Raw genomic sequence first — 57671 nt, 5'->3', positions numbered from 1 at the left:
GCCAACGTGATTGGCAAGGTGGATACCGATGGCTCGGGACAGTTCGGCCTCGAGGTATCCCAGGACGCAGTCCTTGGCGGAAAAGACGGAAAGAAGACCCAGGACGTCGCTGTGTCCGGCGAGTCCATCCCGGGCACACTACGAGATGTCACTCCCGTCGCTGACGGCGCGAACATCAGTCTGACGCTCGACCTGGATCTGCAGACATATGTGCAATCGCAGGTGCAGCAGGCTAAGGAGATGTCGAAAGCCAAGGGGGCGGAAGCTGTCGTTCTGGATGTAAAGACTGGCCACGTTTTGGCGATGGCAAATTCGGACACGATTGACCCCACCGGCGACATCGAGAAGCAGCTGAAAAAGGAACGCACGTTTGGCAACACGACCATCAGTAACCCCTTCGAGCCCGGATCGGTAGCCAAAATTATCACCGCCGCAGCGGCGATTGAAGAAGGCGTGACGCAACCGGACACAGTGCATACTGTGCCTGGGTCTATCAACATGGCGGGTGTCACCGTCCGCGACGCGTGGGATCACGGCAACGTGAACTACACCACAACCGGTATCTTCGGTAAATCCTCCAACGTGGGTACCCTGATGATCGCCCAACTTGTGGGCGAGGATACATACGCACAGTACCTTGATAAATTTGGCATCGGAAAACCGACGGGGATCGAGCTTCCAACGGAATCAGCCGGTCTGCTCCCCGCCCGCGAGCAGTGGAGCGGAGGTACCTTCGCCAATCTGCCTATCGGTCAGGGAATGAGTTGGACTCTGTTGCAAATGGCGAGTGTGTATCAAGCCATTGCTAACGGTGGTGAAAGGATCGAGCCGCGAATCATCGATTCGGTGACGGCACCAGACGGAACAGTCATAGACCAGCCCGAACCAGCGCGCACGCGGGTTGTGAGTAAGCATACCGCTGCAACGGTGCTGGACATGTTCCAGGCAGTGACGCAGAGTGACCCGACGGGTGTCAACCGGGGTACCGCACCTGATGCGGCTATCCCCGGATATCAGGTATCCGGAAAAACTGGCACTGCGCAGCAGGTTGACCCTGTGACCCACGCGTACTCCAACTCGGACTATTGGATTACTTTTGCCGGCATCGCACCGTCCAATGATCCGAGATTTGTGATCGCGTTGATGTTGGACGATCCAGAGCGAGGCGTTCACGGTGGTGGTGGACAGACGGCCGCGCCACTCTTCAAGGACATCGCCTCCTGGCTCATTGAGCGAGACAACGTCACCCCCGTTCCACCGGGCGAGCCGCACGTATTGCAAGTACCGTAACGGGCAATAGTGAACGCCCGTTGCACGTAGTTTTTAATCCGCGTGCCAAGGGGGCATACTGGTACGTCGGACTGAGATAAGTAGTAAGAAAAGGAACGTAAACCAAGTGGCTGTGACAATCGAACGCATTGCGACCGAGTGCGCTGGAGAACTACACCTTCGCCAGGGGTCTCCAGACCTCGAGGTGTCCCACATTGCTATCAACGGTGCCGATGCCCGTCCCGATGGTTTGTTTGCCGCCGTTGCAGGTACACGCAGCCATGGGGCTAAGTTTGCGGGTTCCTCTCAGGCAGCGGCGATTGTTACCGACAAGCCTGGCTACGAAATCCTGAAGACGGCCGGCGAAACCCGTCCGGTCATAGTTTTCGACGACCTGCGGGCACATCTCGGCGCTGTGAGTGCTCTCGTATGCGGAAACCCGTCGGCATGCATGACCGTCATCGGTATCACAGGAACCTCGGGTAAAACCACGACGAGCTACATGATGGAAGCGGGGCTTGCTGCCGCTGGCGCCACCGTCGGGCTCATTGGGACAACAGGCACACGCATCGCTGGCAAGAAGGTTCCCACGTCTCTGACCACACCGGAGGCTCCGACGCTGCAGGAACTATTCCTTACCATGAGGGATGCAGGTGTCACACACGTTGTCATGGAAGTCAGTTCCCACGCGATCGCTCTCGGGCGCGTCGGTGGTGTTGATTTCGATATTGCCCTGTTTACCAACCTGTCCCAAGACCATCTGGATTTCCATCCGACGATGGAAGACTATTTCCACACAAAGGCAAAGCTTTTTGTTCCCGGCTCTCCGCTGCGCGCGAAGAAGTCTATTATCTGCGTCGACGATAAATGGGGTGTGGATCTCACCCGACTTGCCGGTCCTGCAGCCACGACGGTGTCCACGAAGGGGGCTCCGGCGAACTTTATGGCTACAGATATCGAGACTGAGCCGGACGGAACCTCCCAGTTCACTGTCGCGTACAAGGGGAAGAAGCAGCGCGTGACGTTGCACATTCCCGGTGTCTTCAACGTTGCTAACGCGAGCCTTGCCATCGCTGCTGCTGCGTTCACGGATCTCGATGTCCGTACGTTTATCGCCGGGTTGGCGAACATCCAAGTTCCAGGCCGGATGGAAAAAATTGACAATGACAAAGGCGTGTTAGCTGTCGTCGACTACGCTCACAAACCAGCAGCACTTGAAGCAGCGATCAAGGCGGTTCGCGACGAAGTAGAAGGCCGTGTTATCGCTGTATTTGGCGCTGGCGGCGACCGCGACCATGGCAAGCGCCCGATCATGGGGTCCGCAGCAGTGGCCGGTGCCGATGTCGTCATTATCACGGATGACAACCCTCGGTCGGAAGATCCGGCTACCATCCGCAAGGCCATCGAAGACGGAGCGAAGGAATTCGTTGTCTCGCACCCGAGCCGTCGCAGCGTTGAAATCTGTAACGTGGGTGATCGTGGCCAGGCTATTGCTCTTGCAGTGAATAAATCGCAGGCTGGGGACGCAATCATTGTCGCTGGCAAGGGACACGAACAGGGGCAGCTAGTCGGAGGCGAGATGAGAGATTTTGATGACCGGATAGAACTCCGTCGCGCCCTCGCGGCGGATACCGGCGCGCAGGAAAGCTAGTTGGCTGGCACCGCGTTCTATACCTACTAATCTGACTTGGGTAAACCGGAACAATACCGGTACGACACGACCGAAAAAGGACGGATCATGATTCCACTTCGCCTTGGCGACATCGCTGCCATCACCGGCGGTGAACTAGTAGACGGCGCGGAGCCAGACACGATGGTCACAGGGCCCGTAGAATTTGACTCCCGCAATGTTTCTGCCGGTTCCTTATTCATCTGCCTGCCCGGTGCCCGCGTAGACGGCCACGACTTTGCCGGTATCGCTGTCGATCAGGGAGCGGTTGCCTGCCTCGAAGGGCATCGTACCGGCCAACCAGGCATCCTCGTGGATAATTCTGACGCTGACGAGTTAAGCGACTCTGCTACATCTTACGTCTTGGAGGCAGACAATACAGGTGAAGGCCAGGCCGTTATCACCGCCCTGTCGAAGCTAGCCCGCGCACACACGAAGAAGGCTGTTGAGGAAAATGGACTTACCGTCATTGGTGTGACCGGTTCGGCAGGTAAGACATCGACGAAGGATCTCATCGCGAGCGTCCTGCGACAAGCCGGAGAGACCGTGGCGCCACCCGGCTCTTTTAACAACGAACTGGGGCATCCCTATACCGCACTCAAAGTAGGCGAGCACACGACATATCTCGTGAGCGAGCTGTCTGCGCGTGCTATTGGGAACATCGCTCACCTTGCCCGGATCGCCCCGCCGCGGATTGGTGCTGTCCTCAATGTGGGTACCGCGCACATCGGAGAGTTTGGGTCCAAGGAGAATATCGCTCAAGCAAAGGGTGAACTCGTTGAAGCTCTTCCACCAGCGGCAGACGGCGGAGTCGCAGTGCTAAATGCTGACGATCCGCTCGTTATCGGCATGCGCAATCGGACTTCTGCACGGATCGTGACTTTCGGCATGGATAATCCGGCGACGGTCCGTGCCGAAGATGTGGAATTGGATGCAGTGGCTCGTGCAGCATTTACACTGTGCATCGAGGGGGAGAAGGCCCGGCGCATCCAGCTGCGAGTCTTCGGCCGTCACCAGGTGTACAACGCCCTCGCTGCTGCTGCGGTTGGTCACGCCGCTGGGCTCGACTGTGAGTCGATCGCCGATGCACTGAGCGAACATGTTTCCTCTTCGGAGTACCGCATGGATGTGCGTACCCGCGCGGACGGCGTCACAGTGATCAATGATTCGTACAATGCCAACCCGGACTCCATGCGGGCTGGTATTGACGCACTCGCGTTTACCGCGTCTGGCCGCGAGGACTGCCACTCTTGGGCCGTTCTCGGGTCGATGGGGGAGCTCGGTGACGATTCTTTGACTGAACATGCGGCGCTAGCCGAGGTTCTGTACAACCGCCATGTCGATAATCTCGTCGCGGTTGGAGATAACACCGCGATGGGCGCATTGGCATTAGAGGCTCGCCGATACGGTGTTAATACAGAGGTGGTTTCAACCACACAAGAGGCTGCGGATATAGTTTTAAGGCACCTGAAACCAGGAGACGTAGTTCTGGTGAAGGCCTCCAACGCGTGTGGCCTGTGGGCTGTCGCCCACACGATCCTCGCAGACCCGGCGGCCGCCGGTGCACAAGATTTATCCGATAGCTCCAGTAGCAATTCGCGTGAGGTGAAGTAGCGCGCATGACCCAGATCATTATTAGTGGCGTCATTGCCTTTTTGTTCTCCATTTTGTTCACCCCGTTCCTCATTAGGAAGTTTTCCTCAGAGGGCCTGGGGCAAGAGATCAGGGAGGACGGCCCCAAATGGCATTTGGCAAAGAGAGGTACTCCCACAATGGGAGGAATCGCCATCCTCTTGGGGATCATCGTCGCCTATGTCGTGACATCCATCTACGCCTCGATTATGGGCTATGGCGGGTTTACGGCATCTGGTTTGTTGGTTCTTGGGCTCACCCTCGCTATGGGGCTCCTGGGATTCGCAGATGACTTCATCAAGTTGTACAAGAACCGTAACCTCGGCCTGAACAAGACTGCGAAGTTGGTTGGGCAGTTCGTAGCTGCCATCCTGTTCGGTGTCCTCGTCGTTCAGTTCCCTGACGAGTCCGGTCTCACCCCCGGATCCACGAGTCTGAGTTTCCTGCGAGACATCCCCACAATCAATCTGTCGTTCGGCGATGGCGGCATCATTGGTGCTCTCGGCTTCGCCGTATTCCTGGCCTTCATGTATATCCTCATTTCAGCCTGGTCGAACGCGGTCAATCTGACAGATGGTCTCGATGGTCTTGCTGCGGGCTCTACTGCAATGGTCATGGGCGCATATACCTTGATCACCTTCTGGCAGTTCCGTAACTCCTGCTCGGTGGCAGTGGAGGCCTCGTGCTACCGGGTGCGTGATCCGTTGGATCTCGCTGTCTTGGCTGCTGCCGGACTTGGTGCGTGTCTCGGGTTCCTATGGTGGAACGCGGCACCGGCAAAGATCTTTATGGGTGATACGGGGTCGCTAGCGCTCGGTGGCCTTGTGGCTGGACTGTCGGTCACCTCGCGTACCGAACTGCTCATGATCATCATTGGTGCGTTGTTCGTCGTAGAGGCTGCCTCCGTCGTGATTCAGGTGGCGAGCTACAAAGCCACGAAGAAGCGCGTGTTCAGGATGGCTCCTTTCCACCACCATTTCGAGGCAGGTGGTTGGGCGGAAACCACCGTGGTTATCCGCTTCTGGCTGCTTTCTGCGATGGCAAGCATTGCGGGTCTCGCGGCCTTCTATGGTGACTGGCTGACCTCAGCGCCAATGTAAGTGTCCACATAACTCGCGGTGCCGAACCCGGCACCGCTTTTTTATTACCTAGTTCTCCGTAACACGCGGTAAAATTGTGAATATTGTGACTTCATAGAAATTATGTGGCCCCTGGGAGGTGCATCCCCGCTTGCCCTGACTGAGTGAATAAACTGGGGTCACATAAAGTACTACCGCCAGCGAACCAACAGAAAGTGCAGTGGATATGAGTAAACGGGTCGGCTCGCTTCCAGAGCAGCTTAGAGGACCGCTCGTCATCGCTGGTGCGGGAGTGTCCGGTTCGGGCATTGCGCGCCTGCTATGTGGATGCGGGGCAGACGTAACTCTCGCTGATTCCAATGTGAAGGCGGGTGAACGCGTCGCAGAGGAGATCGGGTGCTCGTTCGTTCCATTGGACTATGCGGTGGATAACGTGCGCACTTTCTGCACTGTTGTCACATCGCCGGGTTGGCGTCCAACCTCTGAGCTTTTTGTCCGCGCAGCCGAGAGTGGAATTCCTGTCATCGGGGACGTAGAGGTTGCGTGGCGGCTTGATCAGGCCGAAGCTTTTGGCAAGCCCCACACGTGGGTCGCGATCACGGGAACTAACGGGAAGACGACAACGACAGGGATGGCAGCTGCCATGCTTGCCGGTGATGATCCTGCACACCCGCAGGCCCTGCCGGTAGGAAACATCGGTGTCGCCGTGGGGGATGCCCTTGCTCACGAACCGCGGGTGGACATTCTCGTAGCGGAGCTGTCTAGTTTTCAGCTGCACTATTCGTCAACGCTACATCCAGAGGTGGGAATAGTTCTTAACTTGGCCGACGATCACCTCGACTGGCACGGTAGCTTCGAAGCCTACGCAGCTGCGAAGGCAAAAGCACTGCATGCTCGAATTCCTCTCGTTAACGCTGATGATCCTGTGGTCCGAGCGCTTGCGCCGGATGCTGTGAGTTTCACGCTTCACGAACCGGCCGAAGGGCAGGTCGGAGTTCGCGATGGCTTTATTGTCGATCATGCTTTCGCCGACGGTATCCCCATCGCTCCCGCCGAAGGCATTTCTCCGCCAGGGCTCGCCGGAATTTCCGATGCGCTGGCAGCGACAGCCATTGCCCGCGCCCTCGGGGCATCGCCGGAACACATTGCGACGGCTCTCTCGACATACTCCGTGTCCGCTCACCGGGGTGCGGTAACGCACACGGGTGCAGGCGTGACATTCGTAGACAACTCAAAAGCAACAAACCCGCACGCCGCCACAATGGCGCTCAAGGGCGTGGACCGCTACATCTGGATCGGCGGTGGGCAGCTGAAAGGCGCGCACATCGATGATTTCCTGAACGAAAACGCACCGCATATGAAGGCTGCAGCGTTACTCGGACTTGATCGAGAACTTCTGCGTGCCGGGCTAGCGCGGGTACGACCGGATCTTCCTGTCTTCGTTTCTGATTCGACAGACAAGTATGGCGCGATGCGCGAAGCGATCGAATTTGTCACTCGAGTCGCCGAGTCTGGTGACACCGTCATGCTCGCACCCGCAGCTGCGTCGCTTGACATGTATGCCGGGATGGCAGAGCGCGGGGACATTTTCACCGAATTAGCCAGGGAGTACTTCCCACGTACCGAAAGCAACGGAGTCCGCGATGAATCGTAATGGGTCGGCACCGACGCGGGCGACCTCGGACGGGCCTCTGGTGACCTGGTGGCGTGCGCAACACGCCAAGCCTCTCATGGACTACGGAGTCCTCATGGTGACTATTGGCCTGCTCACTGCTCTTGGTCTCGTTGTCGCATACTCCACGACGACTACGTGGTCGGTCGTTGCTGAAGACTCCACCGTGTGGAGCTCTGCAGTTCGCCAGACCATTTACGTCATCCTGGGACTCATCGTGATGTGGCTGGCCATGAAGCTGCCCCTCGATTGGGTGCGGCGGTTTTCTCCGCTGCTCATGGTGGTTTCGATCATTTTGCTCATCGCCGTGCTCATCGTGGGAACGGGTGCTGAAGAGGTCGGCTCCCAGTCGTGGTTGCGCCTGGGGCCGGTGTCCTTCCAGCCGAGTGAGCTTGCACGTGTCGCCATCGCCATTTGGGGCGCCCATTACCTTGCCGGGTGCACTGCGCCAGGGAAAAACCTCCACGTTCGGCAGTGGGTATTTCTCGGAGTGTCATTCATTACGTGCGTTCTCATCATGAGTCAGGGCGACTTTGGTATGACGGCGACAACCGTGCTGATTGTTGTCGCGTTGCTCTTTTTCACCGGGATGAGCTGGGTGTGGATCGCAGCAGGCGGCGGACTTGCGGTGTTCCTCTTGGCTGTGCTGCTCATTTTTGGGTCGGGGTACCGTGCGGAGCGCATTAGTACCTACATGGATGCTCTGACGGGGCATTTCGACGAGACTCGGACGAGTGCATTTCAGACGTACCAGGGTTTCCTTTCGCTTGGAGACGGTGGGCTCCTAGGGCTCGGCTTGGGACAGTCGCGCGCCAAGTGGTACTACCTCCCCGAGGCGAAAAACGACTTCGTCTTCGCCGTCATAGGTGAGGAATTGGGTCTCTGGGGTGGCATCATTGTCATCGGCTTGTTCGCCGTGCTCGCGGTCTACGGTTTTCGCACTGCAATGCGGAATACGAAGCCGTTCATGGCCCTCATGTCCGCCACCTTGGTGGCTGGTATCGTCTTCCAGGCGTTTTTTAACATCGGCTACGTGATCGGTATGTTCCCTGTGACAGGTGTCCAGTTACCCCTGTTGTCTTCGGGAGGTACGGCGACGGTGATCACGCTGGGGGCGTTAGGCCTCGTTGTTTCCTGTGCGCGCCACGAACCGGAGGCCATTTCCTCCATGCAGTACAACGGCTTCCCGACGATCGACCGTCTATTGCGTTTGCCGGAGCCATCTCCGAACGACGGCATGTTGGGAGCGCGGCGCGCCACCCTGCCGTCGGAAGAGCAGCTGGAAAAGCGGCGTGAACGAGGTTCCGTGGCACAGCGTCCGGCGGGGACGAGACCACGTCGGCCACGCCCACATGAGCGAGCATCGACATCGGCGCTGAGACACGACTTTCATCCAGTGGAAAGAAAACGGCCGTCTGACGGGCGTCAAGAGCGCCCGTATACGACGGAGCGATACCGCGCGCACGGACGAGATTCAAGGAGAACAAGGTGAGTAAAGCACACGATCCGCTGTCAATCGTGGTCGCGGGTGGCGGAACAGCAGGACACATTGAACCGGCTCTTGCCGTGGCGGAGGTACTCCGCGATGACCATGGGGCGCGCGTGACGGCGCTGGGGTCGAAAAAAGGGCTGGAAAAGGATATTGTCCCGGAACGTGGATTTGATCTGCGGATGATTCGGCCGGTACCCGTTCCCCGCAAAGTGAACACCACGCTAGCCAAGCTTCCCTTCAACGTTGTCCGCGCGGTGCGGGAAACGCAGAAGATTCTCGCTGACGTTGAGGCTGATTGCCTCATCGGCTTTGGGGGTTACGTCGCTGCACCGGCGTATATCGCCGCACGCCTGAATAGTATTCCCTTTTTTGTCCACGAGGCGAATGCCCGTGCTGGCATGGCAAACAAACTGGGCATCGCCCTGGGCGGGATTGGGCTAACGGCCGTGAGCGGTTCCGGTGTGAAGGGAGATGTAGTTGGTGTGCCGATTGCCCGCCGGCTGTACCCGGGGGACGAGAAGACCCAGGCTGAGCGGAAGTCCCGGGCATGCGAGAAGTGGGGTCTGGATCCCGCCAAACGCACGCTCTTTGTTACCGGCGGATCGCAGGGCGCGCTGAGCCTGAACCGTGCTCTTGCCGGGGCAGTGGAGGCCATCACCGCCGAAGGTATTCAGGTGCTTCACGCCTACGGGCCGAAAAATGATGAGCCGGCCGAGCACGAGTCGTATACCTCCGTTCCGTTCATCAAGGACATGGACCTCGCCTACGCGCTGGCAGACCTCGTCGTATGTCGTGCGGGAGCGATGACGGTGGCTGAGGTCACCGCTGCGGGCATCCCCGCTATCTACGTCCCGCTTCCACACGGCAATGGTGAACAGGCGCTCAACGCCGCCCCGGTGGTTGCCACAGGAGGAGCCACGATTATCGCTGATGCCGAACTGACAAGTGACACGCTCGCATCGCAGGTGCTCGCTATCCTTAACGACGCCGAGATTCTAGAATCTATGAAGGAGGCGACGCGCCAGAGCACTCTGGGCCATGCCTCCGATGACATCGCCGAGCGGGTAATCGCTAAGGCACGGAGCTTTAGGAAGGGCAAATAAGTGGATCTCCACCGCGTACACATGGTCGGCATCGGCGGTGCAGGAATGAGTGGGCTCGCCCGCATCCTGCTGTCGAGAGGAGCGGTCGTTACGGGATCGGATGCTAAATCCTCCCGCGTCGTTCTCGCACTGCGTTCCATGGGAGCCGTGATTGCCGACGGTCACTCCGCCGACAACCTCACCCTCTCCGGCGAACGTCCAAACGTTGTCGTCACGTCGTTTGCAGCTATCCCGAAGGACAACCCCGAGCTCGTCGCAGCGCGTGAGCTCGGGATCCCCGTCATTCGCCGGAGTGACTTGTTGGCGGAGTTGATGAAGGACCGGATCCAGGTGCTGCTGGCTGGTACGCATGGCAAGACATCGACGACGTCGATGGCTGTTGTCGCCATGCAACAAGCCGGGCTCGACCCGAGTTTTGCGATTGGTGGGCAGCTCAACAAGGCAGGCACGAATGCGCACGACGGCACGGGACGCGCCTTTGTCGCGGAGGCAGACGAATCGGATGCGTCGCTCCTCAGCTATGCCCCCGATGTAGCCGTCGTGACGAACATCGAGCCAGACCACCTCGATTTTTTCAAGACACCGGAAAAGTACTTCGAGGTCTTCGACTCGTTCGCCGCTGTCATAGCAGAAAACGGAGGCGAGCTCGTGGCGTGCGTGGAGGATGAGCATGCCTTGGCGCTGGCGCGCACAGCGCCGGGGACCGTGTACGGGTACGGCTTTGCTGCAACCCTTGTGGAAAATCCGACTATTACCCCGCTCGTTGCGGTTGACGAGGTCACGCTCACTGCTTACGGTTCAGTCGCGACGATGCACGTGCATGTGCCTGGAGGCGATGTCCTTCCCGTTGAGGTCACCGTCCGTACTCCAGGCACGCACATGGTTCTAAACGCAGCTGCAGCGTTGGGTGCCACGTTCCTTGCTTCCAAGCGGGAAAACGGTACCTTCGACGCGACTACTCTTAACCAGCTTGCTGCTGGTATCAGTGACTTCACCGGCGTGCGCCGTCGCTTCGAGCTGAAGGGGACTGTGGAACGTGGGCCTCTCGCCGGGGTGAAGGTGTATGACGATTATGCCCACCACCCGACGGAGGTTGCTGCTGTCCTTCGTGCGTGCAAAGCGAAGGCCGTGGGGGAGGCTCGTGCTGCAGGAAAGCCAGATGATGAGCGTCCACGCGTGATCGTCTGCTTCCAGCCGCACCTGTACTCACGGACACTGAAGTTCGCCGAAGAATTCGGCGCAGCCCTGTCGCTGGCTGATCATGCGATCGTTCTAGACATTTATGGTGCCCGCGAAGAGCCTGTGGAGGGTGTGACCGGCGCGCTTGTAGCAGAAAAGATTGACAGTACCGGTGAATATGTTCCGGGCTTCAACGATGCCCCGGCGGCAGTGGCGCGGGTGGCAAAGCCCGGCGATATCGTCCTGACGATGGGGGCGGGATCTGTGACGATGCTAGGGGCGGAAATTATCCGCAGCCTGGAAGAACTAGCTGACTAAGAAGAAACGAGGACAATTCGGCGTGCGGAAGCTACTCATCGGCTTGGGGGCCATCGTGGCTATGGTGGCCATCGTGTGCGGGCTGGTTTTCTTTGCGCCGTGGTTCGCGGTAAAAAGCATCGACGTGCGCGGTGCGGAGCACGCGTCCGTGGAGGAAATTCAGCAGGCCTCGGGTGTGATGGTAGGGGAGCAGCTGGTGTCTGTGGATGCCCCCTCGGCGGCCCGCCAGGTCGTGGCTCTGCCGTGGGTGAAAACCGCTACAGTGAGCAAGAAGTGGCCATCCACGGTCTCCGTCGCGGTCATTGAGCAGCAGGCGGTAGCCTATGTCAAGACTGCGGAGGGTACGACGCTCGTCAATGCGGACGGTGTACCCTTCGTCATCGACGAGGCACCTCTCGGCACGGTGGAGATTTCCGGGGCATCGGTAGATGATCCAGCGGTGTTCTCGGCGTGTCTCGCCGTCGTGGGGGCGCTTCCGGAGGGGGTGCGGAAGGAGGTTGCTCGCGTGCAGGCCCCAAGCCAGTACGAAATCACCCTGGAGCTTCTCGACGGTCGCAGTGTTTATTGGGGGTCGGCCGAGCAGGCGCACAACAAGGCGGTTGCTACCGAACTGGTGTTGGCTCGTCCGGGCGAGCGCTTCAATGTCTCGAACCCGCAGCTTGTAACCGTCGACTAGCTCCTCATCGGGAGCCAAAACCGGCTCCGACAAGCAGGAGAGCGGGGATAACAATCCACCATAAACCCTAAACCTCAAGTAGAGGGTGGAGACACGCCGCGTACGTGGTAGAACACATTTTGGTCGCTGTGGTTGAAAATTGGAAGGAACCTTTAACCGGGGTCTCCAAAGAAGACCTTGCACACGAAATTTTTGTCACAGAAAGGCGAGCTACCCATTATGACCTCACCAGATAACTACCTCGCCGTCATTAAGGTCGTCGGTGTCGGCGGCGGCGGTGTGAACGCGGTCAACCGCATGATTGAGGAGGGGTTGAAAGGTGTTGAATTCATTGCCATCAACACCGACTCGCAAGCCCTCATGTTCTCCGATGCCGATGTCAAGCTCGAGATCGGTCGCGCCGCTACCCGTGGCCTCGGTGCTGGTGCGAACCCCGAAGTGGGGCGTACCTCCGCTGAGGATCACAAGAATGACATCGAGGAGATTCTCAAAGGTGCGGATATGGTGTTCGTTACCGCTGGTGAGGGTGGTGGAACCGGTACTGGTGCGGCTCCTGTCGTGGCGAATATTGCAAAGAAGCAAGGCGCACTCACCGTTGGCGTGGTTACTCGCCCATTCACCTTCGAGGGACGCGCCCGCACCAAGCAAGCGATGGAAGGTATCGAGGCCCTGCGTGAAGTGTGTGACACGCTCATCGTTATTCCGAATGACCGGCTGCTGCAGCTCGGCGACGAGAACCTCTCCATGCTCGACGCATTCCGCGCCGCAGACGAGGTGCTCTTCAATGGTGTTGACGGCATCACCCGCATCATTACCACCCCGGGCATCATCAACGTCGACTTCGCCGACGTTCGCGCCGTTATGAGCGATGCCGGTTCCGCCCTCATGGGCATCGGCTCCGCACGCGGCGAAAACCGCGCGGTCACGGCCTCCATGCAAGCAATTGAGTCCCCGCTCCTGGAGTCCACTATCGAGGGAGCGCACGGCCTCGTCGTGTCCTTCGCTGGTGGCTCGGACATGGGCCTCCACGAGGTGAATGAGGCTGGCCGTCTCATTGCGGAGAAGGCGGATGAAGACGTTCAGACCATCTTCGGTGCCATCATCGATGACAACCTCGGCGACGAAATCCGCGTCACGGTCATCGCCACCGGTTTTGACAACAAGAACAATACCGACGATGCAAAGAAAAAGGCAGAGGAGATCCCCGGCGGCCACGCGGAGGCGGCTTCCAGCTCTGCCGCGAGCGAGGAAGAGCGCTCGGCTCATAGCTATTCCGGTGATGTCACCCCAGCCCCCAGCGACTCGGATTCACTGTTCGGAGGTCGCTACACCCACGATGACCAGACCTCCCGGCACCGTCTCGCTGATGAACGGGAGCGTGAGCGCCCCGCCGAGCATGGTGAAAGCCGTGGTCTGTTCACCGGGCGTGACGAGGCCCCCCGCAGCTACCGCGGCCGTGGCTACGATGACCTCGACGACGGCGACGACGACCTCGATGTGCCGGGGTTCCTCCGCTAGAGGAGCGGGTACAGCGGTGATCGCTCACGCGTAGCCGTCGAAAAGCAACAATGGCGCAGAGTCCAGAGACAGAAAACCGGTGACAGCATAGACATGGCGAACACGAACACAGCCGAGCGACCTGTGAGGATCTTCTTCACGACGCGAGGCGGAGGGTATTCGAAGGCGCCGTACGAGGGGCTCAACCTCGGCGACCACGTCGGCGACGACCCGACCTTAGTGGCGCGCAACCGCGCCCACGTGGCCGATGTCATCGGTCTGCCCCTCGAACGCTTCGTCTACATGGAGCAGGTTCATTCGCCGACCGTCACGGTGGTGGAGGCAACCACTCCTACGCCCGTTGAACTGACGGATGCCATCGTCACAACTGAGCGGGATCTGGCTCTGGTCGTACTCACCGCGGATTGTGTGCCGGTGTTGCTGTCAGACGCCGACCACGGCATCGTGGCTGCTGTCCATGCGGGTCGCCTTGGTGCCCGCAACGGTATCGTCAAAAAAACCGTGGAGCAAATGGTGAGCTTGGGAGCCACTCCCGCGACGATGCACGCATGGATTGGGCCCGCTGCCTCGGGCAGGCACTACGAGCTTCCTCAAGAAATGGTCGCAGACGTCGAGAAACACCTGCCAGGGAGCGCTTCGACGACAGTGAATCACACGCCGAGCGTGGATCTGCGAGTCGGCATTGTTCGCCAGTTGTACGGCCTAGGAGTCGTCGCGGTGAACACAGATCCGCGGTGCACCATTGAAGACACAGACTTTTTCAGCTATCGACGGGACGGGCGGACAGGCCGACAGGCCTCCATCATCTTCCTCCCCGCAGATAGCGAAGGAAACAACGGATAGCGCGCGCCACTCGGTGATTCCGCCGACACGGTGAGCACGCCAACACGGTGAGTACGCGCCATAGGATGAAAGGTTGAAGGAACGAGAACATGGCTCGGGAAGACGAGATAGCCGCTGGGCTCCAGCGGGTGCGCCAGCGAATCGCGGAAGCAAAGGCAGCCGCAGGTAGAACCGACGAGGTTCGCCTCCTTCCCGTGACTAAATTCCACCCTGCCTCCGATGTCGAGATCCTCCATTCACTGGGGATTGAAGCGGTGGGGGAGAACCGCGACCAAGAGGCCAAAAAGAAGGCGGCGGAATTTCCGTCCATGGCTTTCCATATGCTCGGACAGGTACAGACGAAGAAGGCTAATTCAGTAGCCCGCTGGGCATCTGCCGTTCAGTCTGTGGACAGTCTGACTCTTGTGCAAGCGCTCGATCGCGGAATGCAGCTCGCCCTGGACCGCGGCGATCGCACAACGGAGACTCTCGATGTCTATGTGCAGCTGTCGCTTGATGGCGACGAATCCCGTGGTGGCGTGATTGCCGCAGATGTCCCGTTCCTGGTCGAAGCCATCGAGGGTAGTACTCACCTGAGACTTGTCGGGTTGATGTGCGTGCCTCCTGTCGCCAGCGATGCGGACGAGGCTTTCGCCACCGCTTTGGACGTCAAGCAGGATCTCGATGCCCGTGCGGGACACCCCCTCGAGTTCTCCGCTGGGATGTCGGCTGACCTTGAAGTGGCAATCAAAAATGGCTCGACTCTTGTGCGTGTCGGAACCGACATTTTGGGGCCACGTCAAATACCGTAAAAACCAACAAACCACAACACTTACACAGCAACGTCAGGTGCGCGAAGGAAGGATCACACACATGACAAACGTTCAGAAATTCAAGGAATTCTTCGGGTTTGGTCCCGCAGAAGATTACGTAGCTGAGGACGAGTATTACGGCTCCCCCCGCAGCGGAGAGGATTACAAGCAGGAGAGCCGCTACGGGCGTTCCTACAGTGGCTACAGCCAGCCGCGCTATGAGTCCTCCGTTGTCACCGTCCGCCTGAATTCGTACCAGGAAGCTCGGCAGCTTGGTGAGCCTTTCCGCGATGGCGATGCCGTCGTTTTTGACATGACCGCCATGGACACCGCCGATGCACGTCGCATCGTGGATTTCGCCGCCGGCCTCGTCTTCAACGCACGCGGCACGATGGAAAAAGTCGGGCGGAAGACGTTCGCCATCATTCCTGAAGGAATGGATATTACGGTAGCGGACTTGGAGCGTGCCGCTCGCCGCTAGGCGGTCATCCACTTTCCAGCACTTTTGACGCTGCGTGCCCCCGGTCATGCCGGGGGCATCTGTTTTAGATAGAGTAGGACAACTGTGAGTACTGTTACCTCCATACTGCTTCTCGTAGTGCAGATCTACACGTGGATTCTGGTCGCCCGCATCATCATCGAAATGATTGGCTCATTCTCGCGCGACTTCCGTCCGCCACGCTGGTTTTCCCTTGTATGCGAACCGCTCTTTGTCGTGACGGATCCGCCTGTGAAGGCTCTTCGCCGACTCATTCCGCCATTGCGGATGGGGAATATTGGCCTCGATATGAGCGTTCTCGTACTATTTTTTATCCTCCAAGTAATCGAAATCTTTCTCTCCGCTGCGGTCGCTTAATCGCCCCCTGACTTGGTATTTTGTGTCAACCCTGCAGGTGGGTCGCCAGAAAATCCGAGGGTTTCAGGTGTGACTTGCGTGGTAAATGGGTACACTAGTGACAGAAAAACAATTAAGATTAAGTACAAGTTGATGTGCAGCCCGGTTGGTTGCACTCACCGCAACCGGTGAAACCACCTAGGTAAGTGAAGGGATCCGTCAATGCCGCTGACTCCAGCTGACGTGCACAACATAGCCTTTAGCAAGCCGCCGATTGGCAAGCGCGGCTACAACGAAGACGAGGTTGATCAGTTCCTCGACCTCGTTGAGGACGAACTCGCCCGCCTGCAGGACGAAAATCAGGCTCTGCGCCAGCGCGTAGAAGACCTGCAGAAGGAAACAGGCTCCGCCACCGCTGGCAGCACCTCCGTCGCTTCTATCTCCCGTGTGGACGAGGAAGAGATTCGTCGCAAGGTTGCCGCCGAGTACGAAGCAAAGCTCGAACAGGCTCAGAAGCAGGCCGCAAGCGCCCGCGAGGAAGCAGACAAGGCGCGTCGCGAAGCAGCATCTGCACGCAACGCACAGCAGAGCGCCAAAGCCGCCGATACGCAGGCTCCCGTCGAGGGTCAGGCATCCGCCGAGACGCACATGCAGGCAGCCCGCGTTCTTGGTCTTGCTCAGGAAATGGCCGACCGCCTCACCAACGACGCGCGCACCGAAAGCCAATCCATGCTGGACGAGGCCCGCGCCGCCGCAGAGTCCACCATCTCGGATGCGAACTCCTCCTCGCAGCGCACCCTGGCAGATGCCAAGCAGCGCTCCGACAAGATGGTTCGCGAGGCGCAGGAGAAGGCAGACCGGCTCATCAGCGATGCCACTACTCAATCCGAAAACCAGATCCGGAAGGCTCAGGACAAGGCGAACGCCCTCCAGGCCGATGCCGAGCGTAAGCACACCGAGATCATGGCCACTGTCAAGAGCCAGCAGGCCGCTCTGGAGAACCGTATCGAAGAGCTGCGTACCTTCGAGCGCGAGTACCGCACTCGCCTCAAGACCCTCCTGGAATCCCAGCTGGAAGAGCTGCAGAGCCGTGGCTCCTCCGCACCGCGTAACCCGCAGGGCAATAAGTAGCCTCTAGCTGCAGCAGCCAGTGCAGTATGCTGCACTCGCTGCCATCGCGCTACCGTGCGTGCCGTTGTGATTCAGATGGTGTGATACGTATCTGACTCGTTGCGTGTTTTCCGCCCCACGTGGCGCGACTGTCAAGCGAGTCGCGTGGTGTCCGGTAACGGTTAGCGTCGTCCCCTCCCACTCTGTGGGCGGGGACTTTTTGCTGCGCGGAACTGTTTTGGTGGTATAGTTTCGTTCCAAGGCTATGACCCGGCTATCACCGGCGAGCTCCCGGAAGAAAAGTAAAGCGCCCCGTAACGGCACGCCAGCACGGCAACGTCAGGGGGAGATACTGAGTAGAACCGGGCGGACATTAGATCGCCGATACAGATCCTTAAAAACTCGAGCGGAAGTGCAATGCGCTTCAAGCAGGGTGGTACCGCGCAACCGAGGTTGCGTCCCTGCGTTAACAAAAAATGACAGTTTTTAAGGAGTGATCCACTTATGACGGCGAAGAGCAACGTAGGAAATGTTTACCCGCGCGTCGACTTGTCCGGGGGCACCAGCAATTTCCCCACCATGGAGGAAAATGTTCTGGAGTACTGGGACAAGGACGACACCTTCCAAGCCAGTCTCAAAAGCCGTGAAGACGCACCGGAGTACGTCTTCTACGACGGCCCGCCCTTTGCAAACGGCCTGCCGCACTACGGTCACCTCCTCACCGGCTACGTCAAAGACATCGTTCCCCGCTTCCAGACAATGAAGGGCAAGCTTGTCCGTCGTGTCTTCGGCTGGGACTGCCACGGCCTGCCGGCTGAGTTGGAGGCTGAAAAGCAGCTCGGCATCAAAGACAAGGGTGAGATCGAGGCCATGGGCCTCGAGGCCTTCAACAAGTACTGTGGTCAGTCTGTCCTCCGCTACACGGAGGAGTGGAAGGAATACGTCACTCGCCAGGCCCGCTGGGTCGACTTCGATAACGGCTACAAGACGATGGACCTCAACTTCATGGAGTCCGTCATGTGGGCGTTCAAGACCCTTTACGATAAAGGGCTCATTTACCAGGGCTTCCGTGTTCTCCCGTACTCGTGGGCCGAGCACACGCCACTGTCCAACCAGGAGACACGCCTGGATGATTCCTACAAGGATCGCCAGGATCCCACGTTGACCGTCACGTTCCCGATCACGGGTGCTGACGAAGGCAGCGCGGGCGCACAGGTTCTGGATCGGCTTTCCGACGTCTCCTTCCTCGCATGGACGACAACCCCCTGGACGCTTCCATCCAACCTGGCCCTCGCCGTGCATCCCGACGTCCGCTACGTTATCGTCACCGTCGGTAAAGACGGACTAGAGGAATTCGTCGGCCGGAAGTTCCTCCTCGCTGAGGATCTCGTGTCTGCCTACAAGAAAGAGCTCGGTACAGCGGAGGTCGTCGATACCTTTGAGGGCAAGGAGCTCGAGGGGCTGACCTATAAGCCGCTCTTCGACTTCTTCCTGGATACGGAGAAGGCCTTCCACGTACTGCTGGCCGACTACGTCACCACCGAGGACGGCACCGGTGTCGTCCACCAGGCTCCCGCCTTCGGTGAAGACGATATGAATACGTGCAAGAAATACGGTGTGGGACTGGTCATCCCCGTCGACATGGACGGTAAGTTCACGGAGCAGGTGCCGCCGTATCAGGGGCAGCTCATCTTTGATGCCAACAAGAACATCATCCGCGACCTGAAGCACATCGGCCGTGTTGTCCGTCACCAGACGATCGTCCACAGCTACCCGCACTCTTGGCGTTCCGGCGAGCCGCTCATCTATATGGCTCTGCCCAGCTGGTTTGTTGAGGTAACGAAGTTCCGCGATCGCATGGTGGAGCTCAACCACGAGAAGGTGGAGTGGATCCCCGAGCACATCCGCGACGGCCAGTTTGGCAAGTGGCTGGAGGGAGCCCGCGACTGGAACATCTCGCGTAACCGCTACTGGGGGTCACCGATCCCGGTGTGGGTTTCCGATAATGACGAGTACCCACGTGTGGATGTCTACGGTTCGCTGGATGAGCTGGAGCGGGACTTTGGTGTCCGGCCGACGAGCCTGCACCGCCCGTACATCGATGAGCTCACGCGCCCGAACCCGGATGATCCGACCGGAAAGTCCACGATGCGCCGCGTGCCGGAGGTTCTTGACTGCTGGTTTGAGTCTGGCTCCATGCCGTTCGCGCAGAAGCATTACCCGTTTGAGAACAAGGAATGGTTCGATACTCACTCGCCGGCCGACTTTATTGTGGAATACTCCGGCCAGTCCCGCGGTTGGTTCTACACCCTCCACGTGCTCGCAACCGCCTTGTTTGATCGCCCTGCCTACAAGCGCGTCGTCGCCCACGGTATCGTACTCGGCAACGACGGCCTGAAGATGAGTAAGTCTAAGGGCAACTACCCGAACGTCAAGGAAGTCTTCGACCGAGACGGTTCTGATGCCATGCGCTGGTTCCTCATGAGTTCGCCAATTCTTCGCGGTGGCAACCTCATTGTGACGGAGCAGGGCATCCGTGAGGGGGTTCGCCAGGCGATGCTGCCGATGTGGAACGCCTACAGCTTCCTGCGTCTGTACTCCTCCAAGCAGGCCACGTGGTCTGTCGATTCCGACGACGTCCTGGATCGCTTCATCCTGGCCAAGACGAGGGACCTCGTCGAGGCTGTCGATGCCTCACTGTCCGCTAGCGATATCTCCGCGGCCTGCGACGAGATCCGCGTCTTCTGCGACGTTCTCACCAACTGGTACGTGCGTCGCTCGCGCGACCGTTTCTGGGCTGGCGACGACCAGTACCCGGAGGCATTCAACACCCTGTACACCGTGTTGGAAACCCTGTGTCGCGTTGCTGCACCACTGTTGCCGATGACCACAGAGGTGATTTGGCGCGGTCTGACTGGTGAGCGCTCCGTGCACCTGACGGATTACCCGGTTGCAGAGGACTTCCCGGCAGATGACGGGCTCGTCCGTGCGATGGATCTTGTGCGCGCCGTGTGCTCGTCTGCCTCGTCTATCCGCAAGGCCGCTCAGCTGCGTAACCGTCTCCCGCTGAACAAGCTCACCGTTGCTGTTCCGGAGGCCGATAGCCTTGCTGAGTTTGCCCCTGTCATCCGCGATGAGGTGAATGTGAAGAACGTTGAGCTCACCACGGATGTCGATGCGGTTGGTTCGTTTAAGGTGAACGTCATCCCGAAGGTCGCCGCACCGCGCCTTGGCCGTGATTTCCAGCAGACCCTTGTCGCTGTGAAGAAGGGCGATTACGAGCGGGACGGCGATACGGTGAAGGCTGCTGGCCAGGTTCTCCAGCCCGGCGAGTACGAGGAGGTCCTCGTCGCTGCCGATCCGGATTCCACCGCCCGCATCAGTGGGCACAACGGTCTGGTCGTGCTGGATAAGAACGTGACGGAGGAACTGGAAGCCGAGGGCTGGGCAGCAGATGTCATCCGTGGTCTCCAGGATGCTCGCAAGGCTGAGAATTTCGAGGTCTCTGACCGCATCAGCGTCCGCCTGCAGGTGTCGGAGGATAAGGCCGAGTGGGCTAACCGCTTCGCCGAGCACATTGCAGAAGAGGTCCTCGCCACCGTTTTCGCGTTCACCGACGCGACCGGTGAGCACAAGATCATCGATGGTGTTACCGCCACGCTCAAAAAGAACAATTAAACAGGAACAACGAAGCAGATAGCCCTGCTGGGATTTCCTCGCCGGGATCCCGATGGCAGAACCTTGCTAAACACACGGTCCACAGCAGCGAGTACAGCCATAGCGGCGAGTGCAGCCACGGCAGCGAGCGCAGCCGCGGCACGTAAGCTATGAGGGCTAGGTGTGTTGGCCGTTGTTGGCACCGCCGAAGGCTCCATACCCTCACCACGAGTGTGCAGGGTGTGGAGCCTGTGCACATACTGTGACCGGAGACAACCGCGTGGATTGGGCTCAGGCATATTTCTTAGCCCCTGAGCCTCTCACCCCTTCGCATCGTCGTTAACCCATCTGTGCCTCCGTTTGCTATGGGGGAAGGCCTCCGCAGCGAGGGGCAATGGGGCATGCTCGTGCAAGCGCACATTTTCGTGCCACAAACAACAGGCTTTTACAATGTCCCTTTGTGACCAAGCTGTATGTTCCCCTTCTGATGACTCTCGCCGGCGCTTCCAACTATCTTGGTGCGGCGCTAGCGGTATATCTTTTCGATGTGCAATCGCCGTGGATCGTTGCATGGCTGCGCGTCGGTGCTGCCGGTATCATCTTGGTTGCGATTTTTCGCCCGAAAAAGAAGCATTGGCTGAGCTGGTCTGCTCTCGCTTATGGTTTGGTCACTCTCGGGATGAACACTGCCTTTTACGAGGCAATTGACCGCATTCCCTTGGGAATGGCCGTGGCCATCGAATTCATCGGGCCGATAGCCGTAGCTGCGTGGGGAAGCAGGACAGTACGCGACTGGTTGGCGCTCATCGCGGCAGCTGTCGGTGTGGTGGTCTTGAGCGGCACACAGTGGGGGACGAACACCGTGGGTATCATCTGGATCATCGTTTCCGGAGTTCTGTGGGGGCTGTATATTCTGGCATCCAACACTTTGGCACATGGGGAGTCGACGTTTCAGTCAATGGGAGTAGGCCTCATTTATGCATCCGCTGCGATGAGTCCTTTTGTGGCTGGAGGGTGGAATACGAGCACCTATTCCGGCATGGGGGAGCTATCCCTCCTCATTGCGATGGCCTTTGGATTGGGGCTCCTTAGTGCGGTAATTCCATACGGGCTCGACCTCATCATGCTGAAAATGGCATCACCGGACTATTACGCCGTTCTCTTGTCGCTCCTACCTGTTACAGCGGCGGTAATCGGGATGATCGTCCTTGGGCAGCTTCTTACCGCCGTGGAGGTTTTCGGAATCCTCTTGATTGTTGTGGCGGTTGCGCTCCGAAAACAGACCGCTTAGTTCACTTTATAGACTGAGCGGTATATAGTGGATTCGTGGACAAAATCAGAGCAAAAGAGACACAAGGGTATAAAAAAGATCTAAAGCCACGCCATATCCAGATGATTGCACTAGGTGGTGCCTTGGGTACGGGGTTGTTCCTCGGCGCCGGTGGGCGATTGGCCGTCGGAGGTCCAGGTCTTGCACTTGTGTATGCGGTGTGTGGCCTCATTGGCTATCTCATGCTTCGCAGTCTGGGGGAGATGGTGGTCCACCGCCCAACATCGGGGTCCTTTGCCTCCTACGCTCGCGAATTCCTCGGCGAGCCCGCCGCCTTCGTTGCCGGATGGATCTACTTTCTCGCGTGGGTCACAGTAGGCACAACGGATCTGACGGCGGTCGCGATTTACCTGAAATTCTGGCCCATTTTCCAGGACGTGCCACAGTGGGTGCTGGTCGCAGTCGCCCTTGCGGTCGTCCTCTCTGTCAACCTCCTGGGGGTGAAGGTATTCGGAGAAGCAGAGTACTGGTTTGCAGCTGTGAAAGTTGGAGCGCTTGTTATCTTCCTCATTGTCGGCGTTGCGCTCCTTGTTACTGGCCATGCGCCGGGTGGAACCATCAGCGCTACAGCTCTTGGTGATTGGTTCCCTCACGGAATCATGCCACTGGTGATTCTCACCCAGGGCGTGGTGTTTGCTTACGCCGGCATCGATATGATCGGCGTGACTGCTGGAGAGACAGCAGATCCTGAGCACCAGATTCCCAAGGCGATTAACACGACGGTGTTTCGGATTATCTTCTTCTACGTTGGCTCCATTCTGCTCCTTGGCTTCCTGCTTCCATACACGGCCTACAGCGCAGGCGAGTCCCCCTTTGTTACATTCATGAATTCCATCGGTGTGCCCTACGCAGGGGACATAATGAACCTCGTGGTGCTTACTGCTGCACTATCGAGTGTCAACGCGGGCTTGTACGCGACTGCCCGGATTTTGCGACCTCTCGCCTTGACGGGGTCTGCCCCCGGTTACCTTGGCACGCTGTCCGAGCATGGGGTGCCGAAGAACGGAATTATCACCACGGCCACGCTTATGGTGGTCGGTATTATCGCCAATTACTTTGTGCCGGAGAAGGCATTCGAAGTGTTCCTCAACCTCGGAGCTATTGGAATCCTGGGGATGTGGGCGATGATTTGCCTCGCTCACATCGGTTTTGTTCGCTCCGGTCAGGAACGCCCTCATTACCGGTCGTCCGCCGTCTCCGATGTGATCGTTCTCTTGTTTCTTCTCGGCGTGTTTGTCCTGATGGCCTTTGATAAGCCAGTGGGCAGCGCTACGGTAGCCGTGACGATTTTCGGTCTCATCCCGGCATTCGGAATTGGCTGGTTTTTCGTGCGGAAGCGAGCCGTTGCACATCATGGTGCTGCAGCAGGGCATACACAGGGTTCCGCCAGCGAATCCGTGGAGAGCAAGGTGTCGACCACTGCTGGTTAAGATGTGGGTATGCAGCGTTGGGTTCTTCACATCGATATGGATGCTTTCTTTGCATCCTGTGAACAATTAACCCGACCGACGCTGCGCGGTAAACCGGTTCTTGTAGGGGGAGTGAACGGTCGTGGTGTCGTGGCCGGAGCCTCGTATGAAGCCAGGGCATTCGGTGCGCACTCGGCGATGCCTATGCATCAGGCCCGAGCGCTCGTTGGCTACACTGCGGTTTCCGTTTCTCCTCGCAAGGCGGTCTATTCTGCCGTCAGTCGCAGGGTGATGCGCTTAATCGAGCACGAAGCGGGAGTCATCGAACAACTCAGTGTAGATGAGGCCTTCATGGAACCGGCGAGCCTTGTTGGTGCCAGTGTCGACGAGGTAGTTGCGTGGTCAAACGAGCTTCGTGAAAAGATCCGAACGACAATCGGTATACCGTCATCTGTCGGCGCTGGAACGGGCAAACAGTACGCCAAAATCGGGTCCGGATTGGCAAAACCAGACGGCACTTTCGTCATTTCGAAAGACAAGCAGGAAGAGATCCTCGGGCCCCTTCCAGTCCGCTCACTATGGGGTGTGGGGCCCGTGGCAGAGGCGAAGCTTCGTGGACTGGGGATCACGACGATTGCTGAGTTCGCCGCCATGAGCAAGAAGGAAGTCGAGGTTACCCTTGGCAAAGCCGTCGGTGCCACGCTGTGGGAGTTAGCGCGGGGACATGACGATCGCGTGGTCGCACCCCGCGCGGTGGCAAAACAGGTGTCTGCCGAGCAGACATACGCGCGCGATCTCACCACTGTGGACGAGGTGGATAAGGCAGTTCGTCGGGCGGCCCACGATGCCCATGTGCGACTTCTGAAAGACGGGCGAGGCGCTCGGACGGTAACTGTGAAGCTGAAGATGGCTGACTTTCACATCGAATCGCGCAGTTATACGTTGCCATACGCGACTGATGAGTTCGATACCCTTTTTGCAGCTGCGATGCGGATTACTCGGTACCCCTCGGAGGTGGGGGCGATCCGTCTTGTCGGCGTGAGTTTTTCAGGGCTGGAGGAAGCCCTGCAAGATGTCCTTTTCCCGGAGCTTGACCAAGACATCGTGCGGGAAGAAGTCGTTACCGAGTACGACGCAGGCGTCGATTTTCCGGAGGTTACCGTCAACGCGGAGGGCGAGGCCGTCGTGTCACGTTGGCGTGCGACGCAGGATGTCTGGCACCCGGAATTCGGGCACGGCTGGGTGCAGGGGACGGGTGGAGGAATTGTCACCGTGCGGTTTGAGACACGCACGACCGGCCCAGGACGAATCCACACGTTCGACGTCGATGATGAGGAGCTGCAGCCGGCAGACCCGTTAGGGAGCCTCGATTGGGAAGATACCGAAGGTTATGAGGCTACCGTCGATCTGCCCCAGTCCCAGGAGCAATCTGACGATCTGCACGAGTAGCGCGGTTCACGTGCCAAGGCACCGATGACTGCTCTAGGAGCGGGGTGAAGCGCGGTGCAGGTTATATCGGCGAGCTCGCACAAAAAGGGCCTGCCACCTGGAAGAGAAGAGTCCGGGGTGAAGTGGTCGGGAGAATACTCTCATCCGGAGATCGATTGATCAGGATGCACAGGCTGAGAAGTACGTGATGGAGGAGCGTCAGTGCGACGATCCTGCGCAGCCTCGGGAGGTGATCTCCGAGGCGCAGATGGAGGAAGGGGATGGCTCACTACGTAATGCGACAAGGGAGGCGACACTTTTTGCGTCGCCTCCCTCTTCCTACGTGGCGGTGTTAACCTCAACGTCCACGCGGAGTCTAAAACAACGTTGCCGGGTGTCTACCGGATGCAATGGCGATGGCCAGGAGGATGCGGGACTGACCGGCGCGGAAGTACTTTGATCCCAGCGCACCCTTGTCGAGGAGTGTCTTTCCGCCGCCGACACCGCCGTAGGTGCCGGACACATCACCGCGGGGCACACGGGTGGAGATGACAACGGGGATGCCCTTTTCCAGTACATCGCCCAGGCCCTCGGCAAACTCAGTGCCCACGTTGCCGTTGCCCATTGCCTCCACGACAATGCCCTGGGAACCGCTGGCGAGGGCGTTATCGATGAGGTCCCGTGGCGCGCCGGGGTAGGCGTAAAGCACGTCGACGCGGGTGTCGGCGAGAGTCACAGGCGGGACGGGGTCTGCGCGCTCAGGCTCCTCGGGGGCGTTCGTACCGAACGCGAGTTCGTCTGACGTGTGAAATTTGAGGGCGCCACGGGCGGGGATCACAGCGTGGCCGAAGACAATGAGGGTGCCGATCCCGCAGGCGGACGGTTCGCCTGCCGTCATGACAGCCTCGAAGAGATTTTGGGGGCCGTCTGTGTCCGGGTCGTCGAACGGGTGCTGAGCGCCGGTGAAAATGACCGGCCGGGGGTCGTCGATAAGCGTATCGACGGCGAGCGCGGACTCCTCCATCGAGTCGGTGCCGTGGGTGACCACAATGCCGTCGACAGATTCGTCCTCGAAAACCTCCCGGATGCAGCCGACGATCAGATCGAGATCCTTCATCGTGAGGGAGGAGGAGTCGAGCTGGGTAAGTGGATGCCAGGACAGGGAGATTCCGGATCCCTCCAGTTGCGGGGTGATTGCTTCAATCAGATCGTCTCCAGTTTTGGTGGGGACGAGGGCTCCCTGTTCGTCGGCGGTGCAAGCGATTGTGCCACCGGTTGTGACGACGACGATGTGACGTGAAGGAACGGCATTAGTCATATACGTAACCTTAACACCGGACATCTGATAACTCCGTGGGTTTAGCGAGGAAACCTTCGCGGGGTGAGCGAGGATAACTCCGTGAGGTAAGCAAGGAAACCTCTGCGAGCAAAGCGAGGGTGTGAGGGAGTAGCCGAGGAGCACCGGGGAAAGCGACGTGTGGTCTGTTTTCTGCAGTCAGTGTGGGATAGGACACGCGAGTAGGTGTGGGCACAGATGAGCTGGTTCGCGGGAGGCAGCAACAGTGGGCAGTGAGAAACCCGAAAGAAAAAGAAACATTGGTCAGACGGGGACCTTGACTATGTGGCGGCCGTTATGAATAATGACAGTCTGATTGTGTCAGAGGGTGGGTTACGTAACGTGAGTCAGCCGGAACCGTTTATTACTTTTTGGTAACGGTGTCTACGCGTGTACGATGTAGACGATTGTGGCCAGTGGATAAGAAGTGGCCGAAGTAACAGCCGACTAACGGTAGCGGGAGCCACCGGAAAAGGAGAATCGTGAAAACCTCGAAGATTGCACTAGCTGCCATGGCGATGGGCCTGTCCGTGTTCGTGAGCGCATGTGGCGGCGGATCTGACGATACGACGACGTCTGCGACGACTTCTGCGGCTGTTGAGTCCACCACCTCTGAGGCTGCCCCCAGCGCCGCCGCATTGCCGACGGTAGCGGACCTTAATGCGGTCATCGCAACCGCAACTGATCCGGCTGCCACGGTTGAGCAGAAGATCCTCACCGTCCAAGGTGGCGAGACCGCTCCTGAGCTCTTCGAGACCATGACCCAGTCCAAGGCCGAGTCTGGCGCGAACTTCACCGTCGTTGAGCCGGTGCTCCCCGGTTACACCCCGGATTCCGTCCTGGCTACCGTGAACTTCACGCTGCCGGATATGGCTCCCCAGACCGCCGAGAACGTTGAGTTCGTTTTCGAGGACGGCCACTGGAAGCTCTCTCAGCAGTGGGCATGTACCCTCATCCAGAACACCGTACAGCCTGAGCAGGTTCCCCCGATGTGCCTCGGTGGCAACGCTGCACCTGCCCCCGTTGATCCTGCAGCCCCCGCAGCTCCCGCCGAGGGTGTAGACCCGGCACCGGCACCTGCCGAGGCATCGGCTCCCGCTGAGGCTCCGGTTCAGTAACGTAGAGTCCCACGGCACCGGCTGGAGCAGCCAGTTTCAACAACGCTTAAGCGCGCATTCCACACGGCATGCGCGCTTTTTCATTTTGGTTCCGGTTTGCGTCTTCGCTGTGAGAGTCGGCTCTGACGAGTCGGCTCTGACGAGCCGGCTCTGACGAGCCGGTTATGAGGAACAGTGGAAAGGCGGCGCGACCGTTTTCTTAGCGGGAGCTACCTGCGAGCTCCGTCAGCCCCTCCTCATGGCTCATAGCGAAACGTCGGCCTTGCCAGCGGTCGCGGAGCCAGCGGTCGTGGCTTGCGACGATGACGATGCCGGGGAAGGCCGCGATCGCCCGTTCCAGATCCTCAGCGAGGGTAAGGGAGATGTGGTTGGTCGGCTCGTCGAGAAGCAGAATGTCCGGCGGGGAGGCGAGTGTAATCCCGATGGCGACGCGACGCCGTTGCCCCAAGCTGAGGGAGCGCATGGGCAGCCGTGCCTTGTCCGCGGTGAGCAGCCCCATTTCCTCCAAGGACGGTGAACCTGCAGGAACCGCTGCGGCGAAGGTGTCTGCGGCGCTCTTTCCCATGTCATCCCACCGGGAATCCTGCGCGAGGTATCCCACGGTGAGTTCCTCGGCAATGGTCATAAAGCCTTCGCTGAAGGGCACGGTCCCCGCAATGACGCCGAGAAGCGTCGACTTTCCGGCGCCGTTGACTCCCTCAATAAGGACGTGCTCGCGGTCGTAGATATCCAGGTCGACGTTCGGCATACGGTCTTCTACGGCGATGTCGAAGAGGCTTATCGACGGCTCCGGGGACCGCGTCACCGTCACCTGATCGGTGTTGCCGGTGGCAAAGGTGAGCGGGTGTGGTGGCTCGGGGAGCGCGTTGCGCTGGAGTTCCTCCAGGCGGTTTTTCGCTTGCCGGATGCGGGTTCCGGCTGTCTTCGCCGCGCGATCGGCGAAGAACTTGGCAGACTTGCGCACCTCTGTCTTGTTCTCCGTGGAGTGGAAGATATCTTCTTCCCGCTTATACAGCTTGTTCTCCAGCATCGCCCGTTCGTTTTCTTGAGCGTTGTACAGGGAGCGCCAGCGTTCGCGTGTCTTGTCACGTTCCCCGAGGTAATCGGAGAAGGTGCCGGTGAAAAACGTGGCTTGGCGAGTTGCTTCGCCGCGCCCGCCCTCCGGGGCAAGCCCCGGGTCGAGGTCGATAATGCAGTTGGCGGCGTTGTCCAGGTAGTAGCGGTTGTGGCTGGCGGTGATGACCGGACCGCGGTAGTTTTTCAGCTCGTCGATGATGAAGTCGGTAGCATCGTCGTCGAGGTGGTTCGTCGGCTCGTCGATAAGTAAGCAGTCAGCGGGGGAGACCAGCAGCATAGCGAGGGCGAGACGGCGGCGCTGGCCACCGGAGATCTCCGCGATCGTGGCGCGCCGGTCGAGGTTTTCCACCCCGAGGCCGGTAAGTACCTGCTCAATGCGTGAATCAAGGGTCCACAGTTGGAATGCGTCAGCGCGTGCGAGGGCATCGTCGTAGGCGGTGGACAGGCTGACAAGGTTGGGTGCTTCGGCGAGGCGTGCGGAAAGCTCGACGATGTCTTTTTCGATGTCCTGGACTTCCCCAACCGCGTGGTCGATGAGGTCCTGCACGGTGTTGTCGGGCCGGAGGCTGACTTCCTGTGGCAGGAAACGCGTGTGCTCGGGGAGATGGAGAGTTCCTGCATCTGGCTGGTGGAGGCCCGCGAGGAGGGACAGGGTGGTGGATTTACCGGAACCGTTTTCCCCGATTAATCCGGCGACTTGGCCTGCCCCTACGGTGAATGTGATGTCGGTGAGGATCCGTGTGCCGCCGGGGTAAGAAAAGCTCACGCCGTCGGCTTTAACGTACTTTTTCATGTCTTCCTCACAACGTAAGTGGGCTCATTGCGCGGGCACAGGGGCGTGCCGGTATCCCAGGTAGAAAGCCCAGATAACTTTAACCCTTTCTATTTTATTTCGCTCACCACCTAAAACCTAAATATGGCGGTGCGGATTGTGTGCGGGCTCTGCGCGGAGGATGCTCCTTACCATTCCCGCCGGAATTCCCACCGGTTACCGGCCGGACTTCCCACTGGTTTCCCGACGGAATTCTTACTGGTTTCCCGTTGGAATTGCCGCGGGTCTCCCGCACAGGCTCGCTGCGCTCTATTTTTCCCCACTTCTGTTCCCTTTCCTTCACCGCACTACTTCGTAACTGTTTTTAGCTTTTCGATGCCAACGCTCACGCGTTAAACACGGTGTGCAGGTGCAGCGGGAAGGGCTCAGATGGCTGTTGAAGCAATGGCCAACGAGAAGGAGACATCTTAACTACGCGGTCGCAGCCACACGGTCCCAAGCAAAGCGGTGCGAATTAAAGGTCCGAGGCCCAAACGTGCTAGTCAAATACGGTGGATTGGTGAGCGTCCTGGACAACGGCGTACTGGCTTGTGGCGTTTCCGTAAACCGTGCGGGTGGTGAAAGAGGACCTGCCTGCCACGGGGAAGGGCTTGGTCAAATCGATGGTCACCCGGGCATTGCTGGACGTTTCTGCGGATTGGATATCTACCTTCTCTCCGCTGTCCAGGGTGAGGGAACCTACCGTCGGACGCTGGGAGATAGTGGCATCGACGACAACTGTCGTGCCCTCGTGGCTGATGAGTGTGTAGGTGGTTTCCTGTGAGGTGTTAGATTCGCCAATGACGGGCATCTCCACAGTCCAGCGCGCACCGGGCGCCAGCGGCTCGTCGGGGAAGATAACGAGCTGCCCGAGGAGAGCGGACACGTACCCTTCTAGGAGCGCGTTGACCTGGTCGTTGCTTCCTTCAGGAAGATCGTAGCTAATGGCCGTGACGCGACCTGTGCCGGTGGCATCCCAGAGCACTGTGATCCCGTTGGCGACGCTGACATCTACAGTATCGGCAACGCTTGCTGCCGAGGGATCCTTGCGTGTCAGCTCGGTGAGCGTCATGCTGACGCTGCGGGAGGCACCCGCTTCATCGTCGGTTAACTGCGTAGTGGATAGGCTGGCGGATGCGGTGAGTGGTGCCCCGGAGACCTCGGACGGTGGCTGGGACGCAACCTGTGCTGAGGGGACGGCGTCTTGAGAAAAGCCGAGACTAACGTTAAACGGTGCCTGCTGCGTGGCATCCATATCTTGGTAGGCGACGGGGACGCGGTTGCCCTCGCCAGGAGTGAGCACTGTCACCCGTGGCGCGGAGATAGCCGCCTTCACACTCGTGGTGGTGGGGGATGAGCTGGAGGCGGAGTCATCTGAGGCACACCCCGTCAGAGTGAGCGTGGCAATGATACTGACAGACAAGACAGCGCGGATAACAGTATTCTTCACTCCTCTCACGATAATGGAGGCGGAGTCGTGGCAGACAATCAAGGCTCGGCCTTTCTCAGCTAGAGGTATAGGAGTGCACGCTTGGGCGTTGCCCGGGATATACGAGCGCCAGCTTGGGCGTTGCCCGGGATATACGAGCGCCAGCTTGGGCATTGTCCGCGTCGGCCTCGTACCGCGCAGATCGCAGTGCGAGGTTGATGAAAAAAACAAGTCCGATGGTGTCCAGGGGAACTGGTGCGACGGTGCCCGCGCACCGTCGCGGGACGGGGGAGGAAAAAGTGAGGGGAATAGGTATGGTTCGTGACAGCGTGCGACGGGGTGGGAGCGTGCCATTGGCAATTACCCGCTGTCATAGGTAACAATATTGAGGTGGCTACACTCACGAGAAGATATGGAAGGTTAGTTCTAGCAGTAACGCTCATCGTTGCCGTCATCGACCAGGTAGTAAAAACACTGGTTCTTGCCAATATGAGCCCGGGGGAGAAGGTCCCCATCGTCGGCGATTGGTTCCGGTTCCTCCTTACCTTCAATTCCGGGGCGGCATTCTCCATGGGAGAGAACGCCACGTGGGTGTTCACCACCATCCAGCTTGTATTCATTGTGGCCGTATTCACCTATTTCCTGCCCCGGCTCACAAGCAACTGGACGGCAATCGGAGTCGCGCTCATCGCTGGCGGAGCATTGGGTAACGTCATCGACCGACTGTTCCGCGCGCCGGGTTTCTTCATCGGCCATGTCGTCGACTTCATTTCCGTGGGCAGCTTCGCCATTTTTAACATTGCTGATTCCGCGATCACCGTCGGTGTCGTCATATTCATCATCGGTGTGCTCCTTGAAGAGCAAGGAGCTGAGGAAGAAAAAAGCGGGAAATCAAATAAGAAGTCGACCGGAAAAGCAGGTACAGAAACAACCGCTGATGCCACCGGTGAGAAAGTGGAGGAAGCCGCAGAGGAGCTGGGACAATGACGGTGCGGAGGCTTCCCATTCCGGAAGGACTCGGTGGCCTGCGCGCTGATCAAGGGCTCTCTAAGCTTCTGGGATTGTCCCGGTCCGCCGTCGCCGAGATCATCGCTGACGAGGGAGTGCGCCAGGATGACATGATCATCAGTAAATCCACGCGGCTCACCCCAGGAACGTGGGTTGATGTGCGCCTACCCGGGCCAAAAAAGCCCCTTCTGCCGCAGGCAGAGGAGGTAGTGGGGATGAAGATTCTCCACGTGGACTCCGATGTCGTCGTGGTGGATAAGCCCGTCGGTGTCGCCGCGCACCCGACTGTGGGGTGGGAAGGAAAGACCGTCCTCGGTGGTCTGGCCGCCGCGGGCATCGACGTCACCACCTCAGGCCCGCCGGAGCGCAAAGGCATTGTGCACCGGTTGGATGTGGGTACGAGCGGTGTCATGGTCATCGCTCGTTCTGAGCGCGCATATACGCTTCTTAAGCGGGCGTTTCGGGAGCGCACCGTGGACAAGACCTACCACGCTGTGGTGCAGGGGCATCCGGATCCGCTGGAGGGGACAATCGAGGCACCGATTGGGCGCCACCCGAAGAAGAGCTACAAGTTCGCCGTCGTCGAGGGTGGCAAGATGGCCGTCACCCACTACGAGACGTTGGAGGCCTTCCGCGAGGCTTCCCTGCTCAAGGTGCACCTGGAAACGGGGCGCACACACCAGATTCGCGTACACTTCTCCTCGCTTCACCATCCGTGCGTGGGCGATCCCATGTACGGGTGCGATCCGAAACTCGCCAAGAGGTTGGGACTCAACCGGCAGTGGTTGCACGCCGTGTCCCTGGGATTCGACCACCCGAACGGCAAACATCTTGTTATCGAGTCGGATTACCCGGAGGATTTGTCGCATGCGCTGGAGATTCTCCGTGAGAACTAGACGGTTGCTCGCGGTGGCTACGGCCGTGGGGCTCGTGTGCACGCTGTCTGGCTGCTCGGCACCGGACAAGGCCCCGATATATGAAGACCAGCTTGGCCCGGAGTCCGGTGAAACTGTTGCCGAATACATGGCGCGCACGCCGTTTGCTCGCCCCGGCGTCACCTCCTGGGCCATGGTCACCTTCGTCACACCGCTTCCGCTTGCCGACGCCGCGGCCTTTGCCGATCGTTACCCCAGCCAGCGCGTGAGTCAGGTTGTTTTTTCTGATCGTGCCCCCGTGACGGTGCCGGAACCAGGGCCCTATGCGACCCGCGAGGAGCTTTTCCACACGTACGGAAAAATCGCGGGTGCCGACGTTGCTGCGGGACTCGTTGTTTTTACCGATCCAGACACACTCGTCGCCATGCACGAGGACCCGACCGTCCTCCATGTGGAGGTTCTTCCGTCGGATGCCACGTGGGGCTTTGTCGGTGTACGCCCGGTGCGCGTCGGCGAATAATGCAGTACAAACCCTTCCAGCGTGGGCCTTTCCGGTATAGCCATCCCCGTATGGGCCATCCCCGTAGACACCACTGCGCGCCTAGTTATGTGCGCCTAGTTAGCGATCAGCTAGGTTGGGTTCACCTGATCGTCGACAAGCCGTGAACGGCGGGTACGTGCCGTGCGTGCGTCACTGACAAGGTACATTCCGATTGCCACCCAGATGATGAAGAACCCCACCCAGCGGGTGGTACTGAACTCCTCGTGGGTGACAAGCAGCGCCCAAAAGAACTGCATCGTGGGGGAGATGAACTGCAACATCCCCATTGTGGAGAGGCTGACCCGCTGCACCGCCGTGCCGAAGAGTAAAAGCGGTACGCCCGTGACGATGCCGGTGGTGGACAGGAGAGCCGCGTGACCGGGGCCATTGCCCGTAAACGTGCCGGAACCGGTGGCCTCCATGTAAACGAGGAAAGCGATGGCGAACGGCGCAAGGACGGCTGTCTCCGCAGTGACCGAGGCGACAGAGGAGATTGTCACCTTCTTCTTTACTGCCCCATAAAGGGCAAACGTGACGGCGACACCGACACCGAGGAATGGAAACGACCCCTCTGCGACGGTGATGAAGACGACGGCGACGGTGGCAATACCCACGGCCACCTTCTTCAAGGGCTGCAACCGTTCCCCGAATATCGCCATTCCGAAGGCGACGTTTACCAGCGGGTTGATGAAGTAGCCGAGAGCCGCCTCAGCAACGTGCCCGCTGTTGACCGCGAAAACGTAGATGAGCCAGTTCGAGGCGACAAGAATCCCCGCGACAGCGAGCACTCCCCACTGGGAGGCACGTAGGGCGCGCAATTCCCGATGGGCCCCCGTGGCAACGCAAACGATACCCATGAGTACAGCCGTCCAGGTGATCCGGTGGGCGATGATTTCCACCGCGCCAGCCGGCTCCAAGAGTGGGAAGTAGGCGGGGAAAAGCCCCCAGAGGAAATAGCAGAGCGCACCGAGAAGCATGGGAGTACATGGTAGTGTTTTCGTTTCACAATGTCGCCTAATCCATAGTCGGTGAGTAGCCGATCAGACCGGGATAGGGCGGGGCGGGGAGCCACCCAGCGAGACAAGGGCGGTGGAGGGCGTGCCCAGCGAGGCGGGGCGGTGGGGCGCACCGTGGGAGGAAGCTACGGTGGAGGGCGCACCGTGCGACGAGACGCGGTGCGTACGTGCCGGCTAAGTATTGCTGTGCTGGGGACTGTACCCGCGGGGTCGGTCTGGCTAGAATGTGGCACCATGAGCAATTCCTCCTTCGTGCATCTGCATAACCACACCGAATACTCGATGCTGGACGGCATGGCGAAGGTGGATCTCCTGGCCGAAGAGGTTAAACGCCAGGGGATGCCCGCAGTAGGGATGACCGACCACGGCAACATGTTCGGCTCCGATGCTTTCTACCGAAAGATGACCGCAGAGGGAATCAAGCCGATCATCGGTATCGAGACGTACATGGCACCAGATAGTCGCTTCAACAAGAAGCGCGTCCTGTGGGGTGAGCCACACCAGAAGAGGGACGACGTGTCCGCGTCTGGTGCCTACCTGCACCAGACCATGATCGCCGAAAACGTCACGGGACTTAAGAATCTGTTCCACCTATCCTCCATGGCCTCCTACGAGGGGCAGCTGGGTAAATGGCCACGCATGGATGCTGAGCTCATCTCCGAGCACGCGGAGGGAATTATCGCCACCACGGGATGTCCCTCCGGCGATGTGCAAACACGCTTGCGCCTCGGACAGTTTGATGAAGCCCTCGCCGCTGCCGCGAGGTGGCAGGACATCTACGGCAAGGACAACTTCTTCCTTGAACTCATGGATCACGGACTCGACATTGAGCGGCGGGTACGAGATCAGCTGCTGGAGATTGGCAAGCGTCTGAATCTCCCACCCCTGGTTACAAATGACTGCCATTACGTTCTCCAATCGCAGTCCCACGACCACGAGGCCATGCTGTGTGTCCAAACCGGTAAGACCCTGCAAGACCCGGATCGCTTCAAGTTCGGTGGCGACGGTTACTACATCAAGACGGCGGCGCAGATGCGCGATACATGGGACAACATGGTCCCCGGTGCGTGCGATAACACCTTGTGGATCGCCGAGCGCGTGGGAGACTATTCAGAGATCTGGGAGCCGCACACGCACGACCGTATGCCGATCGCCGATGTGCCCGAGGGGGAGACACCGACCTCGTGGCTGACACACGAGGTGATGGAGGGGCTGAAGAGACGGTTCCCGGATTCCGAGGTGCCGCAGGAGTACATTGACCGGGCAAAATACGAGATTGAGGTTATCGATTTCAAGGGCTACCCGTCGTACTTCCTCATCGTGGCTGAACTCATCAAGCACGCCCGCTCCGTCGGTATCCGCGTCGGTCCCGGCCGTGGCTCCGCCGCGGGTTCTCTCGTGGCCTACGCCATGACGATTACGAACATCGACCCGATGGAACACGGACTCCTCTTTGAGAGGTTCCTGAACCCAGAGCGCCCCTCCGCGCCTGATATCGATATCGACTTCGACGATCGTCGCCGCTCCGAAATGATTACCTACGCCGCTGAGCGCTGGGGTGCCGACAAGATCGCGCAGGTGATCACGTTCGGTACGGTGAAGACGAAGCAGGCGTTGAAGGACTCTGCCCGCGTGCAGTTTGGCCAGCCTGGCTATCAGATCGCAGACCGCGTGACCAAGCTCTTGCCTCCGGCGATCATGGGCAAGGACATTACTCTGAAAGGCATTGTCGACCCGAACGACAAGCGCTACAACGAGGCCGGCGAGGTGCGCCAACTCATTGAGACCGACCCCGATGTGCGGAAAATCTTCGAGACGGCCCGTGGATTGGAAGGTGTTGTCCGTCAGGCCGGCGTGCACGCATGTGCTGTGATTATGGCGTGCGTACCCCTCATGGAGCACATTCCCATGTGGAAACGTGCACAGGACGGTGCCATTATTACCGGCTGGCCCTACCCGGCCTGCGAGGCTATTGGCCTGTTGAAGATGGACTTCCTGGGGCTTCGTAACCTCACGGTGCTCAACGACGCCCTGGAAAACATCAAGGAAAACCGTGGCGAAACGGTTGTGCTTGAGGATCTCACTTACGATGCTCCGGAGGTGTATGACCTCTTGGGCCGTGGCGATACGCTGGGCGTGTTCCAGCTCGATGGTGGTGGCATGCGTGAGCTTCTGCGGCGCATGAAGCCAACGGGCTTTGACGACATCGTGGCCGCTTTGGCGCTTTACCGCCCGGGTCCGATGGGCATGAACGCGCACATGGATTACGCTGACCGCAAAAACGGCAAGAAACCCATCGAGCCGATTCACCCGGAGCTTGCCGAGCCTCTCGAGGAGATTCTGCACGACACGTACGGCCTCATCGTCTACCAGGAGCAGATCATGAAGATCTCGCAGAAGGTGGCGAACTACTCGGCCGGCGAGGCAGACACATTCCGTAAGGCGATGGGTAAAAAGAAGCCCGAGGTGCTGAAGAAGCAGTACGCGAAGTTCTCCGGTGGCATGAAAGACAACGGCTACTCGCAGGATGCCATTGATGCGCTGTGGGGCACGATCGAGCCGTTCGCTTCCTACGCGTTTAACAAGTCCCACGCTGCTGGTTACTCCGTCGTGAGCTACTGGACGGCGTACATGAAGACCTTCTACACGCAGGAGTATATGGCGGCCCTGTTGACCTCGGTGGGTGACAACAAGGACAAGTCAGCCATCTATCTGGCGGACTGTCGTCACTTGGGGATCAAGGTTCTGCCACCGGATGTTAATGCCAGCCTCCAGAACTTTCAGGCTGTTGGCGATGATGTCCGCTTTGGTCTCGGTGCCGTACGCAACGTTGGTGCCGACGTGGTGGACTCCATCGTCAAGACCCGCAAGGAGAAGGGCGATTTCACGAGTTTCTCCGACTACCTGGACAAGATCGAAACGCTGCCGTGTAACAAGCGCGTGACTGAGTCCCTCATCAAGGCAGGTGCTTTCGACTCGCTTGGGCACCCACGCAAGGGCTTAGCGCTTATCCATGAGGATGCGGTAGATTCCGTCATCTCCACAAAGAAGGCGGCGGATAAGGGGCAGTTTGACCTCTTCGCCGGTCTCGGCGGGGGTGACAGCGCCGGTGGTGTTGAGCCAAGTGTCTTCGATGTTCAGGTTCCCGATGAGGAATGGGACAGGAAACACAAGCTTGCCCTCGAGCGGGAGATGCTTGGACTATACGTCTCTGGTCACCCGCTGGATGGCTATGAGGCTGCGTTAGCTGCACAGACGGACACCGAACTGACCACGATTCTCGGCGGCGAACTCAAGCACGGGCGAGAGGTCAAGATCGGCGGCATCATCTCGAGTGTTGACAGGCGCGTGTCCAAGCGAGACGGCTCTCCGTGGGCGATCGTAACCATTGAGGATCACAACGGCGCATCCGTGGAGCTCCTCGTGTTTAACAAGGTGTACTCGATCGTTGCTCCGCAGGTAGTGGAAGACAACATCATCCTGGCTAAGGCTCATATCTCGATCCGCGATGATCGGATGAGCGTGTTCTGCGATGACCTTCGCGCTGCTGATCTTGGCCCAGGCTCCGGCACAGGTGTGCCACTCCGTCTAACTATGACTACGGAACAATGCACTCTGGAAAACATTCACCGTCTGAAGAATGTGTTGGTCAGCAACGCCGGTCAAACCGATGTCTACCTGAACCTCGTTGATGGTAACGAGTCCACCCTCATGGTGTTGGGCGAGAACCTTCGCGTCGACCGTTCTGCGAACCTCATGGGCGACCTCAAGGCCACCATGGGTGCGGGAATCCTCGGGTAGCGACGCAGTCACCACCCGAGACCGTCAGCTAGCGACGACGGCTGACGGCTGAGCAGGAAGGTGAGCGTGAAGACCACTCATGAGGAATGCCCTCCAGCATGCTTCGTGCGCAGCTTTCCTCCGGAGTGCTCCACTGTTCCTGGGCTTTCTGTTGTGGCGTGTTGTGTGCTCAGATACGTACAAGCTGGGCTCCGTCCGACACGGTCTGAGCTGCGCCCAGCACCGTGGCGTGTCATCGACCTTCTACTTTTCAACCTGCGTTTTTGCCGGTAGCTAGGCTTCGGCCGGTAGTAGTACTCTTCGCCGAACTCCGACGTCTTTGTCGTTAGCTTTTTTCGTGGGGAGATCTCCAGGCGAGGAGGCGAGAGTGTGTGCGGGTACAGACACCATGTGGTGGGGGAGGATCTGCTGCCGGGGCGCTTTTTCCCATTACGGTTTAGGCAGTTCCCTGCTGGGGACCCGAGGATTCATGGTTTCTCCCCTTTTGGGGTGGGTTATGTTTGTTCCGGTCCCTGCTTAGCAGCGGGACTCGTCACTGGCTTCGGTATGGCTTGTTTTTGTCCCTGTCTGAAAATGATCCGGGGGGTGATGCCGCCGAAGGCAGTGACATACTTCAACTGCTAATAGGAACCTGACTCGCCGGAATGCCTGGTGAAGTCTCAAGTAATGTGGATGCCAGCGAGAGTATGTCCGACGAACCCAGTGACGATATCTGTCCGTTTCACACTTATATCGCACATGGAGAATCGTCCTCGTGACCTACGATTTCGTCATCGGCATCGATGTCGGTAAATACTTTCATCACGCTTGTGTCCTCGACAAAGATGGTAAACAAGTAAAGTCAAAACGCATTGACCAGTCAGAACATTCTTTACGCAGGTTCTTCGACCTTTTCCTCGCCCTGTCCTCGAAAATTTTGGTTGTGGTCGACCAGCCCAACAATATTGGCAGGCTTACCGTCGCAGTTGCCCAAGACATGGGGATTACCGTTAAATATCTTCCTGGATTGTCGATGCGGCAGCTGTCGAGGGTTCATGTCGGAAATGCGAAAACTGATGTTCGTGACTCATATGTCATCGCGCATGCAGGAGCCAATCTTCCCGATGCCTTGCGCAATGTTGACCGTGTCCAGCAGGTGTTCAGTCAGCTAAAAGTACTCAACGGTATCGATGAAGACCTCGCCCGGTCCTACACCAGGCTGATCAATCAAATCCGCTCCTCCCTTGTTGGATCCTATCCCGAATTCGAACGGGTACTTCGTGGCCAAAATATCCACAGACGGTGGGTGTTGCACATGCTGGCCAAATATGGTGGCCCCACAAAAATCAAACGAATGGGGCGCGCACGCCTGATCGCGTTCGCGAAGAAGTACAAAGCAAGAAACCCCGAGAAAATCATCGATGGCCTGCTGGATGCCATCAAGAATCAAACCGTGTCAATCCACGGGTCGGAATATGTTGAACTCGGTGTCGCCATGTCCGCCACTGATGCCTTGGCAAAGCTTGACCACCGGAAAGTTATCGAAGAAAAAGTAGGCGCCCTCATCGAGGAGGTTCCGCACACCCACATCCTCTTGTCTATGCCTGGCATCGGCCCGAAAACCGCAGCTCAGATCCTCATGACAGTCGGGGACTTCTCGGACTTTAAAACAGCTTCCCACATGGCCTCATACGCAGGACTATGCCCACAGACCAACCAGTCAGGCACATCCATCAACACGAAATCACCGAACAGGGCGGGAAACAAGAAATTAAAGAACGCCCTATGGCAATCCTCATTTTCAGCGATCAGATACCACGAGCGTTCACGCCAATACTACGAGCGGAAACGTAAAGAAGGCAAGAGACACAACGCCGCAGTCGTAGCTCTAGCAAGAAGACGCCTCACCGTCTTGTTCACCATGATGGCAAATCACAGCCTCTACCAAGAACCAGAAAAACAGAAGACAGCTTAACGGGCTAAAACACCCCAGCCGATTGGCAATACGCCAATCGGCTCCCAGGCGTACCCAAAAACAATCCCACACCGAACGTCACCCCCAACAACTACCCCCCTCAGGTTGACGAACTATATAGGAACACCCCCCGTAGGTTACCCCCTTCAAAAGGTATAAATACTAGACAGAGCGGTTTGTTTGCAAAATTCACGCTAGGGAGCTGGCATTTTCTCACCTTCGCGCTAATATAGACCATGCTGTCTAGCACGGCAGGTAGTTTCTAAAAGGATTGAAGGAAAAGTTATGGCGAACAAAATTTTGACCACGCACGTCGGCTCTCTGCCCCGCACGCCGGAGCTTCTGGAGGCAAACCTCAAGCGCGACGAGATCGGCGAGGACGCATTCAAGGAGATCCTCACCAATTCCGTTAACGAGGTAGTTAAGCGCCAGGTAGACCTCGGTATCGACATCGTCAACGAGGGGGAGTATGGCCACGTGACCTCCGGTGCCGTCGACTACGGTGCCTGGTGGAACTACTCCTTCACTCGCCTGGGTGGCCTCACCATCACTGACGAGGATCGGTGGGCAAACGAGGACAAGATCCGCTCGACTCCCGGTAACATTCAGCTGACCAGTTTCCAGGATCGGCGTGACCGTGAGCGCTTCCGTGAGGCATACGAAGACCCCGATGCTGGCGTGCTCGTTGGCCGCGCAGCGGTGGGTAACCCCAAGTTCACGGGTCCCATCACTTACATCGGCAAGGAGCAGGTGGAAACCGATGTCAAGCTCCTCAAGGATGCCATCGAGGCTGCCGGTGGCGATAAAGGCTTCGTGGCCGCCCTTTCCGCGGGATCCGCTGCTCGCCTGAAGAACGAGTTTTACTCCTCCGATGAAGAGGTCGTATACGCCTGTGCTGATGCGCTTGCGCAGGAATACAAGGTCATCACCGATGCGGGCTTCACCGTGCAGTTCGATGCTCCGGATCTTGCTGAATCATGGGATCAGATCAACCCTGAGCCCTCTTTGGATGATTACAAGAAGTGGCTGCAAATCCGCATTGATGCACTCAACCACGCCATTAAGGATCTTCCGCGGGAGCTCACCCGCCTGCACATCTGCTGGGGTTCCTGGCACGGGCCGCACTCGACGGATATCCCGTTCGCTGACATCATCGATCAGATTCTTGAGGTTAACGCCGGTGGCTACTCCTTCGAGGGCGCATCCCCGCGTCACGCCCACGAGTGGCGTGTATGGCAGGATCACACCCTGCCCGAGAACACGGTCATTTACCCGGGCGTGATTTCTCACTGCGTCAATGCCATTGAGCACCCACGCCTCGTGGCTGACCGCATCATCCGTTTCGCGGAGTTCGTAGGCCCGGAGAAGGTTATCGCCTCCTCCGATTGTGGTCTCGGTGGTCGCATCAATTCCAAGATTGCTTGGGCCAAGCTCGAGTCCCTCGTTGAGGGTGCAGAGATCGCCAGCAAGGAGCTCTTCGGCTAAATCCGTGTTGGTTTAACTACCGAGAAAAGCCCGGGTGCAGGTCACCATGACCTGTGCCCGGGCTTTGTCATCTGCCGATGACACATCGTCGAAGTCTCGCCACCGAGTTCTCGTACAAACCCACGCCCAGCGTGGGCTGGAGATTTTCCCCACTCTACCGGCTAACATCTACCGGCTAACTTGGTGCAGTTAGAAGAAAGCAAAGGCTACTGCCGCGATGATGAGGATCGCCATGACGATGGCGAAAATGATGAGATTTCTGCGGTTTGCGACGACGTAGGTGGGATTTCCCTTTTCGCTGTCGCTCTTTTCTATGGCATTGTTTCTAACGAGGAAGTATGCCACCAGAGTCATAATGACAAATTCCAGGGCCCATCCCCACAGGGGGATCCCCAGCCTGGTCATAGCGACCGATGAGCCTGCAGTGATGCTTGCGCCGATCATGATTGCATAGGCCCACATTGGAAGTTTGACGTCAGTGGGAGATGCGATGGTTGTTGTAAAAGTTGGCTTATTCATGGCTCTCCTTTAGAGGACGGGTTGTGCCTATGTGATCCGACCACGCTGCATCAGGTGACGGCGACGTGGCCCAAACCGAGCTATAGGGGTTGGCGGGTACGTTGCTGGTGGCCTCTGCTCCGGACCTAGCCGAACCTGCTCCCGACCTGGCCGAACCTGGCAGGGCGTTGCCGAGCCTTGCAGTCACAGTCCTCGTGGGACGTACCTAAAACCTCGTCTCCATAGGGTTGATATGTGGTTAGGAAATACATGCCGGCCGATTCGAAAACGTTTCGTCTTCGCTGGTAGACACATATATAAACGTATCATCTGTATCCTCTGAAACAAGATGGAGGGCAAACGATCGGCAGTGAGATGGCTGAATCTCTGAAAAGTCTGGGAGCATGCGTAAACTTCGCAGTTGCTAAGTGGTCAGGTCGCAGCTTTAGGGATTAAATGGAAAGCAAAAAATAGAAGCATGCTGTGAATCGTGGGGTAAGCTACGCTTCGGCGGGAAAGGCCGCCTAGGAGATTGGATCTCTCCTAGACGGCAGTGGGAACACCGCTGCGGGTGGAACACCGCTGCGGGTGGAACACGGCTGCGGGTGGGGCACCGCAGTGGCAGCGTTGGGCGCAGCGTGGTAGCTACGCTGTGCGCGCCGTGGCATCTCCTGGGATGCCAGCGAGATTAACGGAACAGCGAGGCGATGCGGTCGCGGACTGACTGCAGCTGGGGTACGGCAGCGATAGCCGCAGTGAGGACAGCAACGAAGCTCGTGATGAGGCTGACAGCGATCGTACCGAGGGTGGACAGGCCCCCGTTTTCAGTCGAGTCAGCTCCGGTCGTGGTGTTTCCGTTGTTGTGGGTGTTGTCGGGGGCTTCTTCCTTGGCCTTCACCGTGAAGATCGTCGTGGTGCCCGAAACCTCGTTGCCCACCACAAGCAGGTTCTCGCCATTGGGGGAATCCTTCGCAGGAATGAACGTCAGGCCCTCCGGACCGAGGTCGCCGGCATCCTGCCATGCAGGGTTCTCGCCCTCCTCGGGGTCAACGGAGAAGTCCCGGTTGTTGATATAGGACACGAAGTGGGCGGCGGCGGGAGTCGTGATGTCATACACCATGATTCCGCCGATGCGCTCCAGCCCGATGAAGGCGTATGTCTTGTCGCCGATCATGCCGAGGACGAGGCCCTCTGCCTCCGGACCCTTCGCATCAGAACGGCTATCGAACTCGTTTTCCACATGGTCAGAGTTGAAATACTCGGGAACGGTGCGCGCGAGAATTTCCTCAAACTCGGAATCGGAATTGAACACCCGGTTGCCCGCAGTATCGAAGATACTGAACCCGCGCCCGCCGAAGGTGTACAGCTCAGAGAAGGCAGTTCCATCCTCGTTGAGGCCAGCAGAGGTGGTGATCTTCAGCCTGCCCAGGTTGTGCTTTTCCTGCAGCTGCTTAGCTGTAGTGATGGACTCTCCAGTCTTGGAATCGACAGCTCCGCCGAATTCAAAATCGTCTGCCAGTGGAGGGAGACCATCCTTCCCGAGGTCTTTCACCCGTGCTTCCTCCGAGTAGCCGTCCCAGTCACGACCGTCGCCCTCGTTTGCCGTAACCAGGTAGGTGGAGCCGCCGACAGTGTAGACACCAATGGAATCGGGGAGGAGGAAGGACTTTACCGGCCAGTGTGCGATGTTGATCTTGTCATCCTTGTCCGAGACATCCATGCCGACGTTTCTCAGGTCAACGGTACCGAGCGGCATGATGTTTTCCACAGTAGCTGTGGCGATATCGACGGTGGCAATGGCGTTGTTCTCTTGCAACGTCACGTAGGCCTTCGCGTCCTTTACCGCAATGTACTCGGGCTCCAGGTTGCAGCCACTGACGGTGTCGTCCCGTTAGACTCCGGTCCAAAGATGCGGACACCTTCTGGGACAGTCTCACCGAACGTCGCCGTGGAGACGGTGGCGGGGGCGCTGAGCGCGCCGTCGACAAGCGAACCTGGGATGGAGATGACGCTGACAGAACCCTCAGGGTCGACGGAGTAATCCTCCGCAGGTTCCCCCTCGTTTGCCACAGCGGCGTATGCGCCGGTCTCATCAAAGGTCACCATGTCCGGCAGCGCACCGACGGGCAGGCGCTGCAGGATCGTGCCGTCACCCGCCGCATCGAAGAGGATGACCTCGCCGGGATCCGTCTTCGTCGCCGGTTCGACTGTGGCGATAGCCAGGCCGTCGGCGCGCACGGAGACTGAGTTGACGGTCGTGTCCGCGCCCGCGTGGACGGCTCCTACTTCCTTGGGGGAGGTCGGATCGGAAATGTCCACAATGGTGACGGCGCCACTCAGCGCGTTGACGATGAGCAGTCGGTTGGACCCTCGGTCGTACGCCACGATCTCGGCTGCGGATTTTTCAAACTCACCCGTTTCGTGGGTTCCGATGGCTTCCACGGTCAGCTCGCCTGTCCCAGCGGTTACTGGCTTGTCGACGATCACCGCCCCCGCTTGTGCCCCCGTCACCGTTGCCATCACAATGGAGGTGCTGACTAGTCCTGCGACAAACTTCTTCGTCTTCATTGCGTATCTTTCGATCCCTTCGTGGACACTTCTGTGCCTGTACGTGCCTGCGTCTTTCCTGGTCATTGTCACAACGCTGAGTAACAGCAAGGCAGACGTGGCATGAACGGAAAGTGAATCTCGCCGGGCGGGGGTGCCTGCGGGCGGGGGTGCCTGTTCCTCAACGGAAGTTTCACGATACTCAGTGCAAAAATCGGAGATTACCCCGCGCACACACTACAATTGGCGCATGGACAAAGAACTTTCAGATTGGCATTCCGTCACCGCAGCAGAGATTCAGCACGCTCAGTCCCGAATTTCTGCCGTTATTGCGCCCACCTCGTTGCAGTACTGCCCACGTCTGTCCGAGCAGATTGGAGCGGAGGTTTACCTCAAAAGAGAGGATTTGCAGGACGTTCGCAGTTACAAGATCCGCGGTGCCTACAACTCTATTGTCCAACTCAGTGACGAGGAGCGTGCCGCCGGAATCGTTGCAGCTTCCGCGGGTAACCACGCACAGGGCGTGGCCTATGCATGCCGCAGTCTGAAGATTCACGGCCGGATCTTCGTTCCCGCGCCCACACCCAAGCAGAAGCTCAACCGCATCAAGGTTCACGGCGGGGAATGGGTGGAAGTCGTGTTAACGGGAAAGAACTTCGACGAGGCCGCCGCCGCTGCGCACGCCTACGTAGAAGAAAACGGCGCCACCATGATCGAACCGTTCAACGCCCGCAACACGGTCATCGGCCAAGGCACCGTTGCGGCGGAAATCATCAGCCAGCTGTCTTCCAAGGGCAAGACTGCGGATAATGTCTTCGTCCCCGTCGGCGGTGGCGGTCTGCTCGGAGGCACGCTGAGCTACTTCGCGAGTATGTCCCCGGAGACCACCATCGTTGGTATCGAGCCGCAGACGGCAGCCTCGATGCAGGCCGCACTTGCCAACGGTGGTCCCGTGACGGTTCACGGGGTTGATCCGTTCATTGACGGTGCCGCTGTCGCTCGCGTAGGCGAGGTGAACTACGCCATCGCTAAGGAAAACTGGGATCGGTTGGTCATGCGTTCGGCAAATGAGGGAGCCGTGTGCACGGAGTTGCTCGAGCTCTACCAAAACGAGGGCATCATCGCAGAAACAGCGGGTGCCCTGTCCGTCACTGGTCTCGTCGAGTTCGGTGAGATTGCACCGGGAAGCGTCAACGTGTGCATCATCTCCGGAGGTAACAATGATGTTCTCCGCTATTCAGAGATTGTGGAACGTGACCTTGTTCATCGTGGTTTGAAACACTACTTCCTGGTCAATTTCCCGCAGGAACCCGGCCAGCTTCGGGGCTTCCTCACCGACGTGCTTGGTGAGGATGACGACATTGCTCGCTTCGAGTACCTGAAGAAAAACAACCGTGACGTGGGAACCGCACTGGTCGGTATCGAGCTTGCCGATAGTGCCAATCTCGAGCCCCTCCTCTCACGCATGCGGGAATCGTCCCTTCACATCCAGCATCTGCGCCCCGGCACACCGGAATACGACTTCCTTTTCTAGCCACTTTCCCGGCTAGTCGTTGGTAGCCCGCGTTTGCCTCTGTTGCTGTTCCTCCGGCCACCCGGCGCGTCGGGCTGCCAGCCGGAGGGGTCACCCGTCTTTCAAGGGAGATTCGGGTGGGCACCAGGCGTGGGTACGCATGTCAACTCGTGGTCCGCGGGCACAGGAGTACCCGGCCCGCCTGTCCGTCTGTGGTGGTGGGGGAGTATGTGCAATGCCCTCTTCATCCCACAACGGGAGCGCTGCCTTCCACACGTGGCTCGTCCCGTCGGCGCGAACAACGCGCTACCATGGTGCCAGTTCCCCATAGTCGGCCATGACCCTGCCGACGTACCGGGAGCCACAGCCTGCGACTGCTCCGATAGTGGAGTACGATGCGACGAAGCCGCGAGGGATGTGCTGAACAGTCGTGACAATGGCCTCGGCGAGGGGAGGCAGCAGGGTCGGCGTCTGTGCCGACCGGGACTGCGCCTCTGCCTGCTTATGAGGTGTGGTGCACATCTGTAAGAATGGCGAAGCTCCAGGGGGGAAGAAGCGTTCCTTCCTCGCCAATGGTTGGGTCGGTGAAAGAATACACCAAGGTGCCCGTGTACGGGGCTGTCACCTCGGAATCGGAAAGGTTTGCCACGATGAACGCATCCGCATAGCCGAAGCCGATCCACGAGTCCGTGTGTTCCACAGTGAGCTCAGACAACCACGGACGGGTGAAGCGAAGCGAGGAGCGCAAGCGGAAGAGGGTCTTATAGGCTTCGAGAACGCGTGCGTTTTCCTCGGTGAAGTCCCAGTCGAGCTTGGCCGATTGGAACGTTTCTGGATCTGCGGGATCGGGCATCGCCGCCACGGTTTCCTCGTTCATTCCCTGGTAGCGGAACTGGCGCTGACGTCCCTCGCGGGTGAGGCGGTCCAGCGCGTCATCGCAGTGCGAGCAGAAGAACGGGAACGGTGTCTGGGCACCGAATTCCTCTCCCATGAACAGCATCGGAGTGTAGGGCGTGCACAGTACGATCGCGGCCTTGAGCACCAGTTTCTCGGCGCTGAGGTATTGCGATGGACGGTCGCCGGCCGGGCGATTGCCGGTTTGGTCATGGGTTGTGGTGTATGCCAAGAACCGGAAAGCGGGCACCGCATCTACGTCCAGGGTACGACCGTGCTTGCGTCCCCGGAATGAGGAGTAATTTCCGTGGTGATAGAACACGTGTGCAATCGTCTGCGCAAGGGCATCCATGCTCGCGAAGTCCCGGTAGTAGGTGTGCTCTTCCCCGCTTGTTAGCACGTGGAGCGCGTGGTGGAGATCATCCTCCCACTGCGCGTCCAGTCCAAACCCGCCGAGCCCGGAGGCACCACGCGGCGCAACGAGGCGAGGATCGTTTTGGTCTGACTCGGCAATGAGGGTCTTTTGAATTCCCGTTGTCGCTTCAATTTCTGTGGCGAGGATAGACAGCTCCTCTAACAAGTGGATCGCCCCCGTATCCACCATCGTCTGGACGGCATCCAGGCGCAGGCCATCGATATGGAACTCCGTTAACCACTGGCGAGCTGCTTCGAGAACGTATGCGCGGACTTCGTCAGATCCAGAGTCACAGTAGTTGACCACATCGCCCCAGTCGGTGGCTGCAGTCGACATGTACGGGCCAAACATCCCCGTGTAGTTGCCCACAGGGCCGAAGTGGTTGTACACCACGTCCAGGATCACAGCAATGTTCTTGTTATGCGCGGCGTTGACAAGGTGTTTGAGCCCATCTGGGCCACCGTAACTTTCTTGCACACAGTGCCAATCCACACCGTCGTAGCCCCAGTTGCGTTCCCCTCCGAAGGGCTGTACAGGCATCAGCTCGATCGTGGTGACACCGAGCTCAATGAGGTAGTCAAGCTTTTCCTCGACACCCGCGAAGGTCCCAGACGGAGTAAACGTACCGACGTGCAGTTCGTAAATTGACTGCCCCGGGAGGATCCGCCCCGTCCAGTGGTCATCACCCCACTCAAAGTCATCGGCGTACACCTGGGACAAGCCAGTAACACCGTCCGGTTGCCTGCGCGTGCGTGGGTCGGGGAGGGGATCGGTCCACGTGTCACCGAGCTGAAGCCGGAAGCCGTAGCGGCTCCCGGGCGCCATTTCAGCGTCTGAGCACCACCAACCGTCTGCAGCTGCGGCGTGGTCACACGGACGTGGGTGCATAGGAATGTCCTCACCATCAAGGTGAAGGTGGACGTCGGAGGCGTTCGGTGCCCAAACACTGAAATTCGTCATACCTCAAGGGTATGAAAGCGTTCCGTACGTGTCAAAGACCTGTGTAAAGTGATAAACCATGCATGCCGATGCCGAATACCTCCTACCGGATGCCACCGCCTCCGTCGTAGCCGAGCTGGAGATTAAACGGTCCCGTTTTATTTCGCACGTCGGGCGCGTTCAATCAGAAGAGGAAGCGCGCCAGTTCATTGGCAACATCAGGACGCAGTACCCCGATGCGCGGCACCACTGTAGCGCTTATTATTACCACGTCGACGGGTCAAACCCCGTGGAGCGTTCATCGGATGACGGCGAACCGTCGGGCACAGCCGGCAAGCCGATTCTCGATGTCCTTACCGGATCCGGCCTGCAGGATATCGCCTGTGTCGTAGTTCGCTATTTCGGTGGAATCAAGCTCGGCACGGGCGGTCTCGTTCGCGCCTATTCCGATGCCACAACGGCAGCGCTGAAACTGGTGCGCCCCGTGAAACGCTCCCTTCGGCAGCTGGCGACGGTCAGATTTTCTCATGCTGATGCCGGCCGCTACGAGGCCGATCTGCGCGCGCGGGGTTATCACATTTCCGATGTTCGCTACGGCTCCGACGTACTGATGACACTGGCTATTAAGCCGAGTGAGCAGGATGACCTGCACGCCTTTATACAGTCCTTAACTAAAGGGGACTGCGAGCCAGATTTTGGCGCTACCATGTGGGTGGAACTGCCAGCGTAAGCACGTTTACAATAAGGCACTATGAGCATGCAACGTTATCCTCAGAACCCTATTGAGCGCCGTAAGCAGGCCGTTCGCCGTTACTCCAAGAACGGAGTACTCGGTGTATCCGGAGGTGTGATCGGCGGGCTTGCGCTGTGGGCACTGACGGAGGAATTCTCCCTGATGGTGATCGGTTTGGTCGTTGCCGTTGTGATTGGTGTGTACAGCTGGACCAAGGTGCGGTCCATCGTCAATCACAAGGACAACTACTAGGACATCTATGAGTGACATCGCGCTGGGGAACCCCAGTGACTCTGTGCGCATTGATCAGTATGTGTGGGCGGTACGGCTATACAAGACCCGGTCTGCAGCATCTGATGCCTGTAAGGCTGGGCACGTCAAACTCAACGGGGAGGCGGTGAAGCCCTCCGAAAAAGTTGTGGCAGGTGATCGGATCCGCGCGTGGGTGGCGCACCGGGAACATATCATCGAGGTTGTACAGCCGATTAAGAAGCGCGTGGGCGCACAGGTGGCTCGTGCAGCCTACCGCGACCACACACCGCCCCCGCCACCCAAGGAAATCCTTGCTTCAATGCCACGCCGGGATCGGGGAGCTGGCCGCCCGACAAAGAAGGATCGGCGTGCGTTGGATAAGCTTCGTGGCCGTTCGGCCCGCTAATTTCCCTGCACGCGTTTTAATCAAAAACATGCCACAGGTGAATACCTGTGGCATGTTTACTACGGCTTGTAATACGATGCCGGTGTAGCTCGTCGATCCTGTTTTTGCTTTTCGACGACTAAAACGACGGTTTTTACTTACTGGAGCCGGCTGTGCCCCACTCTGCCGGCGGAAAATCGATACCCAGCGGGCGGAAGAAGTCCGCGATGGCGAGAGCCCAGACGTGGAGGAAATCGAGCAGCTCAGGGAAGTTCGAAAGAGAAGACAAGAAAACGTTCCTTTCATTGGGTTTTAACCGGTAATGCGTTATAGCTTAACCTTTGCGCGCTCGCATCTCAACGGTGGCGTGCGGGTGCCGTCTGACGAAGCATCATTCGGCCTCATGCTTGCGACGATGTGCCTCCAGCTTGCGTAGCCTGCGTTGTAGACGAGAGGGGCGTCTCTCTGCGCGGTAGCCGGTATTGCCCGTGCGGGCGATGTGGGAGGCACCGAAGCGGGCGAGAAGAAGATCGTCGACAAGCCGAACCTGGCTTGGAACATACTGGTACTGAAGCGCATCCAGAACCTGAGAAACGTCCTCGGGGCCGGCGATGGCCTCTACATCAGCGACAGTGCGAATACCATTAGCTGTCAGAATTTCCTCCAACCAGGGGTAAACCTCTGACTTCGAGCGGGGGAACTTGTCACCGAGGAGGAGAGTGAGCACGTGTGGCAGGTTCCCATCCGTGAGCGGAACGTTACCGGCTACCGGATGCGAATCAGCGCGAATATGCGCGATCTGGTCAAATTGCTGATCCGCGAGCTCAATGAGGCCGGCGGCGAGGGTAAACGAGCGATCAATTGCGGGGTCTGCACCTGTGCCTGCACCCTTGTAGCGGATATCGTGTTCGAACTCCGCCCAAGCGTGCTGCAGGATGGTACGGAGCTGGACTTCGAAGACAAGACCCGAATAGGCTTCCAGATCCTCCGTCTGCGGGGTGACTTTGACGATGAGGTGGTGGGAGCCATACCCGAAGCCGCCAGAAATGCGCGTCTCGGCGGCTTTGTCCACACTACGCAGGACAGTGAACATCCGCTCGAGGGTCTCGATCACGCGAGGGATTTCTGTGGAATGGTAGGTGATGATGCGTGCGCCCACGACATCGCTGATCTGCTCCCACGGCTTGAGGTACAGCAGGTTCCCATCACTGTCGTACTTCGTCGCTTTGGCAGCAAAGGACCGCCACGACTTGATTCGTGTGTCTACACGGTCGTAGGCAATACCCGCGTCGGAGACGCTATCTTCCAGCGCGAACCGAATATCGCTCTCCAACGTGGGATGACTGGCGACAAACGAATCGTACTCATTTTCCAGTCGGTTGAGGTCAGGCTTATTCATCGGCGGTGTTTCTAATCAGAAGGGCGGTGGGGAAATAATTTAACAGGCCGTCGACGGCGACGGTTCCAGACACCGTACGGCCGGTCAACACCTCCGTCCACGTGCCCTCGGGGACAGTCAGAGTGGTATCGCCCCAACCACCGCGTGCCATGAGCCGGAACGGTGTGCGTGTAGCGACGGCAATCACATCCACGCGGTCGGGGCGGGGGCCTCGACCCAGTCCAATGAGATTATCCTCTGCCTCGCCTTCCGCAAAAACAGCCTGGTAGTCGCTTCCCACGAAGTCGTTGGCGTAGTGGGAGCGGACGTGGAGCGCCGCTGCCACCACTACCTGCTTTGCCTCGTTGTAGCGATCGAGGAGATGTGCGTAGGGAACATCGTCGTCCCGGTGTGCCGACTCGTTAGCAACTACGTCACCGACGGTAAAGGAACTTTCCTCCTCACCGCGCAAAACCCGCAAAGTTTTCTCCAGCGAGGCACGACGGGCCTCGTAATCAACGAAGCGACGGTTGTCGGGGTCCACGAGAGAATCAACGAAATATTCCTCACCCTGGTAAATATCGGGAATTCCCGGAGCGATGAGCTGCAGGAGCTTGCGTCCCAAGCCGATGAGAGTGGCAGCGTGGGCGAGCGGTCCAACGAACTGCGTGATGCGCTCGGAAACCGGCCCGTGCAAGAGAGCCTTCACCCAGTGCAGGGTGCGCTCTTCAAACTCTGCATCTTGCTCTGTCCACGTCGTGTATAAACCAGCCTCTCGGATGGCCTTTGTCGTGTACGCCAGCATGCGCTTCTCATAGTCGTCCGTAATGACTCCGTCCACGGGCCACGTCCCCAGGAGATTTTGCAGCAGGAAATGCCCCGTTGCACCGTCCGGTGGGGGAGTGATGGAGGTGATCTCGTCGACAACCTCCGAGAAGTCACCAGGGCAATCGGCGAGCTCAATGATACGGGCTCGCACATCCTCGCCGCGCTTCGTATCGTGCGTGGATAACGTGGTCATGGTCTTCGGCCACAGACGTGCGCGCTCCTGCTGGAGGAGGTGAAACTCCGCCGCGGATACTCCGAAGCGTCCAGGCGCACCACCGACTTCGTTGAGTGCAACAAGCCGTGAGGAGCGGTAGAAGGTCGTATCTTCTACGCCCTTCGCCATGACAGCACCACACACCTGCGCGAAACGGGTAAATGCCTCACCACCGGAGATCAGCGCGGCGACGATGAGATCAAGCGTGGCGCGCCGGGATGGGAAGCGGCGAGAAAGATCTGCTGCCACGGTAGCAGTGACGCGAGTCAGCGATACATAGTCTGCGCGGTAGACAGGCATGGAGGCAACCAGCTGTTCAATCGTGGAGATAAGCTGCGTCTCCGTGACTGCGGATCCTGCGGTGGAGAAGTTATCGCGCCGGATAGCGCGCGCCAAGCGACGCACTTCAGCGGCGAGCTCCGAATGGGCAACATCCTTCTTTAGCACGTACTCGGTCGAACTGATTGCCTGCTCATCCCACGTGGATCCCGTGTGTTTGAGAGCCAACATAGACAGTGTGTTTTCGGAACTTCGAGCCACGAAAACCCCATCGAGCTCGCGCAACGCGTCGTAGCCAGTGGTTCCGTCTACCTTCAGGCGGGGGTCGAGAGCCTCATCGACAGCGAGGATCTTCTCAATCACTAACCAGCGGTCAGGTCCGACAACCTCGCGGAGCCGAGAGAGGTAGCCAAAGGGATCCGTGAGACCATCTGGATGATCAACCCGGAGGCCGTCGATAAGATCCTCTGCGACGAGTTCGCGGATGACGCGGTGGGAGTGCTCGAAAACGAGAGGATCTTCCTGCTTCAACCCTGCAAGCGAGTTAACCGAGAAGAAGCGTCTGTAGCTGATCACCCCGTCTCGCCAGTACATGAGTTTGTATGCCTGTCTGTCGTGGACCTGCTCCGGTGTGTCCGCAGAATCTGGATCATAGGTTCCCTCGGCAATGGGGAACAACTGATCGTAATAGTTGAGAACCGGTTCGCCCTCATACTCGGTGATCGTCAGCTTGTCTTCATCGCCAGGGCGGCCGAGAATAGGGAGCCCGAGCTTGCCACCGGCACCGTTATCTTCGTGCCAGTCGATATCGAAGTACCCCTCGAAGTGCGAGTCCTTGCCTTTCTTGAGCACGTCCCACCACCACGGGTTCTGCTCCGCATGTGCAACACCGACGTGGTTGGGAACGACATCGATAATCAAGCCCAGCCCTTTTTCTCGGGCAGCCCGGGAGAGCGCGACAAACCCTTCCTTTCCGCCGAGCTCGGGGTTTATCTCGGTGGGATCGATGACATCGTATCCGTGATTGGATTCTGGCACGGCAGTAAGGATCGGGGACAGGAAGAGGTGGCTGACACCGAGGTCTTTCAGGTAATCGAGGATCTCGATGGCATTGTAGAAGTCAAACGAGCGCCCGTGCGGATCTGCCTTGGGGCCGCGTAACTGTAGTCGGTATGTAGCTGTGATTGGTGTGGAAACCATGGAATTGCGTCACCCTTTCTCACATGTATAGGTCACTATTCTAGTGGCCCACACATCACACCGGGTTAGTGAAAGCTCTTGATATTAAAAGATATTCTCTATCGTTTGAGGTGAGAGACTGCTAATTCGCGCTCTCGCCTCGGTTGTCGCGCGCGTGGACAGTGCTCGGCGCGAACGTTTGCGGGGCTTTTGCACACTGATCTCCTTCATCCACCCGTCTCGGATGGTAAACGACTTCTCGGATATCTGGGAGGACGAGGCCCGGAAGATGGCTGAAACAACGGGGCCCAGAGACGGCGCGGAAGATGCGGTTGTGACAATAAGGGAGCCTTCTGCAGGAGCGAAATAGATGAAAAAACGCCCGCCAAGTTCCCTTTCGCAGTAGGAAGCAAGGTGGTGCGCTGTTTCCGGGTGAGTTAGCCAGCTTGTTGCGTGTGTCTCGAATGTGCTGAGCAGAACCGCATCTGTACCCAAAGGCGCGTGAGGGAGTGGGATCGAACGAAAAGGTGAGCGCTCATCTGCGCGTGAACGGTGCAAGAGACGCCCTGTTGCGTACTGCCACACTACTGTGAGCGGAGTAAGTAGAGCGTGCTCGTCGCCTTCACATAGCGTTCGTGGCAACTCAATCCCTGCGTGGGCCGGTTGGGGGCCCTGATGGTTAGCGGCGGTGACAATTGGGTCGGTGCAAAAACCAACGTGGAACCCATTGGTGAGAGTCAACGTAGCCGGAATCGACGTAGCGTCACCTTCGTGGATAGGAGTCCGCGCCCAGTCCGAGGTTCGCAGCATGGGAAGCATCCTGCGTACGGATGTGGGGGAGAAGACCGTAGGAGTGGGTGATTCAGACGGTGAGGTGAGGAGTGCATTCACTGTGACAAGGCTCGTTTCCGCCCCGCGCGACGGCAGTTTTCGGGGCCTGCACCTACGTACACGAAAAGTGAAAGTAGGTGCAGGCCGACAGAGCAGTGATGTGTCGGGGCCTAAAGTGCATCACGTACTCCTCTTACTTAGACGTGGTGACGCACGGCAATGGTTCCCCTAAAATGGCGGTTCGTTCTCCTGCGCGATAGCATCGGCATCGATGCCGAGTACTATGAATAACTTTTCTTTAGACCAGATAGCGATATCTTGGCCTTGTTCCTTCAGCTCCTCGGCCCTTTTCTGCTTCGATGTTTTCTTCGTCCACGCGCCGACAGCGCAGATGGTGGTTTTCTTCGTTACGTTCTTGCCGATGGTAGCGCCTTGATCGGCAATTTTGGACCACAACGTCCCCTTATCCAGGGGCTCAAAGTCTCCCGTGAGCGTAACGTTTTGCCCGTACAACAAGCCGTCGGGGTTAGCTTCTGTATTCGGCTCCGGGATCTTCTCCGGAGTAGATACCGCCGACCACGGTACGCCCCCGCTGCGCCGAGAGGATGTGCGTTTGTATCTGCCGTTTCCTGCCGCCTCTCTGGCACGATCCGGGGAAGATGACCTGTCGTGGCGAATCTTCTGCACGGAGCGAATACGACCTTCGTTTCTTATCTTTCCCATCGTGAACCCCGTTGACGCGATGAATTCGGGGAATGAGCCAGTGAACCCGTCAATGCTTGCCAGTGAGGTGATGATCCGAGCACAAGCTTCAGCGTCATCTGCAGCGCAGTGGTGGTGTTCGAGGGCGATGCCCAGACCTCGGCACACATCGGGCAGGCGATTCGTGGCAAAGCCGAGATCGCGGGACCGGGAAAGCGCCAGGCTGCAGCCGAACTCGTTCGGTGCCGCAGCACAGTGCGATGCGTGGCAGGCGCGTGCGAGGGCTGTGAAATCAAATTGCGCATTGTGGGATACCATGGGGAGCTCTCCCGTGAACTCCTTCACCAGTTCGTACCGCTGGGCAAAACTCGGCTCCCCTTCGATGTCCTCCGGCCGGATGCCGTGAATCGCAATGTTCTCGTCGAGGAAATCCTCCATTCCCGGTGGTGGTGTGCAGCGCCAGGTTGCTTGCTCTTCTACCAGGCCATTGAGAACCTTGGTGACACCGATTTCGATAATCGACCCCCAGTCATCGTTGGCTGTCTCCACATCGATAGCGACAAAATCCAATCCGGGGATTGGGGTGGACTCGCCAACCGGATCATCGCCGACACGAACGCGCGCCACGTCCGCGACGAATTGCTGCAGGGCTGCGGTTTGTGACCGCTGGAAACGGAGGGTGACGGAAGCACCGCTCGTGCGGGTGAGTGTCACCGAGCCGAGCGAATACGGGGTCGGCTCAATGGTTGCCACGTCAGTAATATCTGCGGCGGGGAGGGTGGTTTCCCCAGCATTTAGGCTCGTGAGGAGGGGAGAGTAGTAGATGTTAATGGTTCCATCCGCTATCGCCACCGTAGCTCCATGTGCAGTGAGCACTGTCCTTTGCCCCTTCTGTTGCCGTTGTGTGCGCGTCTCGCGCGCTGATTTATTCCCCTATTTTACCGCCCAGAGGAACATGCGTTTTTCTCGCTTCGAACAAGCATCGTGTACAGCAATGACCCCGACGGTTAACGAAATAACTGCATTTCACTAACAGTCGAGGTCATTGTAGGCCCTACGGTCATTGGCGGACTAACCGTTCAGGGCGGTGGTGAATGCTCTTTTTGCTCCCACTTAGCCTTCGTAGCCCTTCACGGATCCGCCACCCTTCGGGGCACCGGACACCGGAGGATCGTTCTGCACGGCGACGATGGTGGAGCGGGCAGGAATCATGACCTTCTCACCAGCGGTCAGGATAACACCACTTTCTACATCGCCACGGGGCTCAGTCGTATCGATGAGAACCTTCCAGGAGGCACCGTAGGTGCCGACCGGAATCGTGAATTCTACGTCGGTATGTGCCGCGTTGAAGCACAGGAGGAAGGAGTCGTCCTCCACCTTGTTGCCGCGGGAATCAGGTTCGGCGATCTCCTGGCCATTGAGGAATACCATGAGCGCTTTACCGAAATAGAAGTCCCAGTCCGCTTGGTCCATGAGTTTGCCGTCTGTGGCGAGCCATGCGATATCGCGGTGTGCGGACTCATCACCAAGGGGGCCACCCGCGAAGAACTGGCGACGCCGGAACACCGGGTGGTCCTTGCGCAGTTGGATGAGACGCTTCGTGAACTGGAACAGATCCTGGTTTTCCTCGTGCTTGGACCAGTCCAGCCAGGAGATCTCGTTGTCCTGGCAGTAAACGTTATTGTTGCCAAACTGCGTGCGACCTAGCTCGTCGCCGTGGCTGATCATCGGCGTGCCTTGGCTTACCAGGAGCGTGGTGAGGAAGTTGCGGCGCTGTTGTGCCCGGAGGGCGTTGATCTCTGGATCGTCTGTTGGTCCTTCGACACCGCAGTTCCAGCTCCGGTTGTGGCTCTCACCGTCGCGACCACCTTCGCCATTGGCTTCATTGTGTTTCTCGTTATAGGAGACGAGGTCGTTCAATGTGAAGCCATCGTGCGCAGTAACAAAGTTGATAGAGGCCGTAGGGCGACGGTTGTTGTTCGAGTACAGATCCGATGATCCCGTCAGGCGAGATGCAAACTCGCCGAGAGTCGCAGGCTCCCCGCGCCAAAAGTCGCGGACAGTATCGCGGTACTTGCCGTTCCATTCCGTCCACAGGGGCGGGAAATTTCCTACCTGGTAGCCGCCTTCGCCGACGTCCCAGGGTTCGGCGATGAGCTTCACTCGCGAGACGACGGGGTCCTGCTGGACGAGGTCGAAGAAGCTGGATAGCCGGTCAACGTCGTGGAGCTCACGTGCGAGAGTGGACGCGAGGTCGAAGCGGAAGCCGTCGACGTGCATTTCCGTCACCCAATAGCGGAGGCTATCCATGATGAGCTGCAGGGAATGGGGATGGCGGACGTTGAGGGAGTTTCCTGTGCCCGTGTAGTCCATGTAGTGCTGCGGATCGCCGTCGACAAGGCGGTAGTACGCGGCGTTGTCGATGCCTCTGAAGGCAATCGTCGGACCCATGTGGTTGCCCTCTGCCGTGTGGTTATACACCACGTCAAGGATGATCTCGATTCCTGCCTCGTGGTAGGCGCGAACCATTCCTTTGAACTCGCTTACCGCGTCACCGGGACGAGTAGAGGCAGAGTAATCCTGCTGTGGGGCGAAGAATCCGAGAGTGTTGTAGCCCCAATAG

Annotated in this window: 44 protein-coding genes (2 of these 44 only partly in view); 30 read left to right on the top strand and 14 right to left on the bottom strand. The window is 58.6% G+C overall.

The genetic code is table 11. From position 1 onward, the window contains the following. From CGLUCO_RS08350 to CGLUCO_RS08260, 19 genes are all read left to right on the top strand, one after another. Positions 1-1290, top strand: partial view of a peptidoglycan D,D-transpeptidase FtsI family protein gene (locus CGLUCO_RS08350; protein ID WP_084036211.1) — the 3' portion only. Its footprint begins 576 nt before the window's first position; the window shows 1290 of its 1866 coding nt (coding positions 577-1866); its start codon lies beyond the left edge, outside the window; the stop codon is at positions 1288-1290. A 106-nt stretch (positions 1291-1396) separates the two neighbouring features. Next, a complete protein-coding gene (locus tag CGLUCO_RS08345; RefSeq protein WP_005395515.1) occupies positions 1397-2920 on the top strand; it encodes a UDP-N-acetylmuramoyl-L-alanyl-D-glutamate--2,6-diaminopimelate ligase in 1524 nt (507 codons plus the stop codon). A gap of 87 nt (positions 2921-3007) precedes the next feature. Further along, a complete protein-coding gene (locus tag CGLUCO_RS08340) occupies positions 3008-4552 on the top strand; it encodes a UDP-N-acetylmuramoyl-tripeptide--D-alanyl-D-alanine ligase (RefSeq protein ID WP_005389468.1) in 1545 nt (514 codons plus the stop codon). 5 nt (positions 4553-4557) lie between these two features. Further along, a complete protein-coding gene (gene mraY, locus CGLUCO_RS08335) occupies positions 4558-5670 on the top strand; it encodes a phospho-N-acetylmuramoyl-pentapeptide-transferase (protein WP_005389470.1) in 1113 nt (370 codons plus the stop codon). Positions 5671-5875: 205 nt separating this feature from the next. Continuing rightward, positions 5876-7303, top strand: a complete 1428-nt coding sequence (gene murD / locus CGLUCO_RS08330; protein WP_005395517.1) for a UDP-N-acetylmuramoyl-L-alanine--D-glutamate ligase — start codon at positions 5876-5878, stop codon at positions 7301-7303. Continuing rightward, positions 7293-8813: a peptidoglycan glycosyltransferase FtsW gene (locus CGLUCO_RS08325; RefSeq protein WP_232621827.1), complete on the top strand. Its 1521-nt coding sequence runs from the start codon at positions 7293-7295 to the stop codon at positions 8811-8813. Before murD ends, CGLUCO_RS08325 begins: the two co-directional genes overlap by 11 nt. Beyond that, on the top strand, positions 8810-9916 hold the full coding sequence (gene murG, locus CGLUCO_RS08320; RefSeq protein WP_084036210.1) for an undecaprenyldiphospho-muramoylpentapeptide beta-N-acetylglucosaminyltransferase: 1107 nt from the start codon (positions 8810-8812) through the stop codon (positions 9914-9916). Before CGLUCO_RS08325 ends, murG begins: the two co-directional genes overlap by 4 nt. 21 nt (positions 9917-9937) lie before the next feature. Continuing rightward, positions 9938-11413: a UDP-N-acetylmuramate--L-alanine ligase gene (murC, locus tag CGLUCO_RS08315; RefSeq protein WP_084036220.1), complete on the top strand. Its 1476-nt coding sequence runs from the start codon at positions 9938-9940 to the stop codon at positions 11411-11413. A 22-nt stretch (positions 11414-11435) separates the two neighbouring features. Further along, entirely contained in the window at positions 11436-12089 is a 654-nt protein-coding gene (locus CGLUCO_RS08310) for a cell division protein FtsQ/DivIB (RefSeq protein WP_070739123.1), read from the top strand. A 219-nt stretch (positions 12090-12308) separates the two neighbouring features. Further along, positions 12309-13607: a cell division protein FtsZ gene (gene ftsZ / locus CGLUCO_RS08305; RefSeq protein WP_005389481.1), complete on the top strand. Its 1299-nt coding sequence runs from the start codon at positions 12309-12311 to the stop codon at positions 13605-13607. 93 nt (positions 13608-13700) lie between these two features. Continuing rightward, positions 13701-14450, top strand: coding sequence for a peptidoglycan editing factor PgeF (pgeF, locus tag CGLUCO_RS08300; protein WP_084036209.1), 750 nt, complete (start codon positions 13701-13703; stop codon positions 14448-14450). An 89-nt stretch (positions 14451-14539) separates the two neighbouring features. Continuing rightward, positions 14540-15241 carry a YggS family pyridoxal phosphate-dependent enzyme gene (locus tag CGLUCO_RS08295; protein WP_070739127.1) on the top strand — a complete coding sequence of 234 codons (702 nt, stop codon included), beginning with the start codon at positions 14540-14542 and terminating at the stop codon, positions 15239-15241. A 61-nt stretch (positions 15242-15302) separates the two neighbouring features. Further along, a complete protein-coding gene (locus CGLUCO_RS08290) occupies positions 15303-15722 on the top strand; it encodes a cell division protein SepF (protein WP_084036208.1) in 420 nt (139 codons plus the stop codon). 84 nt (positions 15723-15806) lie between these two features. Beyond that, positions 15807-16097, top strand: coding sequence for a YggT family protein (locus tag CGLUCO_RS08285; protein ID WP_084036207.1), 291 nt, complete (start codon positions 15807-15809; stop codon positions 16095-16097). Between the two features lie 201 nt (positions 16098-16298). Further along, on the top strand, positions 16299-17207 hold the full coding sequence (gene wag31, locus CGLUCO_RS08280) for a DivIVA-like cell division protein Wag31 (RefSeq protein WP_084036206.1): 909 nt from the start codon (positions 16299-16301) through the stop codon (positions 17205-17207). Between the two features lie 483 nt (positions 17208-17690). Then, a complete protein-coding gene (gene ileS, locus CGLUCO_RS08275; RefSeq protein ID WP_084036205.1) occupies positions 17691-20864 on the top strand; it encodes an isoleucine--tRNA ligase in 3174 nt (1057 codons plus the stop codon). Positions 20865-21330: 466 nt separating this feature from the next. Further along, entirely contained in the window at positions 21331-22134 is an 804-nt protein-coding gene (locus CGLUCO_RS08270) for an EamA family transporter (protein WP_084036219.1), read from the top strand. A 35-nt stretch (positions 22135-22169) separates the two neighbouring features. Next, on the top strand, positions 22170-23603 hold the full coding sequence (locus CGLUCO_RS08265; RefSeq protein WP_084036204.1) for an amino acid permease: 1434 nt from the start codon (positions 22170-22172) through the stop codon (positions 23601-23603). Between the two features lie 9 nt (positions 23604-23612). Beyond that, the gene (locus tag CGLUCO_RS08260) at positions 23613-25031 is read left to right on the top strand and encodes a DNA polymerase IV (RefSeq protein ID WP_084036203.1); all 1419 of its coding nucleotides are present in this window, start codon (positions 23613-23615) and stop codon (positions 25029-25031) included. A 355-nt stretch (positions 25032-25386) separates the two neighbouring features. Here the strand turns inward: CGLUCO_RS08260 and CGLUCO_RS08255 are convergent, their stop codons facing one another. After that, positions 25387-26352, bottom strand: a complete 966-nt coding sequence (locus CGLUCO_RS08255; RefSeq protein ID WP_084036202.1) for an asparaginase — start codon at positions 26350-26352, stop codon at positions 25387-25389. Between the two features lie 476 nt (positions 26353-26828). Between CGLUCO_RS08255 and CGLUCO_RS08250 the strand changes: the two genes are divergently transcribed. Then, positions 26829-27464: a WKL family lipoprotein gene (locus CGLUCO_RS08250; RefSeq protein ID WP_371326109.1), complete on the top strand. Its 636-nt coding sequence runs from the start codon at positions 26829-26831 to the stop codon at positions 27462-27464. 199 nt (positions 27465-27663) lie between these two features. Here the strand turns inward: CGLUCO_RS08250 and CGLUCO_RS08245 are convergent, their stop codons facing one another. Together CGLUCO_RS08245 and CGLUCO_RS08240 are read right to left on the bottom strand one after the other, a co-directional pair. Further along, positions 27664-29334 carry an ABC-F family ATP-binding cassette domain-containing protein gene (locus tag CGLUCO_RS08245; protein ID WP_084036201.1) on the bottom strand — a complete coding sequence of 557 codons (1671 nt, stop codon included), beginning with the start codon at positions 29332-29334 and terminating at the stop codon, positions 27664-27666. Between the two features lie 517 nt (positions 29335-29851). Next, a complete protein-coding gene (locus CGLUCO_RS08240; RefSeq protein ID WP_231286037.1) occupies positions 29852-30802 on the bottom strand; it encodes a hypothetical protein in 951 nt (316 codons plus the stop codon). 369 nt (positions 30803-31171) lie between these two features. Between CGLUCO_RS08240 and lspA the strand changes: the two genes are divergently transcribed. The 3 genes from lspA to CGLUCO_RS08225 are packed head-to-tail and all read left to right on the top strand — an operon-like array spanning position 31172 to position 33184. Continuing rightward, positions 31172-31768 carry a signal peptidase II gene (gene lspA, locus CGLUCO_RS08235; protein ID WP_005395548.1) on the top strand — a complete coding sequence of 199 codons (597 nt, stop codon included), beginning with the start codon at positions 31172-31174 and terminating at the stop codon, positions 31766-31768. Then, positions 31765-32685 carry an RluA family pseudouridine synthase gene (locus CGLUCO_RS08230; protein WP_005389499.1) on the top strand — a complete coding sequence of 307 codons (921 nt, stop codon included), beginning with the start codon at positions 31765-31767 and terminating at the stop codon, positions 32683-32685. Before lspA ends, CGLUCO_RS08230 begins: the two co-directional genes overlap by 4 nt. Then, positions 32675-33184 carry a hypothetical protein gene (locus CGLUCO_RS08225; protein WP_232621829.1) on the top strand — a complete coding sequence of 170 codons (510 nt, stop codon included), beginning with the start codon at positions 32675-32677 and terminating at the stop codon, positions 33182-33184. Before CGLUCO_RS08230 ends, CGLUCO_RS08225 begins: the two co-directional genes overlap by 11 nt. A 110-nt stretch (positions 33185-33294) precedes the next feature. On the opposite strand, the gene rarD is transcribed toward CGLUCO_RS08225, so the two are convergent. Further along, on the bottom strand, positions 33295-34182 hold the full coding sequence (gene rarD, locus CGLUCO_RS08220; RefSeq protein ID WP_005395550.1) for an EamA family transporter RarD: 888 nt from the start codon (positions 34180-34182) through the stop codon (positions 33295-33297). 273 nt (positions 34183-34455) lie between these two features. On the opposite strand from rarD, the gene dnaE reads away from it, so the two are divergent. The 3 genes from dnaE (at position 34456) to CGLUCO_RS08205 (ending at position 41461) form a co-directional block, all read left to right on the top strand. Next, on the top strand, positions 34456-38022 hold the full coding sequence (gene dnaE / locus CGLUCO_RS08215; RefSeq protein ID WP_005389502.1) for a DNA polymerase III subunit alpha: 3567 nt from the start codon (positions 34456-34458) through the stop codon (positions 38020-38022). Between the two features lie 754 nt (positions 38023-38776). After that, positions 38777-39976 (top strand): IS110 family RNA-guided transposase, encoded by a 1200-nt coding sequence (locus CGLUCO_RS08210; RefSeq protein ID WP_084036587.1) that lies wholly within the window; start codon positions 38777-38779, stop codon positions 39974-39976. A gap of 285 nt (positions 39977-40261) precedes the next feature. Further along, positions 40262-41461 (top strand): cobalamin-independent methionine synthase II family protein, encoded by a 1200-nt coding sequence (locus tag CGLUCO_RS08205; protein WP_084036991.1) that lies wholly within the window; start codon positions 40262-40264, stop codon positions 41459-41461. A gap of 189 nt (positions 41462-41650) precedes the next feature. On the opposite strand, the gene CGLUCO_RS08200 is transcribed toward CGLUCO_RS08205, so the two are convergent. The 3 genes from CGLUCO_RS08200 to CGLUCO_RS08190 all read right to left on the bottom strand — a co-directional run bounded on the left by CGLUCO_RS08200 (position 41651) and on the right by CGLUCO_RS08190 (position 44527). Continuing rightward, the gene (locus tag CGLUCO_RS08200; protein ID WP_231286038.1) at positions 41651-41980 is read right to left on the bottom strand and encodes a hypothetical protein; all 330 of its coding nucleotides are present in this window, start codon (positions 41978-41980) and stop codon (positions 41651-41653) included. 667 nt (positions 41981-42647) lie between these two features. Next, the gene (locus CGLUCO_RS08195) at positions 42648-43781 is read right to left on the bottom strand and encodes a choice-of-anchor I family protein (protein WP_232621830.1); all 1134 of its coding nucleotides are present in this window, start codon (positions 43779-43781) and stop codon (positions 42648-42650) included. 17 nt (positions 43782-43798) lie between these two features. After that, positions 43799-44527, bottom strand: coding sequence for a choice-of-anchor I domain-containing protein (locus tag CGLUCO_RS08190; RefSeq protein WP_232621831.1), 729 nt, complete (start codon positions 44525-44527; stop codon positions 43799-43801). Between the two features lie 229 nt (positions 44528-44756). On the opposite strand from CGLUCO_RS08190, the gene ilvA reads away from it, so the two are divergent. Further along, positions 44757-46040: a threonine ammonia-lyase IlvA gene (gene ilvA / locus CGLUCO_RS08185; protein WP_005395556.1), complete on the top strand. Its 1284-nt coding sequence runs from the start codon at positions 44757-44759 to the stop codon at positions 46038-46040. A gap of 285 nt (positions 46041-46325) precedes the next feature. On the opposite strand, the gene CGLUCO_RS08180 is transcribed toward ilvA, so the two are convergent. After that, entirely contained in the window at positions 46326-46541 is a 216-nt protein-coding gene (locus tag CGLUCO_RS08180) for an MGMT family protein (protein WP_141759625.1), read from the bottom strand. Continuing rightward, on the bottom strand, positions 46522-48288 hold the full coding sequence (treZ, locus tag CGLUCO_RS08175) for a malto-oligosyltrehalose trehalohydrolase (RefSeq protein ID WP_005395560.1): 1767 nt from the start codon (positions 48286-48288) through the stop codon (positions 46522-46524). Before treZ ends, CGLUCO_RS08180 begins: the two co-directional genes overlap by 20 nt. 58 nt (positions 48289-48346) lie before the next feature. Here treZ and CGLUCO_RS08170 point away from each other — a divergent pair, with 58 nt between their 5' ends. From CGLUCO_RS08170 to CGLUCO_RS08160, 3 genes are read left to right on the top strand one after another with little or no spacing between them, the layout of a single operon-like run. After that, the gene (locus CGLUCO_RS08170) at positions 48347-48997 is read left to right on the top strand and encodes an IMPACT family protein (protein ID WP_005395565.1); all 651 of its coding nucleotides are present in this window, start codon (positions 48347-48349) and stop codon (positions 48995-48997) included. 21 nt (positions 48998-49018) lie between these two features. Beyond that, positions 49019-49252 carry a hypothetical protein gene (locus CGLUCO_RS08165; RefSeq protein WP_005389523.1) on the top strand — a complete coding sequence of 78 codons (234 nt, stop codon included), beginning with the start codon at positions 49019-49021 and terminating at the stop codon, positions 49250-49252. A 7-nt stretch (positions 49253-49259) separates the two neighbouring features. Continuing rightward, positions 49260-49658: an RNA-binding S4 domain-containing protein gene (locus tag CGLUCO_RS08160; protein ID WP_005389526.1), complete on the top strand. Its 399-nt coding sequence runs from the start codon at positions 49260-49262 to the stop codon at positions 49656-49658. Positions 49659-49791: 133 nt separating this feature from the next. Here CGLUCO_RS08160 and CGLUCO_RS08155 read toward each other — a convergent pair whose 3' ends face one another. The 5 genes from CGLUCO_RS08155 to glgX form a co-directional block, all read right to left on the bottom strand. Further along, on the bottom strand, positions 49792-49926 hold the full coding sequence (locus tag CGLUCO_RS08155) for a hypothetical protein (RefSeq protein WP_005389528.1): 135 nt from the start codon (positions 49924-49926) through the stop codon (positions 49792-49794). Between the two features lie 102 nt (positions 49927-50028). After that, positions 50029-51036 (bottom strand): GTP pyrophosphokinase, encoded by a 1008-nt coding sequence (locus tag CGLUCO_RS08150; RefSeq protein ID WP_005389530.1) that lies wholly within the window; start codon positions 51034-51036, stop codon positions 50029-50031. Then, a complete protein-coding gene (gene treY, locus CGLUCO_RS08145) occupies positions 51029-53536 on the bottom strand; it encodes a malto-oligosyltrehalose synthase (protein ID WP_005395566.1) in 2508 nt (835 codons plus the stop codon). The genes CGLUCO_RS08150 and treY overlap by 8 nt, the downstream gene beginning before the upstream one ends. 1038 nt (positions 53537-54574) lie before the next feature. Further along, complete coding sequence (locus CGLUCO_RS08140) at positions 54575-55924, bottom strand: exonuclease domain-containing protein (protein ID WP_005395568.1); 1350 nt, start codon at positions 55922-55924, stop codon at positions 54575-54577. 237 nt (positions 55925-56161) lie between these two features. Continuing rightward, positions 56162-57671 carry the 3' portion of a glycogen debranching protein GlgX gene (glgX, locus tag CGLUCO_RS08135; RefSeq protein WP_084036993.1) on the bottom strand. 692 nt of this gene lie beyond the right edge of the window, so 1510 of the gene's 2202 nt are visible here — the last part of the coding sequence; the start codon falls outside the window, past its right edge; the stop codon is at positions 56162-56164.

Origin of the sequence: Corynebacterium glucuronolyticum DSM 44120, from assembly GCF_030440595.1 — a bacterium.
GTDB lineage: Bacteria > Actinomycetota > Actinomycetes > Mycobacteriales > Mycobacteriaceae > Corynebacterium > Corynebacterium glucuronolyticum.
The sequence above is the reverse complement of the archived record's forward strand: the minus strand, read 5'-3'. Positions and strand labels throughout refer to the sequence as shown.

Excerpts from the sequence above, each read along its gene's own strand:
- CGLUCO_RS08340 (WP_005389468.1), top strand. The coding sequence starts at position 3,008 with ATGATTCCACTTCGCCTTGGCGACATCGCTGCCATCACCGGCGGTGAA.
- mraY (WP_005389470.1), top strand. The coding sequence starts at position 4,558 with ATGACCCAGATCATTATTAGTGGCGTCATTGCCTTTTTGTTCTCCATT.
- murD (WP_005395517.1), top strand. The coding sequence starts at position 5,876 with ATGAGTAAACGGGTCGGCTCGCTTCCAGAGCAGCTTAGAGGACCGCTC.
- CGLUCO_RS08325 (WP_232621827.1), top strand. The coding sequence starts at position 7,293 with ATGAATCGTAATGGGTCGGCACCGACGCGGGCGACCTCGGACGGGCCT.
- murC (WP_084036220.1), top strand. The coding sequence starts at position 9,938 with ATGGTCGGCATCGGCGGTGCAGGAATGAGTGGGCTCGCCCGCATCCTG.
- ftsZ (WP_005389481.1), top strand. The coding sequence starts at position 12,309 with ATGACCTCACCAGATAACTACCTCGCCGTCATTAAGGTCGTCGGTGTC.
- pgeF (WP_084036209.1), top strand. The coding sequence starts at position 13,701 with ATGGCGAACACGAACACAGCCGAGCGACCTGTGAGGATCTTCTTCACG.
- CGLUCO_RS08295 (WP_070739127.1), top strand. The coding sequence starts at position 14,540 with ATGGCTCGGGAAGACGAGATAGCCGCTGGGCTCCAGCGGGTGCGCCAG.
- CGLUCO_RS08290 (WP_084036208.1), top strand. The coding sequence starts at position 15,303 with ATGACAAACGTTCAGAAATTCAAGGAATTCTTCGGGTTTGGTCCCGCA.
- wag31 (WP_084036206.1), top strand. The coding sequence starts at position 16,299 with ATGCCGCTGACTCCAGCTGACGTGCACAACATAGCCTTTAGCAAGCCG.
- ileS (WP_084036205.1), top strand. The coding sequence starts at position 17,691 with ATGACGGCGAAGAGCAACGTAGGAAATGTTTACCCGCGCGTCGACTTG.
- CGLUCO_RS08270 (WP_084036219.1), top strand. The coding sequence starts at position 21,331 with ATGACTCTCGCCGGCGCTTCCAACTATCTTGGTGCGGCGCTAGCGGTA.
- CGLUCO_RS08260 (WP_084036203.1), top strand. The coding sequence starts at position 23,613 with ATGCAGCGTTGGGTTCTTCACATCGATATGGATGCTTTCTTTGCATCC.
- CGLUCO_RS08255 (WP_084036202.1), bottom strand. The coding sequence starts at position 26,352 with ATGTCCGGTGTTAAGGTTACGTATATGACTAATGCCGTTCCTTCACGT.
- CGLUCO_RS08245 (WP_084036201.1), bottom strand. The coding sequence starts at position 29,334 with ATGAAAAAGTACGTTAAAGCCGACGGCGTGAGCTTTTCTTACCCCGGC.
- CGLUCO_RS08230 (WP_005389499.1), top strand. The coding sequence starts at position 31,765 with ATGACGGTGCGGAGGCTTCCCATTCCGGAAGGACTCGGTGGCCTGCGC.
- rarD (WP_005395550.1), bottom strand. The coding sequence starts at position 34,182 with ATGCTTCTCGGTGCGCTCTGCTATTTCCTCTGGGGGCTTTTCCCCGCC.
- dnaE (WP_005389502.1), top strand. The coding sequence starts at position 34,456 with ATGAGCAATTCCTCCTTCGTGCATCTGCATAACCACACCGAATACTCG.
- CGLUCO_RS08205 (WP_084036991.1), top strand. The coding sequence starts at position 40,262 with ATGGCGAACAAAATTTTGACCACGCACGTCGGCTCTCTGCCCCGCACG.
- CGLUCO_RS08200 (WP_231286038.1), bottom strand. The coding sequence starts at position 41,980 with ATGAATAAGCCAACTTTTACAACAACCATCGCATCTCCCACTGACGTC.
- CGLUCO_RS08190 (WP_232621831.1), bottom strand. The coding sequence starts at position 44,527 with ATGAAGACGAAGAAGTTTGTCGCAGGACTAGTCAGCACCTCCATTGTG.
- ilvA (WP_005395556.1), top strand. The coding sequence starts at position 44,757 with ATGGACAAAGAACTTTCAGATTGGCATTCCGTCACCGCAGCAGAGATT.
- CGLUCO_RS08180 (WP_141759625.1), bottom strand. The coding sequence starts at position 46,541 with ATGTGCACCACACCTCATAAGCAGGCAGAGGCGCAGTCCCGGTCGGCA.
- treZ (WP_005395560.1), bottom strand. The coding sequence starts at position 48,288 with ATGACGAATTTCAGTGTTTGGGCACCGAACGCCTCCGACGTCCACCTT.
- CGLUCO_RS08170 (WP_005395565.1), top strand. The coding sequence starts at position 48,347 with ATGCATGCCGATGCCGAATACCTCCTACCGGATGCCACCGCCTCCGTC.
- CGLUCO_RS08165 (WP_005389523.1), top strand. The coding sequence starts at position 49,019 with ATGAGCATGCAACGTTATCCTCAGAACCCTATTGAGCGCCGTAAGCAG.
- CGLUCO_RS08160 (WP_005389526.1), top strand. The coding sequence starts at position 49,260 with ATGAGTGACATCGCGCTGGGGAACCCCAGTGACTCTGTGCGCATTGAT.
- CGLUCO_RS08150 (WP_005389530.1), bottom strand. The coding sequence starts at position 51,036 with ATGAATAAGCCTGACCTCAACCGACTGGAAAATGAGTACGATTCGTTT.
- treY (WP_005395566.1), bottom strand. The coding sequence starts at position 53,536 with ATGGTTTCCACACCAATCACAGCTACATACCGACTACAGTTACGCGGC.